Source organism: Sporobacter termitidis DSM 10068 (genome assembly GCF_900130065.1).
GTDB lineage: Bacteria > Bacillota > Clostridia > Oscillospirales > Oscillospiraceae > Sporobacter > Sporobacter termitidis.
Genome location: NZ_FQXV01000001.1, coordinates 1 through 57,671, shown reverse-complemented (window position 1 = coordinate 57,671; position 57,671 = coordinate 1). Strand labels below are relative to the sequence as shown.

At 56.3% G+C, this 57,671-nt stretch carries 51 protein-coding genes (1 of these 51 running past the window's edge); 31 read left to right on the top strand and 20 right to left on the bottom strand.

All coding sequences use genetic code 11. From position 1 onward, the window contains the following. From yfmF to BUB60_RS00210, 10 genes are all read left to right on the top strand, one after another. Window positions 1-805, top strand: the 3' portion of a protein-coding gene (yfmF, locus tag BUB60_RS00255; protein WP_084726120.1) for an EF-P 5-aminopentanol modification-associated protein YfmF. 539 nt of this gene lie to the left of the window's left edge; only the last 805 of its 1,344 coding nucleotides appear in the window; the start codon falls outside the window, past its left edge; the stop codon is at window positions 803-805. Continuing rightward, entirely contained in the window at window positions 802-2,079 is a 1,278-nt protein-coding gene (gene yfmH, locus BUB60_RS00250; protein WP_073075652.1) for an EF-P 5-aminopentanol modification-associated protein YfmH, read from the top strand. Before yfmF ends, yfmH begins: the two co-directional genes overlap by 4 nt. A gap of 69 nt (window positions 2,080-2,148) precedes the next feature. Beyond that, a complete protein-coding gene (lgt, locus tag BUB60_RS00245) occupies window positions 2,149-3,087 on the top strand; it encodes a prolipoprotein diacylglyceryl transferase (protein ID WP_242941137.1) in 939 nt (312 codons plus the stop codon). Between the two features lie 28 nt (window positions 3,088-3,115). After that, window positions 3,116-3,628 carry a hypothetical protein gene (locus BUB60_RS00240; protein WP_073075651.1) on the top strand — a complete coding sequence of 171 codons (513 nt, stop codon included), beginning with the start codon at window positions 3,116-3,118 and terminating at the stop codon, window positions 3,626-3,628. A gap of 547 nt (window positions 3,629-4,175) precedes the next feature. Beyond that, entirely contained in the window at window positions 4,176-5,096 is a 921-nt protein-coding gene (locus BUB60_RS00235) for a methylenetetrahydrofolate reductase (protein WP_073075650.1), read from the top strand. 62 nt (window positions 5,097-5,158) lie between these two features. Continuing rightward, on the top strand, window positions 5,159-6,838 hold the full coding sequence (locus tag BUB60_RS00230; protein ID WP_073075649.1) for a formate--tetrahydrofolate ligase: 1,680 nt from the start codon (window positions 5,159-5,161) through the stop codon (window positions 6,836-6,838). A 91-nt stretch (window positions 6,839-6,929) separates the two neighbouring features. Further along, window positions 6,930-7,547: a cyclodeaminase/cyclohydrolase family protein gene (locus BUB60_RS00225; RefSeq protein WP_073075648.1), complete on the top strand. Its 618-nt coding sequence runs from the start codon at window positions 6,930-6,932 to the stop codon at window positions 7,545-7,547. 14 nt (window positions 7,548-7,561) lie between these two features. After that, a complete protein-coding gene (locus tag BUB60_RS00220) occupies window positions 7,562-8,410 on the top strand; it encodes a bifunctional 5,10-methylenetetrahydrofolate dehydrogenase/5,10-methenyltetrahydrofolate cyclohydrolase (protein ID WP_073075647.1) in 849 nt (282 codons plus the stop codon). Window positions 8,411-8,546: 136 nt separating this feature from the next. Further along, window positions 8,547-9,347, top strand: a complete 801-nt coding sequence (locus tag BUB60_RS00215) for a methyltetrahydrofolate cobalamin methyltransferase (RefSeq protein WP_073075646.1) — start codon at window positions 8,547-8,549, stop codon at window positions 9,345-9,347. Between the two features lie 65 nt (window positions 9,348-9,412). Next, entirely contained in the window at window positions 9,413-10,051 is a 639-nt protein-coding gene (locus tag BUB60_RS00210; RefSeq protein WP_073075645.1) for a corrinoid protein, read from the top strand. A 58-nt stretch (window positions 10,052-10,109) separates the two neighbouring features. Here the strand turns inward: BUB60_RS00210 and BUB60_RS00205 are convergent, their stop codons facing one another. After that, entirely contained in the window at window positions 10,110-11,639 is a 1,530-nt protein-coding gene (locus BUB60_RS00205; RefSeq protein WP_073075644.1) for a PucR family transcriptional regulator, read from the bottom strand. Between the two features lie 158 nt (window positions 11,640-11,797). Here BUB60_RS00205 and BUB60_RS00200 point away from each other — a divergent pair, with 158 nt between their 5' ends. Next, window positions 11,798-13,042, top strand: coding sequence for a uroporphyrinogen decarboxylase family protein (locus BUB60_RS00200; protein WP_073075643.1), 1,245 nt, complete (start codon window positions 11,798-11,800; stop codon window positions 13,040-13,042). Between the two features lie 56 nt (window positions 13,043-13,098). Here the strand turns inward: BUB60_RS00200 and BUB60_RS00195 are convergent, their stop codons facing one another. The 4 genes from BUB60_RS00195 to BUB60_RS00180 form a co-directional block, all read right to left on the bottom strand. Continuing rightward, window positions 13,099-14,346 (bottom strand): AraC family transcriptional regulator, encoded by a 1,248-nt coding sequence (locus BUB60_RS00195; protein ID WP_084726119.1) that lies wholly within the window; start codon window positions 14,344-14,346, stop codon window positions 13,099-13,101. 158 nt (window positions 14,347-14,504) lie between these two features. Next, window positions 14,505-15,149: a corrinoid protein gene (locus BUB60_RS00190; RefSeq protein ID WP_073075641.1), complete on the bottom strand. Its 645-nt coding sequence runs from the start codon at window positions 15,147-15,149 to the stop codon at window positions 14,505-14,507. Between the two features lie 203 nt (window positions 15,150-15,352). Continuing rightward, window positions 15,353-17,104 (bottom strand): ABC transporter ATP-binding protein/permease, encoded by a 1,752-nt coding sequence (locus tag BUB60_RS00185; protein WP_073075640.1) that lies wholly within the window; start codon window positions 17,102-17,104, stop codon window positions 15,353-15,355. Window positions 17,105-17,207: 103 nt separating this feature from the next. After that, window positions 17,208-18,059, bottom strand: coding sequence for a hypothetical protein (locus tag BUB60_RS00180; RefSeq protein WP_073075639.1), 852 nt, complete (start codon window positions 18,057-18,059; stop codon window positions 17,208-17,210). A gap of 564 nt (window positions 18,060-18,623) precedes the next feature. On the opposite strand from BUB60_RS00180, the gene BUB60_RS00175 reads away from it, so the two are divergent. The 3 genes from BUB60_RS00175 to BUB60_RS20000 are packed head-to-tail and all read left to right on the top strand — an operon-like array spanning window position 18,624 to window position 21,192. Further along, complete coding sequence (locus BUB60_RS00175; RefSeq protein WP_073076225.1) at window positions 18,624-19,613, top strand: ABC transporter ATP-binding protein; 990 nt, start codon at window positions 18,624-18,626, stop codon at window positions 19,611-19,613. Then, window positions 19,610-20,401 carry an ABC transporter permease gene (locus BUB60_RS20005; RefSeq protein WP_073075638.1) on the top strand — a complete coding sequence of 264 codons (792 nt, stop codon included), beginning with the start codon at window positions 19,610-19,612 and terminating at the stop codon, window positions 20,399-20,401. Before BUB60_RS00175 ends, BUB60_RS20005 begins: the two co-directional genes overlap by 4 nt. 2 nt (window positions 20,402-20,403) lie before the next feature. Continuing rightward, complete coding sequence (locus tag BUB60_RS20000) at window positions 20,404-21,192, top strand: ABC transporter permease (RefSeq protein ID WP_073075637.1); 789 nt, start codon at window positions 20,404-20,406, stop codon at window positions 21,190-21,192. Window positions 21,193-21,422: 230 nt separating this feature from the next. Here the strand turns inward: BUB60_RS20000 and BUB60_RS00160 are convergent, their stop codons facing one another. The 3 genes from BUB60_RS00160 to BUB60_RS00150 all read right to left on the bottom strand — a co-directional run bounded on the left by BUB60_RS00160 (window position 21,423) and on the right by BUB60_RS00150 (window position 26,272). Next, on the bottom strand, window positions 21,423-22,535 hold the full coding sequence (locus tag BUB60_RS00160; RefSeq protein ID WP_073075636.1) for an acyltransferase: 1,113 nt from the start codon (window positions 22,533-22,535) through the stop codon (window positions 21,423-21,425). 105 nt (window positions 22,536-22,640) lie between these two features. Then, the gene (locus tag BUB60_RS00155; RefSeq protein ID WP_073075635.1) at window positions 22,641-24,473 is read right to left on the bottom strand and encodes an ABC transporter ATP-binding protein; all 1,833 of its coding nucleotides are present in this window, start codon (window positions 24,471-24,473) and stop codon (window positions 22,641-22,643) included. Beyond that, window positions 24,470-26,272, bottom strand: coding sequence for an ABC transporter ATP-binding protein (locus BUB60_RS00150; protein WP_073075634.1), 1,803 nt, complete (start codon window positions 26,270-26,272; stop codon window positions 24,470-24,472). Before BUB60_RS00150 ends, BUB60_RS00155 begins: the two co-directional genes overlap by 4 nt. Window positions 26,273-26,957: 685 nt before the next feature. Between BUB60_RS00150 and BUB60_RS00145 the strand changes: the two genes are divergently transcribed. Next, a complete protein-coding gene (locus tag BUB60_RS00145; RefSeq protein ID WP_073075633.1) occupies window positions 26,958-27,986 on the top strand; it encodes a Cfr family 23S rRNA (adenine(2503)-C(8))-methyltransferase in 1,029 nt (342 codons plus the stop codon). Window positions 27,987-28,092: 106 nt separating this feature from the next. Here the strand turns inward: BUB60_RS00145 and rpoD are convergent, their stop codons facing one another. The 3 genes from rpoD to BUB60_RS00130 all read right to left on the bottom strand — a co-directional run bounded on the left by rpoD (window position 28,093) and on the right by BUB60_RS00130 (window position 32,231). Next, on the bottom strand, window positions 28,093-29,262 hold the full coding sequence (gene rpoD, locus BUB60_RS00140; protein ID WP_423242336.1) for an RNA polymerase sigma factor RpoD: 1,170 nt from the start codon (window positions 29,260-29,262) through the stop codon (window positions 28,093-28,095). A gap of 4 nt (window positions 29,263-29,266) precedes the next feature. Next, complete coding sequence (dnaG, locus tag BUB60_RS00135) at window positions 29,267-31,024, bottom strand: DNA primase (RefSeq protein WP_073075632.1); 1,758 nt, start codon at window positions 31,022-31,024, stop codon at window positions 29,267-29,269. A gap of 193 nt (window positions 31,025-31,217) precedes the next feature. Continuing rightward, a complete protein-coding gene (locus BUB60_RS00130) occupies window positions 31,218-32,231 on the bottom strand; it encodes a deoxyguanosinetriphosphate triphosphohydrolase (protein ID WP_073075631.1) in 1,014 nt (337 codons plus the stop codon). A gap of 147 nt (window positions 32,232-32,378) precedes the next feature. Here BUB60_RS00130 and BUB60_RS00125 point away from each other — a divergent pair, with 147 nt between their 5' ends. After that, on the top strand, window positions 32,379-32,933 hold the full coding sequence (locus tag BUB60_RS00125) for a GNAT family N-acetyltransferase (protein ID WP_073075630.1): 555 nt from the start codon (window positions 32,379-32,381) through the stop codon (window positions 32,931-32,933). A 53-nt stretch (window positions 32,934-32,986) separates the two neighbouring features. Here the strand turns inward: BUB60_RS00125 and BUB60_RS00120 are convergent, their stop codons facing one another. Beyond that, complete coding sequence (locus tag BUB60_RS00120; RefSeq protein ID WP_084726116.1) at window positions 32,987-34,132, bottom strand: FtsW/RodA/SpoVE family cell cycle protein; 1,146 nt, start codon at window positions 34,130-34,132, stop codon at window positions 32,987-32,989. A 141-nt stretch (window positions 34,133-34,273) separates the two neighbouring features. On the opposite strand from BUB60_RS00120, the gene tsaE reads away from it, so the two are divergent. From tsaE to BUB60_RS00090, 6 genes are all read left to right on the top strand, one after another. Beyond that, a complete protein-coding gene (tsaE, locus tag BUB60_RS00115) occupies window positions 34,274-34,699 on the top strand; it encodes a tRNA (adenosine(37)-N6)-threonylcarbamoyltransferase complex ATPase subunit type 1 TsaE (protein ID WP_073075629.1) in 426 nt (141 codons plus the stop codon). After that, window positions 34,696-35,388, top strand: coding sequence for a tRNA (adenosine(37)-N6)-threonylcarbamoyltransferase complex dimerization subunit type 1 TsaB (tsaB, locus tag BUB60_RS00110; RefSeq protein WP_073075628.1), 693 nt, complete (start codon window positions 34,696-34,698; stop codon window positions 35,386-35,388). Before tsaE ends, tsaB begins: the two co-directional genes overlap by 4 nt. 125 nt (window positions 35,389-35,513) lie before the next feature. Further along, a complete protein-coding gene (gene upp / locus BUB60_RS00105; protein WP_073075627.1) occupies window positions 35,514-36,143 on the top strand; it encodes a uracil phosphoribosyltransferase in 630 nt (209 codons plus the stop codon). Window positions 36,144-36,329: 186 nt separating this feature from the next. After that, entirely contained in the window at window positions 36,330-37,304 is a 975-nt protein-coding gene (locus BUB60_RS00100) for an ABC transporter ATP-binding protein (protein ID WP_073075626.1), read from the top strand. Further along, window positions 37,301-38,104: an ABC transporter permease gene (locus BUB60_RS00095; protein ID WP_073075625.1), complete on the top strand. Its 804-nt coding sequence runs from the start codon at window positions 37,301-37,303 to the stop codon at window positions 38,102-38,104. The genes BUB60_RS00100 and BUB60_RS00095 overlap by 4 nt, the downstream gene beginning before the upstream one ends. A gap of 1 nt (window position 38,105) precedes the next feature. After that, complete coding sequence (locus BUB60_RS00090) at window positions 38,106-38,882, top strand: ABC transporter permease (RefSeq protein ID WP_073075624.1); 777 nt, start codon at window positions 38,106-38,108, stop codon at window positions 38,880-38,882. A gap of 14 nt (window positions 38,883-38,896) precedes the next feature. On the opposite strand, the gene BUB60_RS00085 is transcribed toward BUB60_RS00090, so the two are convergent. Then, window positions 38,897-40,759 (bottom strand): ABC-F family ATP-binding cassette domain-containing protein, encoded by a 1,863-nt coding sequence (locus tag BUB60_RS00085; protein WP_073075623.1) that lies wholly within the window; start codon window positions 40,757-40,759, stop codon window positions 38,897-38,899. A 180-nt stretch (window positions 40,760-40,939) separates the two neighbouring features. Between BUB60_RS00085 and nadB the strand changes: the two genes are divergently transcribed. The 4 genes from nadB to BUB60_RS00065 all read left to right on the top strand — a co-directional run bounded on the left by nadB (window position 40,940) and on the right by BUB60_RS00065 (window position 44,588). After that, entirely contained in the window at window positions 40,940-42,490 is a 1,551-nt protein-coding gene (gene nadB, locus BUB60_RS00080) for an L-aspartate oxidase (RefSeq protein ID WP_073075622.1), read from the top strand. Then, on the top strand, window positions 42,487-43,329 hold the full coding sequence (gene nadC, locus BUB60_RS00075) for a carboxylating nicotinate-nucleotide diphosphorylase (RefSeq protein ID WP_073075621.1): 843 nt from the start codon (window positions 42,487-42,489) through the stop codon (window positions 43,327-43,329). Before nadB ends, nadC begins: the two co-directional genes overlap by 4 nt. Before the next feature lie 423 nt (window positions 43,330-43,752). Then, the gene (locus BUB60_RS00070) at window positions 43,753-44,232 is read left to right on the top strand and encodes a DUF6530 family protein (protein ID WP_073075620.1); all 480 of its coding nucleotides are present in this window, start codon (window positions 43,753-43,755) and stop codon (window positions 44,230-44,232) included. Between the two features lie 2 nt (window positions 44,233-44,234). After that, the gene (locus BUB60_RS00065; protein WP_073075619.1) at window positions 44,235-44,588 is read left to right on the top strand and encodes a GIY-YIG nuclease family protein; all 354 of its coding nucleotides are present in this window, start codon (window positions 44,235-44,237) and stop codon (window positions 44,586-44,588) included. A 95-nt stretch (window positions 44,589-44,683) separates the two neighbouring features. Here BUB60_RS00065 and BUB60_RS00060 read toward each other — a convergent pair whose 3' ends face one another. Continuing rightward, window positions 44,684-45,115, bottom strand: coding sequence for a MarR family winged helix-turn-helix transcriptional regulator (locus BUB60_RS00060; protein WP_073075618.1), 432 nt, complete (start codon window positions 45,113-45,115; stop codon window positions 44,684-44,686). 329 nt (window positions 45,116-45,444) lie between these two features. On the opposite strand from BUB60_RS00060, the gene BUB60_RS00055 reads away from it, so the two are divergent. Then, window positions 45,445-47,202, top strand: coding sequence for an MFS transporter (locus BUB60_RS00055; RefSeq protein WP_073076222.1), 1,758 nt, complete (start codon window positions 45,445-45,447; stop codon window positions 47,200-47,202). 186 nt (window positions 47,203-47,388) lie between these two features. Here BUB60_RS00055 and fba read toward each other — a convergent pair whose 3' ends face one another. Next, on the bottom strand, window positions 47,389-48,324 hold the full coding sequence (gene fba / locus BUB60_RS00050) for a class II fructose-1,6-bisphosphate aldolase (RefSeq protein WP_073075617.1): 936 nt from the start codon (window positions 48,322-48,324) through the stop codon (window positions 47,389-47,391). A gap of 162 nt (window positions 48,325-48,486) precedes the next feature. On the opposite strand from fba, the gene BUB60_RS00045 reads away from it, so the two are divergent. Together BUB60_RS00045 and BUB60_RS00040 are read left to right on the top strand one after the other, a co-directional pair. Further along, complete coding sequence (locus tag BUB60_RS00045; RefSeq protein ID WP_073075616.1) at window positions 48,487-49,728, top strand: 6-phosphofructokinase; 1,242 nt, start codon at window positions 48,487-48,489, stop codon at window positions 49,726-49,728. A 75-nt stretch (window positions 49,729-49,803) separates the two neighbouring features. Beyond that, window positions 49,804-50,589 (top strand): SDR family NAD(P)-dependent oxidoreductase, encoded by a 786-nt coding sequence (locus BUB60_RS00040; protein WP_073075615.1) that lies wholly within the window; start codon window positions 49,804-49,806, stop codon window positions 50,587-50,589. A gap of 130 nt (window positions 50,590-50,719) precedes the next feature. On the opposite strand, the gene BUB60_RS00035 is transcribed toward BUB60_RS00040, so the two are convergent. Then, window positions 50,720-51,142 (bottom strand): VOC family protein, encoded by a 423-nt coding sequence (locus BUB60_RS00035; RefSeq protein WP_073075614.1) that lies wholly within the window; start codon window positions 51,140-51,142, stop codon window positions 50,720-50,722. Between the two features lie 153 nt (window positions 51,143-51,295). Here BUB60_RS00035 and BUB60_RS00030 point away from each other — a divergent pair, with 153 nt between their 5' ends. Then, window positions 51,296-51,862 (top strand): TetR/AcrR family transcriptional regulator, encoded by a 567-nt coding sequence (locus BUB60_RS00030; RefSeq protein WP_073075613.1) that lies wholly within the window; start codon window positions 51,296-51,298, stop codon window positions 51,860-51,862. A 138-nt stretch (window positions 51,863-52,000) separates the two neighbouring features. After that, window positions 52,001-53,770 carry an oleate hydratase gene (locus BUB60_RS00025; RefSeq protein WP_073075612.1) on the top strand — a complete coding sequence of 590 codons (1,770 nt, stop codon included), beginning with the start codon at window positions 52,001-52,003 and terminating at the stop codon, window positions 53,768-53,770. Window positions 53,771-53,838: 68 nt separating this feature from the next. On the opposite strand, the gene BUB60_RS00020 is transcribed toward BUB60_RS00025, so the two are convergent. The 4 genes from BUB60_RS00020 to BUB60_RS00005 all read right to left on the bottom strand — a co-directional run. Then, on the bottom strand, window positions 53,839-55,725 hold the full coding sequence (locus tag BUB60_RS00020; protein WP_073075611.1) for an S-layer homology domain-containing protein: 1,887 nt from the start codon (window positions 55,723-55,725) through the stop codon (window positions 53,839-53,841). 105 nt (window positions 55,726-55,830) lie between these two features. After that, on the bottom strand, window positions 55,831-56,145 hold the full coding sequence (locus tag BUB60_RS00015; RefSeq protein ID WP_073075610.1) for a hypothetical protein: 315 nt from the start codon (window positions 56,143-56,145) through the stop codon (window positions 55,831-55,833). Between the two features lie 136 nt (window positions 56,146-56,281). Further along, a complete protein-coding gene (locus BUB60_RS00010) occupies window positions 56,282-56,623 on the bottom strand; it encodes a hypothetical protein (protein WP_242941099.1) in 342 nt (113 codons plus the stop codon). A gap of 210 nt (window positions 56,624-56,833) precedes the next feature. Beyond that, window positions 56,834-57,671: TetR/AcrR family transcriptional regulator (locus tag BUB60_RS00005; RefSeq protein ID WP_084726114.1), on the bottom strand; the 838-nt coding region annotated here is incomplete at its 5' end.

Genomic DNA, 57,671 nt, shown 5'->3' with positions numbered 1-57,671 from the left:
CGCCGAGACCATCACGGCCGCCTCGCTGACGAAGCATTATAAAAGCATCATCGCGGCCTCGAGGATTGAAATCTTCTACTGCGGCGCCCACGAGCCGGCGCGTGTGGAGGCGGCGCTGCTGGGCTCCCTCGAAGCGCTGCCGCGCGCGGGCCGCGCCGAGGACATCGCCACCGACGTCCGGCTGGAGGCCACAGCGAAGGAGCCCAGGACGTTCACCGACAAGCTGGACGTCAATCAGGGCAAGCTGACCGTGGGGTTCCGGCTGGGCAAGACGATGCTGTCCCCCAATTACGCCGCGCTGATGGTCTTTAACGCCATCTACGGCGGCTCGGTGACGTCCAAGCTGTTTTTAAACGTCCGCGAGAAGCTGTCGCTGTGCTATTACGCCAGCTCGATCGTTGAAAAGCACAAGGGCATCATGGCGGTCGCCTCCGGCGTGGAATTCGCAAAGTTCGACGAAGCGCTCCGCGAGATCCTCGCCCAGCTGGATGCCATCCGCCGCGGCGAGATCAGCGACTGGGAGCTCGTTTCGGCCAAGCGCGCCGTCATCACCTCGATCAAATCGACGATGGACAGGCCGACGGGACTGGAGGAGCTGTTCTTCGACCAGTCCATCGCTTCCATCAAATATACGCCGGACGAGCTGGCCGGGCTCTGCGACGCCGTAACCGCCAAGGAGGTCGCCGATATCGCCTCCGGCATCGAAACGGATATGATCTATTATCTGACCGGGACGAACAGTTCCGCAGGGACAGGCAGCCCGGCCGTCGCGGCCGGGGCCGGAAACGGAGGCGAAAAAGCATGAGAAATAAGGGATACGATCTGATCCGCGAGCAGGTGTTCAGCGAAAAGCTGGAGAACGGCCTGTCCGTTTTCGTCATTCCGAAGCGCGGTTACAATAAAAGCTACGCCTTTTTCGCCACCGACTACGGCGGGGCCGACAGGCGCTTCAAGCTCGGCGGCAACTGGATCGATACGCCGATGGGCGTGGCGCATTTTCTGGAGCACAAAATGTTCGATACCAAGGACGGCAACGCCCTGACCGACCTGTCGGCCAACGGCGCCTCCCCCAACGCTTTCACCTCGTCGGATATCACGGCCTATCATTTTGAAAGCACGGAGAAATTTGAGGAAAACCTCGAGATTCTTTTGAGCTTCGTCTCCATCCCCTATTTCACGCCGGAGAGCGTCCAGAAGGAGCAGGGCATCATCGGCCAGGAGATCCGCATGACGGAGGACGAGCCGGATTACGCCGTCTATTACGGCCTTATGAAGGCGCTGTACAAGCACAATCCCCTGCGGGATTCCGTGGCCGGGACGGTGGAGAGCATCGCCCAGATCACGGCCGATACGCTCTACAACTGCCACAATGTCTTTTACAACCCGTCCAACATGGTCCTGTGTGTGACCGGCGACGTGGACCCGGAAAAAATCGTGGCCGCCGCCCGCCGGATTTTACCCAAGGAGCCCGGCGAGGTGCCCCAGCGGGACTACGGTCCGGCAGAATCGCAGGTTCCCGAGACAAAGCGGGCCGAGCAGAAAATGGAGGTCAGCATCCCGATCTTCCTGATGGGCGCCAAAGCCGTCCCGGTGAAAGACGGCCGCGACTATTTCCGTCAGGAGCTCGTCGGCGCGTTGGCTCTCGACATCCTGGCCGGCCACTCTTCTCCCCTCTATTTGCAGCTGTACGGCCAGGGACTCGTCAACAGCGGCTTTTCCGCCGCCTACGAGTCGGCCGCGGGCGCCTTCTACACGATGGCGGGCGGCGAAAGCTCCGACCCCGACAAGGTTTTTAAGCTGTACAAGGCCGAGGCAAAGCGACTGGCAGACCGGGGCGTCGACACCACGCTGTTCGACCGGCTGAAAAAGGCCATGACGGGCCGCCAGATCAGGATGCTGAACTCCTTTGACAGTATTTGCTATAACTATGCCCAGGGCTATTTCAGAGGCTACGACGCCTACGAGGCCGTCGACATCCTGAACGCGGTGACGCCGGAGGATGTCGTGTCGTTCATCAGGACAAACCTGGCGCCCGACAACCTGGCGCTTTCCATCATCAGCCCTTATCAAACAGCCTGACCCGCCGCACAACGGCGGCGTCCGGCGAATATTATTTACAGATAGAAGTGGGTGTTTCTTTTGCAGGACGTGAAAATATCGTTTCCCATGTTCGGCAGCCAGTTTGTGCTGGACCCGCCGCGGTATTTTATGGTTTTCGGCCGTCCGGTCTACTGGTATGCCGTCATCATCGTCGCCGGCTTTCTGCTGGCCACGCTTTACATCATGAAGCGTCGCCGCGAATTCGGGCTTTCGCAGGACAACGTCCTGGACCTGTTTATCTATGCCGTCGTCTCCGGCGTCGTCGGCGCGCGGCTGTACTACGTCATCTTTAATCCGGCCGATTATATCGGACCCGGCAAATGGCTGAACATTTTTAAAGTCTGGGAGGGCGGGCTGGCCATCTATGGCGGCATCATCGCCGCCGTCATCTGCATTTTCTTTTACGCCAGAAGCAAAAAATTGCCGGTTCTCGTTTTCTTTGACGTTGGCGGTCTTGGCCTGCTCATCGGGCAGGCTGTCGGGCGCTGGGGCAATTTCATGAATCGGGAGGCCTTCGGCGGCAGGACGGACCTGCCCTGGAAAATGGGCCTGACAACCGCCCAGGGAACGGTTTACGTCCACCCCACGTTTCTGTACGAATCGCTGTGGAATATTCTCGGTTTTATCCTGATTCATATATTTTCGAAAAAATACAGAAAATATGACGGGCAGGTTTTTCTCGCCTATCTCGCCTGGTACGGCTTCGGTCGCTTTTTCATCGAGGGACTCAGGACGGACAGTCTTTATCTGTTCCATACCGATATCCGCGTCTCGCAGCTCGTTGCGGCGCTGACTTTCTGCGCGGCTGTATTTATCCTGCTGCGCAACCAGCTGCGCCGGAAATTCACGCCCGAAGACCTTTATGTAAATAGGGCTGGTCCGGACAAAGCCCACTCTGCTAAAAAAAATCAGGAAGAGACCGACGGCGCCGGAGCCGAAAAGCATAATGCCGATATGGATGCCGCTTTTGGAGCGGCCGACGAATAATATTATTTTTATTGAAGGAGGCAGATGAATGATGACAACTTTTGACGACCTGAAGCAAAAAGCCAAGGATACCATGGAAACCCTCGCCGACAAGTCCGTTGAGTTTTATAAGGTTGCCGAGGAGCGGACGAAAATTTTCGCAAAAATCACAAAGCTGAGCGCGGAGGTCACGTTTGAAAAAGGCAACGTGAGGAAGCTTTACAGAGAGCTCGGCAAACTGTATTACGACCTCAACAAAACAAACCCCGAACCCGGCTTCGCCCAGACCTGCGCCGAGATCGACACCTCGCTGGACACTATTTCCGCTAAGCAGAAGGAGATCGACGAACTCCGGGGCTGCGCGGATTTTGAGCCCGTTGACGACGAGGGCGACGTGGAAGACGAAGCGGACGAAAAAGACGGTGTTGAGATCATCGTCGAGGATTTTGAAACCCCGGCCCCCGGCACGGATACGGTTGAGCCCGGAGAAAGCGTGCAGGACACCATCGATCAGGAAGGCGATGCGGGAACCGACAAGATGCCGCCGCCATTCACACTTTAATGCCCGGTTTGCCGGAATCACCTTTGATAATTTATTTTACAAGAAGATTCTTCATTTTACGGAGAATCTTCTTGCTTTTTCGGATTTATTCACGCGTTGAATAAATATTTGTTCAACGGCCATGTTCCCGCAGCCTTCCGGATTGTTGCATGGAATTGGCTTGAATTCGGATGCAGGAAGATTTAAATGCCGACGCATAAAGCAGACGCCTTTACTAAAAATAAACCGTATGCCGGGCGCGATAATCTTCGATAAATATTCGTTTTAAGTTCGAATTGTCACGTATTTATCACAGTTTTTCACAAAGCAAAACACGCCTGTTAAATATTTAACGTAGTGCGCATTTTTATTTTTGTATTATTTACTTTGTTTTTTGGAGTATTGTATGAAATAGGCAGTTTGATACGGTTTAAGGGAGCATTTATATTTACTTCGTTGAACCCAAGTGTTAAAATCATACCAGTCTGACAGGTAAATTTTCCTGGATTATCACATTATTGTGACATGCAGACTGTTATGTGTTTTCCATGTGAAAGGAGAAAATCATTTGAAAGCACATGAAATTATGGAAAAGCGCATGGCCTTCTCTTTTGAGGTCTTCCCCCCGAAAACCGACGAAGGCATGACGAAGCTGGCGGGAAAAGGCGGTGTCCTGGAGAAGCTGTATAAGCTGAAGCCCGACTATATTTCCTGCACCTATGGCGCTGGCGGCGGCAACGTCGGTAAAAACCTGGAGGTTCTGGACGCCGTCAAGGCTTCCGGCAGCGTTATCCCCATCACGCACTTTACCTGTATCGGGAATACCCATGAGGGCATCAAGCAGCAGCTCCAGACGTATCTGGAGCACGGCATCGATCACATGCTGGCGCTACGCGGCGACCTGCCCTTCGGCTGGACCGGCACGGGCGGCGACCTGCATTACGCCACAGAGCTTGTGAAGTTTGTCCGCGACACCTTCGGCGATAAGTTCACCATCGCCGTGGCCGGCTCGCCCGAGGGCCATATCGCCTGCCGCAGTCTGGAGGCTGACATTTCCTTTCTGAAGCAGAAGCAGGATGAGGGCGCCAACTTCATCATGACGCAGCTGTGCTGGGATATGGACCAGTTCCGCCGCTGGGTGGACGCCATTCGCAAGGCCGGGGTCACCCTGCCCATCGACGTGGGCATCATGCCCGTTCTGGACGCTGCCGCCACCATCAATATGGCGCTTTCCCGTAACGGCTGCGTCATACCCAGAGCGCTCGCCGAGATCATCTCCAGGTACTGGATATTCCCCAACCCCTTTGCGCCCGCTGACGACGCTGCCGACACCAAGAAAGCCGCTTTCAAGGAAGCCGGCATTGAATATACCATCAGGCTTATCGACGAATACCGCGTCTGCGGCATTGCCGGCATCCATCTCTATGCGCTCAACAAGTACGACGACGTTGCCCGCATTGTCTTGGAGTCCGGCATCAAGGACCTGTGACCGCCGCCCTTAATTGACGTCCTTTTTAAGGAAATCCTTATAAAAATATCAGGAGGTTTATCATGGAGATTAAATCCGATATCGAAATCGCCCAAGCAACAAAAATGGACCATGTTACCGAGATTGCCAAGAAGGTCAGCATCGACCCGAAATATATTGAGCAGTACGGCAATTACAAGGCGAAAATCGACCTCAACATCTGGAACGACCTCAAAGACAAGCCCAACGGCAAGCTCGTTCTCGTGACAGCCATCACCCCGACGCCGGCCGGCGAAGGCAAGACGACCACAACGGTCGGTCTCGGCGACGGTCTGCGTTATATCGGCAAGAAATCCGTCGTGGCGCTGCGCGAGCCCTCGCTGGGCCCCGTGTTTGGCGTGAAGGGCGGCGCGGCCGGCGGCGGTTACGCTCAGGTCGTTCCGATGGAAGATATCAACCTCCACTTCACCGGCGACATGCACGCCATCGGCGCCGCCAACAACCTGCTCGCCGCCATGCTGGACAACCATATCTGGCAGGGCAACGCGCTGAACATCGACCCGAGACGCATCACATGGCGCCGCTGCGTCGACATGAACGACAGACAGCTCCGCAATATCGCCGACGGCCTCGGCGGCCGCACGAACGGCTTCCCCCGCGAGGACGGTTACGACATCACCGTCGCCTCCGAGATCATGGCCGTTCTTTGCCTGTCCTCCGACATCACCGACCTCAAGGCGCGTCTTGCGCGCATCATCGTCGGCTACACCTACGATGAGAAGCCTGTCACCTGCGGCGACCTGAAGGCCCAGGGCGCCATGGCCGCCCTGCTGAAGGACGCCCTCAAGCCCAACCTTGTCCAGACGCTTGAACATACGCCCGCCTTTATCCACGGCGGTCCGTTCGCCAATATCGCGCACGGTTGCAACAGCGTGACGGCCACAAAGCTGGCCCTGAAGCTTGGCGACTACTGTGTCACGGAGGCCGGCTTCGGCGCAGACCTCGGTGCGGAGAAGTTCCTCGACATCAAATGCCGCATGGCCGGCCTCAAGCCCAGCGCCGTCGTTATCGTTGCCACTGTCCGCGCCCTCAAGATGCACGGCGGCGTGCCGAAGACGGAGCTCAACACGGAGAACCTCGAGGCTCTTGAAAAGGGCCTGCCGAACCTGCTGCAGCACGTTGAGAACATCACAAAGGTCTTTAAGCTCCCCGCGGTCGTCGCCATCAACGCTTTCCCGTTTGATACGAAGGCGGAGCTCGATCTCGTGGAGAAGAGATGCAACGAGCTGGGCGTCAACGTGGCTCTGTCCGAAGTCTGGGCAAAGGGCGGCGCCGGCGGCGAGGCTCTGGCGAAGGAAGTCGTCCGGCTCTGCGAGTCCGGCGAAAACAACTTCGAATTCTCCTATGACCTGAATCTCCCCATCAAGGAAAAGCTCGAGGCCATTTCCAAGAAAATTTACCACGCCGACTCCGTCGAGCTTGTGGCCAATGCCGTCAAGCAGTGCAAACAGCTGGAAGATCTCGGCTTCGGCAACGTGCCGATCTGTATGGCGAAGACGCAGTACAGCTTCTCCGACGATCCGGCGAAGCTCGGCGCGCCCAAAAACTTCAAGGTCACCGTCCGCAACCTCAAGATTTCCGCGGGCGCCGGCTTCATCGTCGCGCTGACCGGCGATGTCATGACAATGCCCGGTCTGCCGAAGGTCCCGTCCGCCGAGAAGATCGACGTCGACGCGTCCGGCAAGATTTCCGGCCTGTTCTAATATCTCCGCGTGTTATACCGCCGCTTTACAGCGGCGGTATAACACGAAAACAGCGCACCGCGGCGCCAAATTATAAAGGAGAATTGTAACTATGTCATTTGTCACTGTCAGCTGCACCGAATTTGTCGACGTGCTGGCCTCTAAGGCGCCTGTTCCTGGCGGCGGCGGCGCTTCCGCTCTTGTCGGCGCCGTCGGCACCGCGCTTGGCTCCATGGTCGGCAACCTCACGGTCGGCAAGAAGAAATATGCGGACGTGGAGGCGGATATCTACGCCATCATGGACAAAGCCGCGGCACTCCAGAAAGAGCTCCTGCGCCTTGTGGATGAGGACGCCGTTGTGTTCGAGCCTCTCTCCAAGGCCTACGGCATCCCCAAGGACGACCCGAACCGTGAAAAGATTATGGAAGACGCCCTGAAAGCCGCCTGTTCCGTGCCGATGGATATTATGCGCGCCTGCTGTAAGGCCATTGAGCTGCACGAGGAGCTGGCCGCAAAAGGCAGTGCCCTTGCCCTTTCGGACGTGGGCGTCGGCGTTATCTTCTGCAAATCCGCGCTCATGGGCGCCAGCCTCAACGTGTTTATCAACACAAAATCAATGACGGACAAGGCGTACGCCGCCCAGATTGAGAAGGAGGCCGACGGGCTTCTCGCCAAATACTGCGCACAGGCCGATAAGATTTATGACGCTGTTATTACCCGTCTGAGATAGGAGAAGGATACCTTATGGCTGAACTGTTAAAAGGCGCGGCCGTCGTCGCCGCGCTGAATGAAAAAATGACGGCGGAGATCACCAATCTCAAATCGAAGGGCGTGAGCCCCACCCTCGCCATCCTCCGCGTCGGCGAAAGGCCGGACGACATCTCGTATGAAAAGGGCGCCATGAAGCGCTGCGAGACTGTCGGCGTTGCGGTCAAAAACATTGTTCTCCCCGCCGATGTGACCCAGGACGTGCTGATACAGAATGTTGAATCGCTCAACAACGACAAGGGCGTGCACGGCGTTCTCATCTTCCGCCCTCTCCCCAAGCATCTGGACGAGGAAGCGGTCCGGAAAGCCCTGAAGCCCGAGAAGGATATCGACGGCATCACGGACGGGTCGCTGGCCGGCGTCTTCACCGGCAACGGCAACGGCTTCCCGCCCTGCACGGCCCAGGCCTGCATGGAAATCCTTGATTTCTACAAGGTCAACTGCGCGGGCAAGCGCGCCGTGGTTATCGGCCGAAGCCTCGTCGTGGGCAAGCCCGCGGCTGTCATGCTGATGGGCAAAAACACCACCGTCACTGTCTGCCACACCAAGACCGTCGATATGCCCGCGGTCGCACGGACGGCTGAAATCCTGATCGTGGCCGCCGGCAAGGCCAATGCCGTGACGAAGGAATACCTCGCTCCCGGCCAGATCGTCGTCGACGTGGGCATCAATATGACGGCAGACGGCAAGCTTTGCGGCGATGTCAAATTTGACGACGCCGAGCCCATTGTCGGCGCCATTACACCGGTTCCCGGCGGCGTTGGAACGGTCACAACATCGGTGCTTGTCTCTCATGTTGTGGAAGCCGCTAAAAAATTATTGTAATTTTGTACTGAAATATGTTATAGTAATTGTTGCGGAATTTTGGAATGATTTGACGCAACATTTACCTGTGCTAAGCGCTGCGTATACGGCGTCAGAACCGCTTAGAGAAATCAATAGTTATTAAGGAGCAAAATTTATGATCGTCATTGCTGAAAAATTGAACGGCTCAATACCCACCTGCGCCAAAGCTATTGCCGAGCGTAACGCCGATTATATCCGCGATATCGCGAAGAAGGAATCCGAAGCAGGCGCCACCTTTATCGATGTTTGTGCCTCCGTTAAGGAGCACGAGCTTGAGACACTCAAGTGGATGATCGACCTTGTACAGGAAGTCACCGATACACCCATTTCAGTGGACAGCCCGGATGTTCATGTCTGCGTCGAAGGTATTAAGCTCTGCAAGAAGCCGGGCCTCTTTAACTCTGTCTCGGGCGAGGGCGACAAGATCGACGTGGCTTTCCCGATCATCGCCAACACCAAATGGGAGGTTATGGCACTTCTTTGCGACGACACCGGCATTCCGAAGACCGCCGCCAAGCGTATCGAGGTCTTTGAGAAGGTCATGGCCAAGGCCAAAGAATACGGCATCGCCGACAGCCGCATCCACATCGACCCGCTTGTCGAGATGCTTTGCACCTCCGAGGACGGCATCGCCATGGTCGTCGAGGTCATGACCTATATCAAGTCGCACTACCCCAAGGTCCACATTTCCGGCGCCGTATCCAACATTTCCTTCAACCTCCCGGTCCGCAAGCTTGTCAACCAGGCTTTCTGCGTCCTCGCCATGAACGCCGGCATGGACAGCGCCGTTCTCGATCCGCTGAATCAGGATCTCATGGGCATGATCTATGCCACCGAGGCTCTCCTTGGGATGGACGAGATGTGCATGGAATATATCGGCGCTTACCGCCAGGGCATTTTTGGCCAGAAAAAATAAGTTTGTCGCCCAGCGTAATTTCGCTTAATCAATAATTTTTTAATTATTAACAGGAGGAATTTCAAATGTCAAAAATTAAGGATGTCGCGCAGGCCGTGGAACTCGGCAAAGTCAAACTGATCGAAGGTATCGTGCAGGAAGCTATCGATGCCGGTGATGATCCCAACGCCATTCTCAACGAGGGTATGATCGCCGCCATGGGCGTTGTTGGCGCCAAATTTCAGGCCAACGAGATCTTCGTTCCCGAAATGCTTGTCGCTGCCAAGACGATGAAAAAGGGCGTTGAGATCCTGAAGCCCCATCTCGCCGGCGACAGCGTTGGCAAAAACGGCAAATACATTATCGGCACAGTCGCCGGTGACCTCCACGATATCGGCAAGAACCTGGTCGCGCTCATGATCGAGTCCGCCGGTTTCGAAGTCATCGACCTGGGCGTTGATGTCCCGGCCGAGAAGTTCGTCGAGGCGATCAAAGCCAACCCCGACTGCAAAGTCGTCGGCGCTTCCGCCCTTCTGACGACCACGATGGATTCCCTCAAGAACACCGTCAAGGTCATGATCGACGCCGGTTGCAAGAGCCAGGTCAAGATCATGGTCGGCGGCGCTCCGATCACCCAGGCTTTCGCCGACGAGATCGGTGCCGATGCTTACACAGCTGACGCCGGCGCTGCCGCTGTCAAGGCTGTCGAGCTCATCTCCAAATAAGTTTCCGAACTGTTAAAACCCGGGCTCAATGCCCGGGTTTTTGCTTTATGAAGCCGTTTTATTTTACCAGGAGCCTGATCGACAGGATGAGGTAAAGTATCTGATCGGCATTTTTAAAATCAATGCCGGTCAGCTCCACGATCCGGTTCAGCCTGTATTCCATGGTCGTCCGATGGACGAAGAGCTCCTTGGATGTTTTGACGGCGTTCATCTGATTGTCGAGATAGACTTTCAGCGTATGCAGATAATCGCTCTGGTTTTCCTTATCGTATCTGTGCAGCGCCAATATTTCCGGCGCGCAAAAAAATCGCGCGTCAAGCTCCTCCGTCAGCTTCGCTTCGGCGTAATAAAGAACCATCTCAGAAAACTTGTGATACCAGAGCGAGGGAAATTTTCTGAGTCCCGTGCGCAAGGCAATGTTTGCCTGCATAAAATGCGGGCGCAGCTCCATGATATCCGTAAAAATATTGCCGTATCCAACGCGGAAATAGCCGTCCCGGAATGTTTCCAGATAGGTGGAGGCAAAGCGCTCCACAGACCCGTCATAATGCTCCAGATGCACCACGCAGACGATGTCTCCGTTATATTCAAAGGAGCAGCAATCGTGGAAGTCCCGGTTAAACATCTGGCAGTAATACGGAATCGTCCTGTTATAATAATCCCTTTCGCTGGGCATGATGCTGGCGCAGAGATACGGCCCGTTGAAATCCCAGCCGCGCTGGGCCAAGCTGTTTTCCAGCCGCCAGCTTTCGACGGATTCTCCGCGCAGCAGATCGGCAAGCATGTCCCCCAGATGGTCTTGCGGCATCGTGCCGCTCCTGTCGGCCAAAAGGTCGAAAACGAGCTGGACGTACGCCGTGAAAAACCGGAGCAGTCCCGCTTCATAGCCGCGGAACGCGTTCCTGTCTTCCGCCAGAACGACCCTCCCGGCATATTCACCCCCGTGGAACACGTTCATGCAAAGCCCGCGGATCGTAAAGATGCTGGGCTCATAGATAAACGGCTCTTTCAGATTCCGTACTTTATAGAAAATAATATCGTTCTTGAAGAATGTGACGACCTCGGGCGGCAGCATATCCGGGTCCGTCTGCTTGATGCCCGACACCTCGCACATGCGGTTGACCTGATTCGATTTGCCAATCAGATGAAAGTCCTCGTTGCAGACAGCCAATTCGTTGTGATTAAAACTTGGAGCCATCAGCTCCACCAGATACTGGACGCCGCGCCCTTGATAGACGCCCTCCAGCAGCTTTAACTCCAATGCATTATATTCCTGAAAAATGCGGATAACCTTATTTGACAGCTCTCCCAGCTGCAGCTTTTCGTCAAGCGCGAGCAGGCGCAGTGGCCCTTTCGTATAGCTTTCGGGCGGCAGGCCGATGCAGATCATGGCCGCGCCGTCCTGGATCGAAATCGTTTCAGGCAGCGTGTCCGACGGCGCGAGATAGAGGACATCCGCTTTCAAAACCGCTTCACTGCAGTATATTTCACATCCTTCGAGGTTAAACGGACTGTCGGTATTAACATAGTTTTTGTATAATGCCGGACAGCCGAGCGCATCCTCAACAACACCAATGCATAATTTCAAGCGAACACCTCCCAGTCTGTTTATTCACATTGTAGATGATCCGGGCGAAATAATCAATAATATTGTACTATTTACATAAACACCTCCCGACGATATAGTAAGGTTACGGCTTCACGACGCCGTATACTGAAATAATTTTACTTACGGAGGTAACTGCAATGGACCAGAAATCTGCAATGTCGACATTCGACGAACGCATTCAGCTTGTGAATCGGGCGATCTCCCTTGAAGAAACAGGCAAAATCCCGTTTGTGCCCTTCTTCTCCTCCGTCATGCAGCGGCTGAACGGCTCGAGCTATAAAGATATCTATTACAATTACAAACAGGCCGGCGACGCCACGATCAAATTCTACGAGCAGTATCCCGCGTGTGACGCGCATTGCTTCCTGGGCTTTACAAGCGGCCGGGCCAATGAGGCGGCCGGCACATCCATCATCGACTGGCCGGGGCGTCCGGGGACCATCGTTTCCGACTACAGCTCCCATCAGGTCCTTGAACGGGAGTTTATGGCCCCGGAGGAATACCGGGAGCTGCTGGACGACTACACGGGCTTCATGATGCGCAAATACCTCCCCCGGGTCTATTCGAACCTGCAGGGTGTTTCCGGCATTACCTATACGCCGACCGTCGTTTTGAGCACGTCCTTGCTGGCGCCGATGTACTCCCCCGCCGCGCTGGAGGTTTACAAGACCCTGGCGGAGGTCGCAAAGCTCGATGCCGACGCGGCCGCAGCGAGCGGCGAATACAATGCCAAGCTGGCGGCAATGGGTCTCCCGCCGTTCTTCTCCGGCCTGTCCGAAGCGCCCTTCGATATCCTGGGTGACTATTTCCGCGGCACGGTCGGCCTGATGATGGACCTGTTTGAATATGAGGACGAGATCATCGCGGCCTGCGATATGTTCGCCGACCAGCAGATCGCCGCGCTGCAGTATTTCAAAACCGCTCCCCTGCCCGTCAAGCGCGTATTCTTCCCGCTGCACAAAGGCATGGACGGCTTCATGAGCCCCGCCCAATATGAAAAGCTTTATTGGAAGCCGCTCAAGAAGATTTTCATGGCGCTCATCGATATGGGCGTCACGCCGATCCTCTACACCGAGGGCCGCTACAATTCCCGCCTGGAGCAGCTCATCGATGTCCCCAAGGGAAAGGTCATCTACCATTTTGAGGACGTGGATATGAAGCGGGCCAAGGAGGTCGTCGGCAAGGTGGCCTGCATCACCGGAAACCTGCCGGTGGCTATGCTGGAATTCGGGAAAAAGGAGCAGGTCTCGGACTACTGTAAATTCCTGATCGACACATGCGCGCCCGGCGGCGGCTATATCTTCGATTTCAACGGCAGCCTTGAGAACACAAAGAAGGAAAATCTGGACGCCATGTTTGAGGCTTTCGCAAAATACAGGTAAGTACATAAAAAATGCGCGCCGCCTGAAATCTTCAAGCGGCGCGCCCTTTTTTTAACTCAATCCTCAAAGGATTTATTCGACGTGTCCCCGAAATAGTTGTTGCGGAAGCGCTTCGGCGAAACGCCGGTCTCTTTTTTGAAAACTTTGGTGAAATAGCTCTGGTCCTTGAACCCGCACTGGCTGGAAATGATGGCGAGGCTGACACCGTCCTCCAAAAGCATTTTTTTGCTCTTCTCGACGCGCACCTTCGTGATATACGCCGTCAGGCTCATGCCGGTCTCCTGCTTGAAAATGCTCGACAGATACGACTTGCTCAGGTAGACCTCCTTCGCCAGCGAATCGAGGGTGAGCTTCTCGGCGCAGTTTTTCTTGATATAGTTTGTGATCTTGAACACCACGTCGGAATGCTTGACCTGCGCCAGGTCGAAGGCCTGGACGATGAACCGCCGGACGATGTCCGATATCCAGAAGGCCAGCTGGTCGACGTCCACATACGATTCGATCTGCAATATAAAGTTTTCCGACAGCCGGAACGTCTCCGTCGGGTCGGCGCCCGCCTCAATAGTGGCGCGGGACAGGATGACCAGCAGCTCCAGTAGCCGCGCCTTGATGGCGCTGATGTCAAAGTTCGAATAAACGTAGATATGCGCCAGCATCTCGTTGAGCATCTGCAGCGCCGAATTTTTCTCCCCGCGCAGCACGGCGATCCTAAGATCCTTCTCGAATTGCAGAAGCATGTCCGCGCTTTGGGTGTCCATGTCCTCATAGTAGTCCTTGGCGACATAGATCTCCTTGAGGATCTTCTCCTGGTCATACAGGAGATTCTGGAGCTTCTGATGCTCGACGCCCGAGATGTGCGCCGTCACCACCGACAATATCTCCGAGATGTGCTGGACCTTTTGTGTCGAAAACTCGCTCAGCTGGGAAACGGACCAGGCCATCTCCTGATTCGGCAGGTCCACCAGAACGTCGTCGACGTCTCCCATGACAAACGGGCCCAGCACGAGCCCGCCGGCCAGCGCGCCGGAGCTGTTGGAAATAGACGCCGCGACGAACGTCAGGCCCAACGGGCAGTAATAGATGTATCTGCCGTTCCAGCGGTGCGCCTCATGGCAGCCGTACAGGTGCGTTTGAAGCTCGTCGGTCCGGTATGTGCAGTGCGCGCAGAAATTCTTCAGTTCATCCTGGTGCAGCAGACAAGGCGGTTCATTTTCAGGCACGTCGACGATCTTGCAGCCGATTTCCAAAAGCTCGGAAAAATGCTTTTGATATTTCTCGCATTTCTCTTGCAAACGTGGTACCATTGCCCGCCCCCCCTTCTCATTAAAAAATTAAATCCATGTAAATTTTTTATCTAATTTAGAATAAAGCTGAATTGTATTTTTGTCAACTTTTATGTTTTTCCCAGAAAATAAAAAAATAAAAAAGCGCAGGCGATGATGCCCGCGCGGTTTTATGTCAATCACGAAACCTTTTTAACGCACAAATCAAAGGCCACCGTGGCCGCTTCCACGGCGTCGTCCGTATAAATATCGGCGCCGATATGATCGCAGAACCGCTGCGTGACCGGTGCGCCGCCGACCATGATCTTGACCTTGTCCCTATAGTTCTTTTCACTGAACAGCTCGACCACGTGACGCATTTCTTCCATCGTCGCCGTCAGGAGCGCCGAGCAGCAGACGATATCAGCGTTATTTTCCACAGCGGCGCTGAAAAACTGCTCCGCGGAAACGTCGACGCCCAGATCCACGACCTTAAGCCCCTTGCTCTCCATCATGATGCGGACGATATTTTTCCCGATATCGTGCATATCGCCCTTGACGGTGCCGATCACAATGATTCCCGGCGATTCCGAACTATCCTCCAGCAGATAGGGCTTTAATATCTGCAGTCCGGCATTGATGGCGCGGGAGGCCACGAGGACCTGCGGAACGAACACTTCATCAAGCTTGAACAGGTTCGCCACAACGCGCATCCCGTCAAGGAGGCCTTTTTCCATGATGATTCGCGGTGGGATTTTTTCTTCAAGAGCCTGTTGCACCGCTTCCTGAACCTTTGCAGAACGACCCTTTTGCAGATAATCACTAATGCGTTCCAGCGTCGTCATTTCTTTCTCCCCAACAATGCAATTCTTATTGATTCTATCACGAACGTCCGGGTATTTCAATTAAAAAAAATCTTAAGGAAACCGGGGCGCGCGCCGCTAAATAAGAAAGGATTCTTCGCCTGCCGGCCGGGAACGACATGCTGTGTCATTCCGAGGAGCTCCGGCCCCGAAGAATCCTTTATGTCAGGGAAAAGAAATGCCGGTCAGTACTTTAATGCGGCCTGCTCCTCCACAAATCTGTAGGTGCCGCCGGGCTGCTGCTCGGCAACGATCGTCCTGTCGTGGAATTTCTGCAGGGACGAGCGATGGCCGATCGATACGATGGTCGCATCCTTCATCCGATCAAGCAGCATCGTATAGAGTACCTCTTCCGAAGGCTCATCCATGGACGCCGTGGCTTCGTCGAAGAACAGATAATCGGGGTTATACAAAAGCGCTCTGGCAACGGCCACGCGCTGCTGCTCGCCGCCGGAGAGTAGATGATTCCAATGCGCGACCTCATCGAGCCTGGGGACAAATTTTTCAAGGTCCACATCCCGTAGCGCCTGTTCAATAGCCGGGCGGCTGTATTTCTCCGCCGGCTCGGGATAGCAGATGGCGTCCACAAGCCTGCCGATGGGCAGGTATGGCTGCTGCGGGAGCACCATGATTTTTTTGTCCTCCGGCATGCGCAGGCTCCCCTGGCCGAAGGGCCAGATATCCGCGATGACACGGAACAGCGTCGTTTTGCCGGCCCCGGTTTTCCCTTTTACAAGAACCTTCTCGCCGTGCTTGATCACCATGTCCTTTGCTGAAATTTGCAGCTGTCCGGTGGGCAGATTGGCGTCCAGCCGGTCGACCCTGATTTCGTCCAGCGCGTGCTTTGTGATATTGATCTCGGAATTGGCCAGGATTTCCTCGCTGTGCCTGGAGCTGTCAAGGAAGTCGGAAAGACGGTTGATGACGGCTTTCCAGGTGGCCAGCCCGACATACGACGTCTGGAAGAATGTGAACGCGGTGAGGACGGTCTGGAAAGCCTGCGATATCTGCATGATGGCACCGTATCCGCCGGGAATCGACCCCGCGAAGTAGGACGGTCCCAGGAGCACCGAAATAACGAGACCGTTCAGCATTGAAAGTCCGGTGTTCCATAGAAGCGTTTTCATCATCCTGCTGACCACTCTGAACGTGTTGGCGATAACGTCGCCAAGCCGGACCATGAGGCTTTCATGTTCCACGTCCTCGCCGCGCAGCAGGGATATCTGCTCGCTGTTTTCTCTGACGCGGACCAGTGAGAAACGGAAGTCCGCCTCATATCTCTGCTGATTATAGTTGAGTTTGACCAGCCTTCTGCCGACCTTGTGGACGATAAAGGTGGTCAGGAACGCCCAGACAAGCGCGATGACGATGAAATACCCCGGGAAGGACCAGTCTGTACCGCCGAGGAAAAGCGGAATCGCACTGGACAGGTCCCAAAGGATCATCAGGAATATCGCGAACATGATGATCTGCTGGATCAGCTGCAGCGTGTATGTAATGAAATTCGTGATAAACAGGTTAATGTCCTCTTGAATACGCTGGTCGGGGTTATCGGTCGAATTGCCGGTAATCTGCAGCCTGTAGTGATTGTGATTGTTCATCCAGTCATCCAGATAGCGGGACGTCATCCAGTTGCGCCAGCTGACCGTCAGCCATCCTTCGATGTAGGCCTTGAGCCCGGCCGAGAGGGTCAAGGCAGCGGCAATTGCCAGGAACAAAACGAGCTGCTGCTTCCACAGCGCGTAATTGCTCAGCATAAAGGCGTTGGTCCAGTCCAAAAACCATTTATTATAACGGACATTGGCCATGACGACGAGGACCATCAAGGCCACGTCGGCCAGGATCAGCAGCCAGGCCTTTGCCCGGTCCTCAGACCTTATCCAGTAAGGAGCCGACAGCCTCCCTATTTGTTTTACAGTCTTTATTAGGTTCCTCATTGTTATCTCCTTCAATAATTATTTTGAATGCCCAGCATACCTGAAATATCAGAGATCATTTCGGCATCGCTGACGTAACAGTCGGGGAACAGCCGCCTGGGCGCTATTTCTTGGTCTCGGCAGCTTTCTTGTCCAGGCGCGACTGCTTTGACGTCTTGATGCAGATAACGACGATGATCGGCGGCAGAACGATGGCCATGGCAATGAGCATCGAATTTGTCGGAGGATAAAACAACGGGGTGTCTTCGGCAGCCGGTGCCGCCGGGGCGGACGCAGTCGGCGCCGGCACGGCGGGGCTGGACGCGGCGGCGTTCACGTTGATGGCCGCCAGGCCGTCAACGGCAACGACACCGCCGGCCGGAACATCTGTGGTGACGCTGCCGCTCTGGTCCGTCGTGCCCAGCGCGGCGCCTGTATCCGGGTCCACGACGGCCGCGTCGGCCAGCGGCGCGGAGGAATACGCAAAGGTCGTAAAGTCCAGCGTCCAGCTTGTGGCCGTCACGGTCGCTTTCCCATCGGCAATAGTGGCCGTCAACGCTATGGCCTGAGCAGCGACGGCCGGATCGCTGGAGACGGAGATGACAATGTTGTCGCCGGCCTTGACCGGCGCAACGTCGGCCGTGGCGGGATTTGCCGGGTCCGACCCGAGGGGCGCGCCGTTGAGGATGACGTAGGGCGTCGCCGTCACGCCCCACGCCCTTGTGATGAGGAACATGTTGTAGGTCTTGTCGATGCCGCCGGCATAACCGTCTTCGCCGCCGGAGTAGTAGGCTTTGTGGGCCGCCTTGATGGCGCCCTGTACGGTCATGTCGGTGACTGTGACGGGTTGTGCCGCAACGTCGAGCTGCCCGTCCACGCTGACGCTGACATACACGGTGGCGTCAGCGGCCAGGGTCATTGGTGTCACCGCCGCCAGCAGGATCATGGCGATGACGAGCGCGAGTACTTTTTTCATCATTTGCCCTCCTATATTATAATTTGCCGATGTCGCCTGGGGATACCTTCGCGTTCTTCGAAAATGCCGGGGGTGTCCGTTGATGTATGCGCCTCAATTATTGGGATATATTTCTAGATATAGCTATTTTAGTAATACCTGTCAATATAACTTTAAAATCAGTATGTTTTTTATGTAATAATTAACATGACTTTCACGTTATGGCGGGATCTCTCCCCTATTTGCAGCAGCAACGATAAAATGAGGCAGGCTGTCTCTCAGTGAAAACAGCCTGCCTCATTTTATTCCCCGGCGCTTTGATAAAATAAAAATCTTGACATCCACTTTTTGCCACAGTATAATCTGCCTAATAACTTCGATGGAGACTTCTTTATGAACAGTAATTTCCCGATGCCCCAGCGGCAGATGCGAATCGTACTTCAACGGTCGCGCCGGTAGCTTTTCAGTAAGCCGGTGCGGGCGCTTTTGGCGTTGCATCGGCCGGGGATCGACGTATTTTACTCCGAGACGATGTATCGTCCCGGAGTTTTTATTTTGCCCGAAATAACGAAAGGCGGGAATATCATGAAGGCAATCGAAACGAAAGACCTCGGTAAAACATACCGCGCGCGCGTCAAGGCCGAAGGCCTGGCGGCGAGCTTCCGCGCGCTGGTACGGCCTCAGTGGATATCTGTCGACGCCGTACGCGGGATCAGCCTGAACGTGGAACAGGGTGAAATGCTGGCCTTCATCGGGCCCAACGGCGCCGGCAAGTCCACGTTCATCAAGATGCTGTGCGGCATTCTGTATCCCACAGCCGGAGAGCTTTCGGTACTTGGCCTGTCGCCCGCCCGGGAGCGCCGGAAGCTGGCCATGCGCATCGGGACGGTTTTCGGCCAAAAGTCGCAGCTCTGGCTGCACCTGCCGGCCGTGGACAGCTTTACGCTGCTGGCCGCTATTTACGAGATTGATAACGCGGAGTGCCGGCGCCGGGTGGCGGAGCTGACCGAGCTTTTTGGGCTGGGCGAATTTCTGCATACGCCGGTGCGCAAGCTCTCTCTGGGCCAACGCATCCGCTGTGAGGTCGCCGCTTCATTGCTGCATGAGCCGGAGCTGCTTTTTCTCGACGAGCCCACCATCGGCCTGGACGTTGTGGTCAAGCAGGCCATCCGCGAGTTGATCGCGCGCCGAAACCGGGAGCACGGGACGACTGTTTTCCTCACGAGCCACGACCCAGCCGACATCGAGCAGCTCTGCCGCCGCGCCGTTGTCATCGATCACGGCGGCATCGTGCTGGACGCCTCTGTGGAAAGACTCAAGAGCGATTATCTCGGCAAAAAGCTGATCGATGTGCGCTTCGGCACGCCGCAGCGGATACCGGCGCTCCCCGGTGTCACGGTGTCGTCGGAGAGCGGCGGGCAGAAGGCCACGCTGACGGTGGACACCGCTGTCCGTCCCATCGGCGACGTGATGGAGCGCCTGAGCATGACGGGCAACGTCCTGGATATCACCATCAACAACCCGCCCATGGAGGATATCATCGCCGCCATTTTCCAGAAGGAGGCCGTCCGATGAAAAAGCTGCGGAAATACGCCGTGATCGCGCGGGTGAGCCTGAAAAACGCGGTGGCCTATAAGGCGTCCCTGTTTTCAAGATTTGTCTTTTACACGGTGTTTATCTACGTTTTCGTCATGCTCTGGCGCGCCATCTACAAAGAAGGCAGCGTCAACGGGTACAGTTACGCTCAACTGATATGGTACCTGATTTTTACGGAATACATCGGCTTTTGCTGCGGCACCGGCATCTTCAGTACCATGAACGAGGACGTCAAGTCGGGCGCCATCGCGTATCTGATTGGCCGGCCGGCCCATTACGTTTTTTATCAGTTTGCAAACTCTCTCGGCCTGTTGCTGCTCAATTTGTGCGCCTGCGGCCTGTTGGCCGCCGTACTGGGGCTCGTTTTTGCCGGGCCGCTGCCGGGCTTTCACATCAGCGTCCTGCCGCCGCTCCTCTTATCCGTCGCGCTGGCGGTTGTCATCAACTTCTTTTTCCTGATGCTGATCGGGCTGTCCTCCTTCGTCATGGAAGACAACGGGGCGCTGTTTTTCATTTATCAGAAGCTGACCTTTATGCTGGGGATGTTCCTGCCGGTGGAGTTTCTGCCCTCTTGGCTGCAGCCGGTGGCGAAAAGCCTGCCGTTTTCGTACGTGTACTGGGCGCCATCGAGGTTATTCGTGGACTACTCTCCCGCCCTCTTCCGGGCGCTCATTCCCCGGCAGGCATTGTGGGCGGCCGTATCCGTGGTGCTTGTCCTGCTCTGCTACCGCGGAAGCGTGCGGCGCCTTCAATTGAATGGAGGTTAACGATGAAAAAGCATCTGAAAATCGCCGCGTGTCTTTTCCGGCTCAACCTGGCGTCCGCCCTGGAGTACAGATCCAGCTTTTTGACGCAGGCCTTCGGCATGGCCCTTTCCAACAGCTCCTTCATCTTCTTCTGGTGGATCGCCTTTCAGCAGCTCGGCGGATATATCGCCGGATATTCCTTTCAGGACGTGCTGTTTATCTGGGCCACAACGAGCTCGGCGTTCGGCCTGGCGAACGTGCTTTTTGCCAACGCCGCCAACGTCACAAAGCTCATCGTCAGCGGCGAGCTGGACGCCTATCTCCTGCAGCCCTGCAACGTGCTCGTCAACGTCCTGTGCGCCAGGACCAGCCTTTCGGCGTACGGCGACCTGGCCTACGGCTTTATCCTCATGGGGCTGGCGTATCATGATACCGCCGCGGCTTGGCTTTGGTTTTTTGTCGGCGTCCTGCTCGGCAGCCTGCTGTTTTCCGCCGTCACGCTGACGGCGCATACCTTGTCTTTTTACTGGGGCGACGCATCCATGATCGGCCAGCTTACAACGGAGTTTGTCATCAACTTTTCCATCTATCCCGATAAAATCTACGGCCCCGCCGTGCGTGCGCTGATGTACAGCCTGCTGCCCATCGGCCTGGCGATACACGTGCCCTTGCGGCTTTTTCGGGCGTTTTCTCCGCTCACGGCTCTGGCGGCCCTGGGAGCGTCCCTGCTGTACTGCGTCCTCGCCGGCGTCTTTTTCAGCCGCGGCCTGCGCCGCTACGAATCCGGCAACATCATGGCAACGCGATTATAAAGGCGCGGCTGAAACAGCCGCGCCTCAGCCTGTAGACAAATCTATTTTCGAGATAAAAGCTTCGCAGAATTTCCGCCGCGCACGGCGGAAACACGATGGAATCCGTCATTTCCGGCGGCGTGTACGTCGGAAATGACACTTCTCATGCGGGGAGCGGCGGAGCGAACTGCATGCCGCTTTCTGTCGGCAAAGCTCGGAGGGCTTTGCCGACAGTTTGAGGCGCGGCTGTTTCAGCCGCGCCTCAGGTGATAAGCTTTCAGTTTGGATATCCGGTCATATAAAAATCTGTAAAGCAGCGATACGGCAAGACTCAGCAGGATATTCAAGGGGACGACGATCAGGACATATTTCTTGAAAATCGCCTCCTGCGTCAGCTGCCTGTCGATATGCGCGTAGACGATGCTGTCCACCAGAAAGCTGAACAGGTACATTTCCAGGGTAACGGCGGATATCTTCAGGAACACGGTACGCAGCCAGCCCGTTTTCAGGCTGATATTATAGAACAGCAAAACAATGCCGACGCTTTCGATCAGCAGAAACGGCGAGGAATAATCCGAGATAAACCAGGGATTACCGGGCGACAGCAGATGTCTTCCGGCAATATAGATAACCGACTGCACAAGCATCATCAGCACAATAACGCCCGCCGAAATCCAGCGGTTGACACTGGGCTTAAACTCTCTCAGATAGGCGCCGATCAGATAAAACAAAATAGGATACGCGGGCCCCGCCCAATAGTTTGGAATCTGGACGACAAGCTCGTTGGGGAACATCAGCATGACCTGCTCGTACGTCAGCGGAATCGAAACGAAGACGAACATGAGCAGCAGCAGGAGCTGAAAGCGCCTTTTATTTTTGTTCAGATACGGCAGCATCAGGTTGATAAACGGGCTGAACAGGAAAAGGCCGATGTACATATTGACGTACCAGCTGTAGCTGTCCGCCGTAAAATTCGTGAAAGACAAAAGGATTTTCTGCCACGTCATATCTGCCTTAAGCACGAACTGCTTGTACAAAATACAGAGAATCGAAATGACTATGTAGCTAATCAGTATCCTGATGAGTTTTGAGAAATACTTTTTCGAGATTTCGGCCCTCGACTGGAGATACCCGGTGCAGATAATAAAGAGCGGCACCGCGGCATAGACAAACCATCGAATAAAGGTTTGGAGATACATGCTGAAATCATTGACGGACGACGTATAGTATTTCGTGTTCAGTAAAAAGTGCCCGCAGATAACCGAAAAAATAGCGACCACCTTGATGATGTCGATCCCCGATATCCGCCGCTCTGTCTCTAGCGCCTGATCCGTCTCAGACGTCTGCGGCTCTGTCTTTACCAATTTTATCAATCCCCCACAGCATCATATACCTTAACAGGCTTTATTATCAAGCCCTTTTTAACGTCAAGGACCGCCGGGCAGTCTTACCCGGCGATCCTTGATATTTTATGTGACTGCCAGAGATTTGGCGGACTGCTCGCTTTTGAACTGGTTCATATACAGCTCAAAGTAACGCCCTTTCGATTTCATGAGCTGCTTGTGGCTTCCCTGCTCGACCACCTCGCCGTCGTCGATGACCAGAATCCTGTCGGCATTGCGGACGGTCGAGAGCCGGTGGGCGATGATAAAGCTGGTGCGGTTTTTAAGGAGCGTTTCAACAGCGGTCTCGATTTTCATTTCCGATTCCGTGTCGATGGAGCTGGTCGCCTCGTCCAGCACAAAGATTCTCGGGTCGGCCAGGATCGCCCTGGCAAAGGAAATAAGCTGCTTTTGCCCTGTGGACATGAGGTTCCCGCCCTCGCCGGCCTCCGTCTCATAGCCCTTTTCGAGCTTCATGATGAACTCATGGGCGCCCACCGTTTTTGCCGCCTCCTCCACCTCTCCGTCGGTCGCGTCCAGGCGCCCATAACGGATGTTTTCCCGGATCGTGCCCGAGAACAGATGCGGCGTCTGCAGGACATATCCCAGGGAGGACTGCAGCCACAGCTGGCTGCGCTCCTGGACGTTGACCCCGTCGATCAGCAGCTCGCCCGCGTTCGGCTCGTAGAACCGGCAGACCAGGTTGACGATCGTGGACTTCCCGCCGCCGGTGGCGCCGACCAGCGCGATGTTCTCGCCCGCATTCACCTTCAGGCTGAAGTTTTTGAGCACCGGCTCATTTTCCTTATAGCAAAAGGAGACGTTTTTGAATTCCACATCGCCGGTAATGGGCTCCCAGTTCTCCCGCGCCGGCTTGAAGCTGTCGCCATATTTCGCTGTGACCTCCGGCGTATCGGTAATATCCGAGGTTGCCGTGAGCACGTCGACAACGCGCTCCGCCGCGGCCTGGGAGGACTGGAACTCGGCGAAAATGCCGGCAAAGTTCCGTATCGGCTCGAACATCATGTTGCCGATGTTGATGAAGAAGTTCAGCTGCCCGACAGTCAAAAGGCTGCCCAGCACATCGTGCCCGCCCTTCACCAGCACAAAGCCTATCGCTACGCTGATGATGAGCGACGCCACCGGCAGGTAGACGGCGGAGATCATCGCCGCGCGCATCGTGGCCCTTTTCATGTTCCCCGTTACCGTGAAGAAATCCTCGTTATTGAGCTCCTCACGGACCAGCGTCTTTGTCGTCTGGGCGCTGGCGATGCCTTCGTTGAAGCCCGACGTGATCATGCTGTTATATTTTCTCGATTCGCGCTGGTACCTGAGGATTTTCTTCTGAAAGAAAATCGACACGAGGGCAAGGAACGGCACCGACGCCGCCGTGATCAGCGCCAGCTTGAAATTGACGGCAAACATCGCGATCAGGCTCGAGATGATCGCCATCACGCCCCAGCCCAGGTCGATACCGGTCCAGGAGATGATCTCCGTGATTCTGGACATGTCGTTTGTCAGCCTTGAGATAAGATACCCCACCGCGGTTTTGTCAAAGTAGGAGAAGCTCATCGTCTGCAGCTTGCGGAAAGCCGCCCGCCGGACGTCGGCGCAGAGATTCGCCTCCAGATATCCGCTGTTCCGGACGATCATAAGCACCGTCAGGCAGAGCACCGCCTGCATCGCGACGATCACGGCAATAAAAACCGGCAGGTGCCGCGTTGTCCCCGGGGCCATGAAGCCGTCGATGGCCCACATGGTCATAAAGGACATGGCAAGGTCGATGAGGCCGGCAAGCATGCCGCCGCCCAGCACCTTGACGTACGACTTTTTGTAATTTGCGGCAAATTTGAAGATGACCTTCCACGTGTCTGGCCTGATCTTCTTGTTTTGAAAATCCTTTTCGTCAATCATGCTCATGAGGCTTCACTCCCCTCCTCCCCGACGGCGTTCTGGATATCATACGTCCGCCTGTATAAGCCGCCCGTCGTCATCAGCTCTTCATGGCTGCCCTCCTCGATCACGTGCCCGTCCCTCAGGACGAAAATCTTGTCGGCTTCCATGAGCGTTGTGATGCGGTGCGAGATGATAATCGTGGTCACATTCCTCCGGCGCGCGGAGAGGGCTTCCCGGATGGCCGCGTCGGTTTTGGTGTCCACCGCGGAGAGCGAGTCGTCAAAAATCAGCACGTCGCTCTCCCCCATGAGCGCCCTGGCGATGGCCACGCGCTGCTTTTGTCCGCCCGAAAGCGTGACGCCGCGCTCGCCGACCACCGTGTCGTAGCCGTCCTCAAAGCTTATGATGTCGTCGTGGATCGACGCGCTGACGGCCGCCGCCCTGACCTCCTCCGGCACCGGCTCCCGGCACTTGATGCCGATATTCTGCAGGATACTCTTGGAATACAGGAACGGCTCCTGCAGGACGATGCCGATGCGATTGCGGAGGTATGTTTTCCCCACCTGCCGGATATCCACCCCGCCGATTGTAATGACCCCGCTTTGTATATCGTAGAGCCGCTGCAGCAGGAGCGAAACGGACGATTTGCCTGAGCCCGTGCCGCCGAGGAACGCCACCGTCGCGCCGCCCGGTATCGTCATGCTGAGGTCCTTGAGTACCGGGACCGTGTCGTAGGCAAAGCACACGTTCTCGAAGCGGATATCGCCGCTCAGGTCCGGCGTCAGCCCACGGTCCAGGTCTTCCTCCTCTTTGGCGCTGAACACTTCCTCAATGCGCCCCGCCGCCACAAGCGTGCGGCTGAAGTGGTTCAGCGCCCGCCCAAAGCCTCTGATCGGCCAAAAGAACAAAAAGACGTACGAGGTAAAGGCTGTGAACTCTCCGATCGTCAATCGCCCGTTGACGCACAGGAGAATCCCGACGATCATGATCGCCCCGATTTCCACGGCGCAGATCGCGTCCAGCGTCGCCCACAGGGTGGCGAAGGAGCGCGTCACGGTCATGGTGCGGTGCCTGTTCTCTTCGTTCTTCCCGTCGAATTTCTCCATTTCAAAGGCCTGCCGGCCGAATGCCCGGACGACGCGCGTCCCGGTGAGATTTTCCTGTATGACTGTGAACAGCCGCCCTTCGGCCTGCTCCTGGTCGTTCGTCAGCCTGCTGATCTTGTCAAAGAACAAGATGGAGGTCAAAGCCACCGGCACGACCAGGACCAGCGTGATCAGCGTCAGCGGCACGTTCAGGGAGAACATCACGAAAATGCCGACCAGCAGCATCAGGATCGTCCGGACCAGCTCCAGCATCATCGTGGTGAAGAAGCGGCGGATGGTTTCCATATCGTTTGTGGCCCGCTGGACGATGTCCCCCGTCTGGGCGCCGGCGTGGTAGGCGTAAGGGAGCCGTTGTATATGCGCGTATAGCGTATCCCGCAGCGTCTTGATGACGCCCTCGCCGGCGGAATTGTTGCACTTGGCTCTTATGTAGCGGACGAGGCCCAGAATCAGCTGCAGCGCGAAAATCACCGCCGCCATGATCCAGATGTTCCTCCTGATCGTCTCCACCCCGCCGACGGCGTATATGAGCCAGGAAAAATACCAAGGGGTACCGAGTGGCTTGCTGCCCAGCACCGAGTCAATGGTCACCGACATGAGGAGCGGCGACACGAAGGAGATGATCAGCTCAGCCCCCAGCAGCAAAAAACTCAGGAATATCGGCAGCCTGAACCCCTTGGTGTATCTCAGGACTGCCTTAAAATTATCGTTTTTCAAACAGAATCCTTCCCTTTCAAAGTACGGCGGCCTCCCCTGCTCCGCGCGCTGCCTGAATCACGGGTCAGAAAGGTCCGGAGCTTAACCGCCGTTTGCCTTTGCCGCCGCCGTGAGGCTCCAGGCGGCAAGGACCGGTAAAATGGCATACGAATTCAAGATTTCCAGAATACCCTCCCAAAAATGAGCAAAAAAATACCACAGGACGTTATCCTGCGGCAGCTCATATCGATTTCAAACCCGTCAGGTTCGGGCCGAAAGCAATCCTCTGCCACAGTAATAATATGCATAACTGGACACACGTCCGCCATGGCCGCGCCTGGACGCGTATACGCTAAACACTGCAATACTGTTCCGTTTCATTTTCGGCCCTCCTTTCAAAGTTTTTTCCATTGTATACCTATTGTCCGTCATTTGCAAGATATATTTCAAAATTTATATATAAATTATACATTTTGTGTATCGCTTTGCTTGCCAAAGGTAACCTGTCTTGTACGACAGGCTCTTTCGTGATATTCTAAATAAATATCGTCCAGAGAAAGAAGATGTAACGATGGATAGAAAAAACGTAAATGATATGCTCCATGCAAAGCCGGATAATTCTGGTGACGTTTGTATGGAGTAATTATAGTCACCAGACCATGCTGGCTTTGCAACTTGATGATCATATATCAAGGAGTGAGCCAAATTGGCATCAAAATATCAACGAATCAAACAGGTATTGACGGGCCTCAAGCAGCCCGATTATAGATACCGGCAGATAATGGACGCGATTTTCACCCGGCGTATCGGTGAATTTGAAAAAATGTCCATGCTGCCAACGCCATTGCGCAACGCGCTTGTCGATCAGTTTGGAAGCGCTGTGTGCGGCATCCGTCCGATAACGGAAACGTCTGCAAAACAGGTCGGCAAGGTCTTGTTCGAAATGGCTGACGGCCGCAGGATTGAAACTGTCGGCTTGCGCTATAAGCGCGGCTGGGAGTCATTCTGCGTATCCTCCCAGTGCGGCTGCGGATTCGGTTGCAGGTTCTGCACGACAGGCGCCTTAGGGTTTCAGCGAAATCTGACAGCTGATGAAATAACCGACCAACTGCTGTATTTTCATCTGAACCGTCATCCCCTGAGCAGTGTCTCGTTTATGGGAATGGGCGAGGCGCTGGCCAATCCCCACATATACGACGCGCTGGCAATTTTGACCGATCCACAGCTTTTTGGTCTAAGCCAGAGAAGAATCACAATTTCGACAATCGGCGTCCCATCGGGAATAAGGCTTCTGACGCGGAGCTTTCCGCAGGTCAATCTGACTTTTTCCCTGCATTCGCCCTTTGATGAAGAGCGAAGTGCGATTATGCCTGTAAACAAAAGGTTTCCGCTGCAGGAGGTCATGAACGTGCTGGACCGTCACGCGCAGCGCACGGGCCGAAAGATTTTCATTGCCTATATACTGCTGGACGGCATCAATGACACGCCGGAGCATGCCGGGGCGATTGCCGGGCTGCTCCGAGGCAGGGACCGCTGGGAACGCTTATACAACGTCGATCTGATTGCGTACAACCCAACGGACAAAACTCCCCAAAAGTTCAGGCAAACGAGCCACTATAAAACTAAACGATTCATGGAACATCTCCGCGCGGAGGGCCTACAGGTTACGGTAAGAACGCAATTCGGCTCAAATATCGACGCCGCCTGCGGTCAGCTGTATGGCAAATCAATCTGAATTTTGAGAATATCTTTTCTCATATCCAAGCAAAAGCAAACAGATGAGTTTTATCATGAACTCATCTGTTTGCTTATTGTTATAAAAGGTTTACCTATTAAAATTTTTAATTCAAAAAATCCTTCAGCTTTTTGCTGCGGCTGGGATGGCGAAGCTTGCGGAGGGCTTTGGCCTCGATCTGGCGGATGCGTTCACGGGTGACATTGAACTCCTTGCCGACCTCCTCCAGCGTTCTTGTGCGGCCGTCCTCGATGCCGAAGCGCAACCGTAAAACCTTTTCCTCGCGCGGCGTCAGGGTACCCAGCACCTCGGACAGCTGCTCCTTCAAAAGCGTAAAGGACGCGGCCTCCGCGGGCTCGGAGGCGTCCTCGTCGGGGATAAAGTCGCCAAGATGGCTGTCCTCCTCCTCGCCGATGGGCGTCTCCAGCGAGACGGGCTCCTGGGCGATCTTTAATATTTCGCGGACCTTCTCCACCGGCATGCCCATGTCCTCGGCGATCTCTTCCGGCGTCGGGTCGTGGCCCAGCTCCTGCAGGAGCTGACGGGAGATGCGCATGACCTTGTTGATCGTCTCCACCATATGGACGGGGATTCTGATCGTCCTGGCCTGGTCCGCGATGGCGCGGGTGATGGCCTGACGGATCCACCACGTGGCGTAGGTGGAAAATTTGTAGCCCTTGGAGTAGTCGAACTTCTCCACGGCCTTGATAAGCCCCAGATTTCCCTCCTGAATCAGGTCCAGAAAGAGCATGCCGCGCCCCACGTAGCGCTTGGCGATGCTGACCACGAGGCGCAGGTTGGCCTCCGCCATGCGCTTCTTGGCTTCCCTGTCGCCCTCGGCCATTTTCATGGCCAGCTCGATCTCCTCGTCGGCGGACAGCAGATTGACCTTGCCGATCTCCTTGAGGTACATCCGGACGGGGTCGTCGACGCTGAAGCTGTCGACCAGCGTCTCCGGGTCGATCAGCTCATCCTCGTTGAGGCTTTCAATCTCCTGGAGCTCCTCGATGTCGGGCGTGATCTCGTCCACCGGCAGGAAAGCGGCGTCTTCGCCGTCCGTCGTGTCGATATTGAAATTCTCCAGCGTGTCGTAGAACCTGTCGATCTGCTCCTGCTCCAGATTCATATCCTCCAGCACGTCCAGGAGATCCTTGGAGCTGAGCTTGCCCCGTTTCTTCCCTTCCTCGATAAGCGCCGACAGGCGCTCTTCGTTATACTGCTCCTTTGTCTTCTCGTTGTTGTCGTCGTCGTCGCGCACCTTTTTCTTCATATCCATGACTTTATCCTCCACAACCTGTTTTGTCTCTGTATTTCTGTAAAACGGCCAAGGGGTCTTCCCTGGCGCTTCTCTTGAGTCTTTCGGCTCTTATTTTTTCTATGTAATCCTGCATGGCCTTTGTGCCGCTGGAGAGGGCCTCCGGCTTCTCAATGATCATGGAGAAGCGGGACGCCTCCGCGCTGGTAAGCTCCGCGAGGATCGACGCGGGCGATGCCTCCAGGCCATCCCGCCGTCGCTTCTTTATCGCCTCGAATATTTTCTGCAGGAACGGCGAGGTAAATTCAGTCTCCTCGAAATCCAGGCTGTCGGCGGTCTCGATGAGCTCGCCGTCCAGGACAAGCAGCCGGATGACGCCCTCCTCGGCGGCGGCTGAGTAGACATTCTCGTACCGTATCGTCCTGTCGCCCGGCTGAAAGCCGGCGGAGACGTTCATATCCCGGACGTCCTGCTTCTTTTTCTCAGCGGACAGCCGGCGCTTAAAGGCCTTCTTGACCTCGTTTGTGACGGCCTCCTGGGAGACATTTGCCGCCTCGGCAACCTTGGCCGCGAAAATCTCCCGTTCGACGGCGCTCTGGAGCCGTGACAGCATGTCCGTGGCCTCGCCGAGATAGTTGAGGCGCCCCTCGTCCGTGCCGAGATCATATTTGGCCCTGATGGCATGCAGCCGGTAGTCGATGTGGTGCTCGCTGCTTTCGATGAGCAGGGCAAAGGCGTCGCGGCCGAATTTTTTGATAAACTCGTCCGGGTCCTTGGCGTCGCGCATCCGGAGCACCTTCACGCCCAGGCCCGCCTTCTCCAGCATCCCGATGGCGCGCTGGGAGGCTTTCGTCCCGGCCTCATCCATATCATAAGCGATGATTACATCATGGGTATACCGCGTCATCAGCCGCACCTGCTCCTCCGTCAGCGACGTGCCCAGCGAGGCCACAGCCGAATCGAAGCCCGCCTGATGCAGCGCCACGACGTCGACGTTTCCCTCGGTCAGGATCAGTACGCCGGATTTGGTTTTCTTGGCCAGATTCAACGCGAACAGATTCCGGCTTTTTTCAAAGACCAGCGTGTCCGGAGAGTTTAAATATTTCGGCTCGCCGTCCCCGAGGATGCGCCCGGAAAAACCGATGATGCTGCCCCGGACGTCGATCACCGGGAACATCAGCCTGTTGCGGAATGCGTCGTACACGCTGCTGCCGTCCTTTCGGCTGAGCTTGACGAGACCGGCGTCCAGAAGCTCCTGCTTCGTGTATCCTTTGTGCGTCATGGCCTCATAGAGGGCGCTCCAGGAGTCAAGCGCGACGCCGAGGCCGAACCGCGTGACCATGGCCTTGGATATCTCCCTTTTGGCGATATATTTCCTTGCCGTCTCACCCTGGGGCGTGAGGAGCGATGCATAAAAAAAGCGCGCCGCGTCCCGATTGAGCTCAAGGAGCCTGGCCCGCCGGCTCTGTGTCTCTTTCGACGTCGTTTCATCCGGCACCGTCATGCCCGCGCGTTTGGCAAGCACATGCACGGCGTCGGGAAAGGAGAGATTTTCAATCTCCATGATAAAGTTGACGACGCCTCCGCCCTTGCCGCAGCCAAAGCAATGATAAATCTGCTTGTCGACATTCACGGAAAACGACGGCGTCTTTTCGCTGTGAAACGGGCAGAGTCCAAAGAGGTTATTCCCGGTTTTCTTCGTCAGACGCACGTAGCTGCCGACGACGTCGACAATGTCGTTTTTTCTGACAAGCTCGTCGAGGAATAATTCAGGAAAAGCCATGCCCCACCGTTCCTTTCGTCAAAATCATGCACGCCGGCCCGGGCTCCAAAAAACCCCGGGCTTCAAAGCTTTGCGATGCCTCAATTTCCCGCCGCTGTCCGTTACGGTATTTATATCATATCGAGGAACTTTTTATACATCGAAATTGCATATCGGCGCGGAAATTTGCGCCTTTTCGGCAAAAACGCGCGCTTTATCTGACCTGCCAGGCCTCCGGGATAAAAAGCTCGCTGAACTGGTATACGGCGTACTTGTCCGTCATCCCCGACACATAGTCGGCCACGGCCCGCCGGAGACCGTCCGTCTCGGCAAGGCGTTTGAAATCCCCCGGCAGCTTGTCCGGATTCTTCACGTAGTATTCAAAAATGCCGTTTAGTATGCCGTAAACCTTCTTTTCCTCGCTTTTCGCCTGGACGTTCGTGTAAACGTTCTGGAACATAAAGCTGTGGAAGCTGTCGAAGACGAAGCTGATGCCGGGGCTCATGCAGATCGTGCCGCTGTCCAAGCTCGCGGTGATGATATCCATGATAATAGTGTCGATCCGCGCGCTGTAAGTATCGCCAAGGGCGCAGATAAACTCCTCCGGGATATCGGATTCCTTTAGTATCCCGGCCCTGAGTGCGTCGTCAACGTCGTGATTGATGTAAGCGGCCCTGTCGGCGATGCGGACGACCTGCCCCTCCAGCGTCTCCGGTGCGCCGCCGGAGGTGTGGTTCAGGATGCCGTCCCGCACCTCATATGTAAGATTGAGGCCTCTGCCGTCCTTTTCGACCCTGTCCACGACCCGGAGGCTCTGTTCGGCGTGCCGGAAGCCGCCGTCCTCCTTCAGGATATCGTTCATTGCCCTTTCGCCGGCATGTCCGAAGGGCGTGTGGCCCAGGTCGTGCCCGAGGGCGATGGCCTCGGTGAGATCCTCGCTCAGCTCCAGTGCCCGCGCGATCGTCCGGGCGATGCGCGATACCTCAAAGGTATGCGTCAGCCGCGTCCTGTAATGGTCGCCCTCCGGCTGGAGGAACACCTGCGTCTTATGCATCAGCCTCCGGAAGGATTTGCTGTGGATGATCCTGTCCATGTCGCGCTGGAAACAGGTACGGACGTCGCTTTCCGTTTCCGGAACAGCGCGTCCTTTCGAGTTTTCGGCGCGGACCCCCTGCGGCGATATCAGACGCCTTTCGAGCGCCTCCCGCTTTTCTCTGAAATTTGGCATGACATCACTCCAAAAAAGCGTTACAATAATCTTATACGTGACGGACGGCCGATATCCTTTATTTATTTCTCGGCGATTATCCTATGATTCGGCGCGAACGCCGCCGGACGCTCGTCTATATTAGACAAAGACCGTGGGAGGAACGTCATGCAGAGAGAATATGAGACCGAAAGGCTGCTCCTGAAGGTGCCTGATAAAGCGGAAGCGCCCGCCGTTCTGGATTTTTACTGGCGCAATCTGACGTTTTTAAGCGCCTGGGAGCCGGCCAGGGGCCCCGAATTTTATACGCTGGGCTTTCATGCCGCGCAGCTGGAAAAGGACCTTGCCGCCTTCGAGGCGCTCAGCGACGTGCGCTTCTGGCTGTTCAAGAAGGGGCGGCCAGAGGAGGCGGTCGGTTCCGTGGCGTTCAGCAATATCGTCAGGGGCGCTTTTCTGTCGTGCTTTCTCAGCTATAAATGCGACAAGGACGAGCTGAATAAGGGCTATATCACGGAAGCCGCCAAAAAAGGCATCGAGGTCATGTTCACGGACGCCGGCCTGCACCGCATCGAGGCCAACATCATGCCGAGAAACACGCGATCTTTCCGCGTCGCCGAAAAGCTCGGTTTCTACAACGAGGGCATCGCCTATAAGTATTTGAGAATTCACAACGTCTGGGAGGACCACATCCATATGGTCCTGCGGAATGAGAATATGGAATGACGGAATGATAAAAGCGGCCCCCTCGATGAGGGGGCTGCCGGTTATGGCGGCGATTATCTGCTGTAACTTCGGAAACGCGCGGGCTTCGGCCGCATCTTGATGCCGGAGACGATGCCCATCGCCGCGAACATGGTGATCAGCGATGAGCCGCCGTAGCTGAAAAACGGCAGCGTCAGGCCAATGACAGGGGTGAGGCCAAGGCACATGCCGATATTTTCAAAGGTCTGCGCAATCAGCATGGCCGCCATGCCGGTGCAGACGAGCAGGCCGGTGGTATTGTTAGACTTGATACCCACGACGACAGTCCTGATGATGAGCAGCAAAAGCAATACGACGATCAGAAAGCAGCCGACAAAGCCCAGCTCCTCGCCGGCTACCGAGAAGATAAAGTCCGTATACTGCTGCGGGACGGAGCCGGCCTGCGTCATGGGGCCCTTCAAAAGGCCCTTTCCAAGGAAATTGCCCGACGCAATAGCGTATTGACTTTGCGTGGCCTGCCAGGTTACATTGATATGCTTCGGGTCGATATTGGGATTATACGGGGCAAGGATACGATCCTTTTGGGTATCGGTCAGGATGGAGGTGTGCCACGCCAGAAGAATGACGCCCGCCAGCACGAGAAGCCCCAGAAGCAGCCATTTCAGGTCGATGCCGCCGACGAACAGCATCATAATCAGGATAAACAGATAGACAAGCGCGGACCCAAGGTCCGAGGACGAGAGAATGATGAATATGAACAGCCCGCCGAAGACCGCGACGATTTGCACGAGAGACAGCGGCGCGCTCAGCGTTTTCTTATCCTTGAAATTTGCAATCATTTTCGCCAGGATGATCGTATACGGGATCTTGACGATCTCGGCCGGCTGCACACCGAACGAACCGAATCGCAGCCAGGCCCGGTTACCATTGATTTCTGTTCCCCAGATAAACAGCGTTGCAATAAACAGTATGCTCAGAACGTATAATATTTTCGCCCTGTCGGCGATGGTATCCACGTCCAAAAGCGAAAACAGTACGTATAAGCCGATGCCGAGAACCAGCGAAACGATCTGGATATAGACGTTCGTGTTGGTGTCCTGGCTCCGTGTGGCGCTGTAAATGAGTATAATACCGTAGATCGAACTGATCACACATAGGATCAGCAGGTACATGTCCGATTCCCGTATGTATTTTGAGACGGCGTCAAATCTTCTTTTCACAGTGTTCTCCTGATTGTCCAGCAAGGCTGAACATATTCTAGCATTGTTTCATGAGCGCGTAAACAGTAAATTGACTCTTTAACATTTTGTTCATCGGTGGTATACTTCTGCTGATAAAAATTTCGGATGCAGGGTGGCTTCATGACGTTCATATCAAACAGCGAGGCGGATACGGCGGCCGCGGGCCGGTCGCTGGCCGGAAAATTAAAGGGCGGCGGCGTCGTGGCCCTCTATGGCGACCTGGGCGCCGGCAAGACGGCGTTCGTGCGCGGGCTGGCCGCCGGACTGGGGTACACAGGCCGCGTCACAAGCCCGACATTCACGATCGTCAACGAGTATATCGGCGGCACGCCGCTGTTTCATTTCGATATGTACCGTCTGAAAAACGAGGACGAGCTCTTTGAAATCGGCTGGGAGGACTACCTGCAGCGCGGCGGCGTCATCGCCGTGGAATGGAGCGAGAACGCCGAGCATTCCTTCCCTGGCGATACGGTGCGCGTACGCATCTCCAAAACCGGCGAGGAGCGCCGCACGATCGACATCGAATTTCCGGAGGGACAAGCATGAAGATACTGGCTATCGAATCCTCAGCCAAGTCGGCTTCCGTTGCGGTCTGTGAGGACCGCGCGCTGCTCACCCAGTACTTCCAATCAACGGGCCTCACCCACTCGAGGACGCTGCTGAAAATGGCCGAGGACATGCTGAAAAACGCGGACCTTTCCATACGCGGCATGGACGTCGTCGCCGTGGCCAGCGGGCCCGGCTCCTTCACCGGCATCAGGATCGGCGTTTCGGCAGCAATAGGCCTGGCATGGGGCGCCGATCTCCCCGTCTGCGGCGTCTCGACACTGGAGGCCATGGCGTATAACGCCGAGGAGCCCGGCTATGTCGTCTGCCCCGTCATGGATGCCCGGCGGGATCAGGTGTACACCGCCTCGTTTCTCAACCCGGACGGCAGCCTCACCCGGCTGACGCCGGACAGAGCCTTATCGCTTAATGAGCTCACCGGGGAGGCCATGAAAGACGGCAGGCCGTATCTGCTGCTTGGCGACGGCGCCTTAAAATGCCATGAGGCCTTTATGGCCGCCGGCATCGCCTGCCGGCTCGCGCCGCCTCTTCTGCGCCCCCAGAGCGCCTGGGGCGTCGCCTGCGCCTCCCTGAACGCGCCGAAGCTGACGCCGGACGCGCTGCGGCCGAACTATCTCCGCCTGTCCCAGGCCGAGCGGGAACGCGCCGAAAAAGCGGCCAAAGCTTAACACAGACTCTATATATCAATTATCATGCAATTTTGCCTTTATCAAACAGCATGATGAATAATCTTTTCGGTTGGCCGGCGAGATCGAATAGATAAATAAGACGCCGGAAAGAAAGGATGAATAATATGGGTGCACTTCACGTTCTGGACCATCCTCTGCTCCAGCACAAGCTGTCGATCATCAGGGACAAGAATACGAGCGTCAAGGAATTCCGCGAGCTCATTTCCGAAATTGCAACGCTCATGTGCTATGAGGCGACGCGCGATCTGCCCGTCGAGGTCTGTGAGGTTGAAACGCCTGTTGCCGTTGCCACGGTCAAAAAAATCGCCGGCAAAAAGCTGGCCGTCGTCCCGATTTTGCGTGCCGGACTCGGTATGGTGGACGGCATGCTGACGCTTGTCCCCTCGGCGAAGGTCGGCCATATCGGCCTTTACAGGGACCCCGACACGCTGGAGCCCGTGGAATACTACTGCAAGCTGCCCAAGGACATCTCCGAGCGCGAGGTCTACATCGTGGACCCGATGCTCGCCACCGGCGGCAGCGCCACGGCCGCCATCCAGTTCATCAAAAATTACGGCTGCCAGCACATCAAGCTCATGTGCATCATCTCCGCCCCCGAGGGCTTGAGGCGTATCCAGAACGACCATCCGGACGTGGACATTTTTGTCGCCTCCGTCGATGAAAAGCTCAACGACCACGGTTACATCATCCCCGGCCTCGGGGACGCCGGCGACAGGATTTTCGGCACGAAGTAAAAAGGTTTCGCATCATAAAATAACGACCGCCGCGACTTTTCGGGCGATCGGATTTTTTCAGGTACAGGGTACGCAGTATTCTGTACCCTTTCCCTTTTTCCGCGGTTTTCGTCAAAAAGAGCGCTGCCGGCGCAGCTTTCGCGTATCAGCCGCCGGTCTATTTCGAGGAATGAAGCGAGGATGGCAATGATCACTTTGCAGAACATCAACAAATCCTTCAAGATTGCCAAAAGGAAGCCCGGCTTTGGGCAGGCGGTCAAAGCGCTGTTCTCCCGCGAGTATGAGACCGTCCGCGCGCTGCGGGACGTGAGCTTTACGATAGGCGACGGGGAAATGGTCGGTTACATAGGGCCCAACGGCGCGGGAAAAAGCACGACGATCAAGCTCATGTGCGGCGTTTTGACGCCCGACAGCGGCACCTGCTGCATAGACGGACGCACGCCCTGGCGGGACAGGATCGCGCACGCGGGGAATATCGGCGTCGTCTTCGGCCAGCGCAGCCAGCTGTGGTGGGACGTACCCGTCTGCGACAGCTTTGAGCTGATCCGGGATATCTATAAGGTCGCTCAGCCGGAGTACCGGCGGAACCTTGAAGAGCTTGTGGCGCTTTTAGATCTGTCGGAGCTTTTGAAAACGCCCACGCGCAGCCTCAGTCTCGGACAGAGGATGCGCTGCGAGCTGGCGGCGTCGCTGCTGCACAGCCCTAAAATCCTCTTTCTGGACGAGCCGACCATCGGCCTGGATGCCGTGTCAAAAATCGCTGTCCGGCAATTCATCAAAAAGCTCAACGGAGAGCGCGGCACGACAGTCATCCTGACGACCCACGACATGCAGGATATCGAAGCTTTGACCGAGCGCATCTTGCTCATCGGCAAAGGCCAGATTTTGCTTGACGGCAGCCTGCAGGAGCTCAAAAAGCTCGCTTCCAAAAAGAAAACGGTGGTATTTGAATACAGCGGTGAGATTACCGCGCTTCGCGCCGGGCTGGCGATCGCCGAGCAAAAGGAGGGCCGGCTCGTTATAGAGCTCGACCCCGAGGTATGCGCCGTTTCAGACGCCATCGCCCACGTGTCCTCGCAGGTGGAGGTGCTGGACATTTCCGTATCGGACATCAGCGCCGAGGAAATGGTGGCCGGCCTTTATAAGGAGTACCACATATGAAAAAATACTGGGCGGTATTCCGGATACGGTTTTCAAACAGCCTGCAGTACCGCGCGGCGGCGCTGGCGGGCGTCGTCACGCAATTTGCCTGGGGCGCCATGGAGCTGCTGGCGTTTTTGGCTTTCTACAAAGCCAATCCTGCCGCCTTCCCAATGGGCTTTTCCCAGACGGTCTCCTATATCTGGCTGCAGCAGGCCTTTCTGGCGCTGTTCATGGTCTGGTTTTTTGAAGGTGAGATTTTCGACGCCATCTCCGACGGCGGGATCGCCTATGACCTGGCCCGCCCTGTGGATCTGTACAGCCGCTGGTTTTGCCAGTCGGCGGCCACAAGGCTCGCCAAGGCCGTGCTGCGCTGCCTGCCGATACTCGTTGTCGCCTTTATCGTGCCGGCGCCGCTCCGGCTGTCCCTGCCCGCGGGGGCGGGTCAATTTCTGCTGTTTCTTGTCTCGATGGCGCTCGGCCTGGGCGTCGTGGTGTCCTTTTCCATGATCGTCTATATAACGACCTTTTACACGCTCTCGCCCATGGGCGTCAGGCTGATCGCCGTCGCCCTGGGCGACTTTCTGGCCGGCTCGGTCATCCCCCTGCCCTTTTTCCCCGCCCCCTTTCGGGCTGTGGCGGAGCTTTTGCCCTTTGCCGCCATGCAGAATATGCCGCTGAGAATATACAGCGGCAACATCGCCGGTGCGGCGGCGGCCCAGGGTATCCTCCTGCAGCTTTTCTGGCTGGCCGCGCTTGTCGGGCTCGGCCGACTGATGATGAAAAACGCGCTGAAAAAAGTCGTCGTACAGGGGGGCTGACATGAAGCTTTACCTGAGATTTTTATCGATGCACCTGAAGAGCCAGATGCAATATAAGGTGTCGTTCTTCCTGTCCATGGCCGGGCAGTTCCTGACCTCGTTTTCCGTCCTTTTGGGCCTTTACTTCATGTTCTCCCGCTTCAACGACGTGGACGGCTTCACCTTTCAGCAGTCTCTTCTATGCTTTGCCACGGTGCTGATGGCTTTCTCGATCGCCGAATGCTTCGGCCGCGGCTTCGACGTCTTCCCGCTGATGCTTGGAAACGGGGAGTTCGACAGGGTGCTCGTCCGTCCGAGACGGGCGGTCTTTCAGGTGCTGGCGTCGAAAATGGACTTCACCCGCCTCGGGCGGCTTCTGCAGGCCGTTCTGGTTTTCTGCTATGCCCTGCCGGCCAGCGGCGTGACCTGGACCCCGGATAAGCTCGTCACGCTGTTTCTGATGGTCTCCTGCGGCAGCGTCGTCTTCTTCTGTCTGTTTCTGATTTACGCCGGCCTGACCTTTTTCACGACCGAGGGCCTGGAATTCATGAACATTTTCACCGACGGCGCCCGAGAGTTCGGCCGGTATCCCTTTTCCGTCTACGGCAGGGGCGTGCTGAGCTTTCTCACGTTCGTCATACCGCTGGCCCTTTTTCAGTACTATCCCCTTTTATATCTGCTGGATATCAAAACAAGCGTTTTGTATATGCTGACGCCGGTAATCGGCCTGCTGTTCACTATTCCCAGCTATGTCTTCTGGCGGTTTGGGCTCCGCAGATACCGCTCCACCGGGTCTTAAGAGCCGTATCGCCCTCACGGAGACAGCGCCGCCCAGGCGTCGTATTTATCGTCCAGCTGGGACTGCAGCGCGGCCTCTTCCCCATCGAGCTCCATGAGCTTTTCGTAATCGGCGCAGAATTCGTTTTTCTGCTCGGCAAGCTTTTTGAGGCTCTCCTCCAGCGCGGCGATCTCGCGCTCCAGCCTGGCGATCTGCTTTTCTGTGGAGCCAGCCCTTTTCGGCTTCTCCTTCCGGACCGTCCTTGCTTCCTTCGGCGCGCTCTCCTGTTTGGTCTGCATGGCCTTCGTGGCGCGGTATTTTTCGTAGGTGCCCCTGAAATCGTTGATGCGCCCGCCCTCCAACTCCCAGACGCGGGTGGCGAAGCGATTGATGAAATACCGGTCGTGGGAGACGAACAGCAGCGTTTCGCCAAAATCCTCCACGGCCTCCTCGATCCATTCCCGGGAGACGATGTCCAGATGGTTCGTCGGCTCGTCGAGGATGAGAAAATTGACGTCGTCCTTCATCAGGGCGCACAGCCGGAGGCGGCTCTGCTCGCCGCCGGAGAGATCGCTGACCTGCTTGAAGACGTCTTCCCCGTAGAACTTGAACCCCCCCAGCCTGTTCCGCGCCGTCTGGGGCGTGCAGCCGTCCTCGTAGACGAGGGTGTCGACGAGCGTCCTGTACGGGTGCGTGAAATGGATGAGCTGCGGCAGGTACGCCGTTTTGACGGAGGGGCCTTTCTTGACGATCCCCGCATCGGGCCGCAGCTCGTCGAGAATAATCTTGATGAGCGTCGATTTCCCCGTGCCGTTGTCGCCGATGAGCGCGATGCGCTCGCCGCCCGTGATGGTGAGCTCCACGTCGGAAAAGAGCTTTTTCCCCTCGAAGGTTTTGGAGACGCCCTTCATGACGAGCACCTCGTCGCCGTGGAAACCTCTCTCGCCGAACCGCGCGCTTAAATGCTTTTCCTTTGCCGGGCGCTCCGTCTGAACGATGCGCTCGATGCGGCTCTGGATGGCAAACGACTTTTTCATGAGGTTTTTATTGCCGGTGCCCCACTGGTAGAGCCGGTCGGCGGATTCCTGCAGCCGCTTTGCCTCCGCCTGCTCCCATTCGTATTTCTTGAGCTGCTCCTGATAGCGGCGCTCCTTTTCCTCTACGTAAAAGCTGTAGTTGCCGCCGAAAAATTCGGCCTTGCCGTTTGATATCTCGATGGTGCGGGTGACGGCGCTGTCGAGAAAGTATCGGTCGTGGGAGATGATGAGCACCGTCCCCTTGTATTTGCCCAAGTAGGCTTCCAGCCACTCGGTGGCGCCGATATCCAGATGGTTCGTCGGCTCGTCCAGCAGCAGGATATCCGTGTCCTCAAGGATGAGCCGGGCCAGGTTGACGCGGGTCTTCTCCCCGCCGGACAGCGTGGAGAAGAGCTGGTCTCTCTGGCTCCGCGGGATCTCCAATCCGTTGGCCACCCGGTTGCGCTCAAATTCAAGATCGTACCCGCCGGAGCGCTCGTAATCAAACGCCAAGGCGTCGTATTCGCGCAAAAGCTCCGGCGCGTCACTCTCCCCCATCCGGCGCTCCAGCGCTTCCATGCGGGCCCTGATGTCCAAAAGCCGCTGCTGCGCGCAGATCAGGACGTCCTCCACGGTATAGCCGGCCGGGTATTTCGGTATCTGCGAAATAAGCCCCAGCTTTTTATTTTTGGGTATGACGACCTCGCCTTCGTCGGTCTCGTACTCGCCGGCGATGATCCTGAAAAGCGTTGTCTTCCCGGCGCCGTTTTTCCCCAGGAGCCCTACGTGCTCCCCTTCGTTTATGTCAAAGGTGAGGCCGTCGAGGATATCTTTTCCTTCCTCAAAAGCCTTTGTGACATTTTGTATCGATATATCTACCATACGTTCTCCGGTTAAAATAATTAATATCAGTGACAGAGCCTACATGTTTTTATGGACTATTATAACATAAACGTGTTGTTAATCTCAACGTGTGGTGCTATAATACGTCCAAATATAAACTGATTCGTATTTGCCCCGCATCATAAATTTGTGCCCGGCGAAAATCAACGAGGTGATCCTGTGCAATTTGCCATAGACGGCACGACCAAGATTAGTCAGACGCTCCGCTATGACGTCGTCATCATCGGCGCCGGTCTTGCCGGCCTGTACACAGCGCTCCATATCGGCGAGCGTCACTCCTGCCTCATCCTGGCCAAAGACAAAATCGACATTTCGAACTCCTGGTTTGCCCAGGGCGGCATTGCCGCCGCCATTTCCAGCGACGACGCGCCTATTTTTCACCTGGAAGACACGCTGATTGCCGGGGCGGGGCTTTGCGACAAGGACGCCGTCGGCGTTCTGGTGGACGAGGGGCCGACGGATATCAGCCGCCTTGTTTCCCTCAGCGTCCCCTTCGATATAGACGAGTTCGGCGACCTCCAGATCACCCGCGAGGGCGGGCACCGCAAAAACCGCATCGTCCACGCCGGCGGCGACGCCACCGGGCGCGAAACGGTGAAGGCCCTGGCGCACATCGTGGCCCAGCGCGGCAACATCTCCTTCAGTGAAAACACGTGCTTTTACGATATCCTCAAGGATAAAAACGGCGCGGTGAGCAGCATCATCGTCAAGAAGGACGACAAGGATTTTCACCTCATCGAAACGCGCCACGTGGTCATCGCCACCGGCGGCATCGGACAGGTATACCGGTCGACAACGAATCCTTCCGTCGCCACGGGGGACGGTCTGGCCGCCGCCATGCGCGCCGGCGCCGAAATCAAGAACATCGAATTCATCCAGTTCCACCCCACCGGGCTCTGGAGCCCCGTGCCGGAGGACCGGGAATTTCTCATCTCCGAGGCCGTCCGCGGCGAAGGCGGACTGCTCAAAAACCGCGACGGCGTCCGCTTTATGGAGGGCGCCCACGAGCTCAACGAGCTGGCCCCCCGCGACATCGTCGCCAGGGCCGTCGTCAAGGAGCTGCAGCGCTCGGGGGACGACCATGTCTTCGTCGATATCACGGCAAAGTCCGAGGATTTCCTGAAAAAGCGCTTCCCGACCATTTATGAGGAGTGCTTAAAGCGCGGCATCAATATCGCCCACGACTGGATTCCCGTCTGCCCCGTGCAGCATTATCTGATGGGCGGCATCGCCACGGACACGAACGGCCGCACGAGCATCCCCGGGCTCTACGCCGCCGGAGAGGCCGCCAACACGGGCGTCCACGGGGCCAACCGGCTGGCGTCCAACTCCATGCTGGAGTGCCTCGTCTTCGGCCGCCGCGCCGCCGAGGATATAAGCCGCGCGCTGGAGCAGCCGGCCTCCGGGGAAAAACCGGTCCTGCCCCACGTACAGACGCGGCCCAAGGCCGCGCTGGACTACACGGCGCTCCGTCAGCGCATCAAGGATTTGATGAGCGAATACGGCTATGTCATGCGCAATGCCGAGGGGCTCCGCTACGCCATTGGAGAGGTCACCGAAATCCTGCGCCAGGTCGAGGCCGTTTATGACGATGCGGTCGTCTATCTCGAAACGCTGAATATCGCCACCGTCGCCCTGGCAATACTGACAGCGGCCCTTAACCGGCCGGAGAGCATCGGCTCTCACTACAGGGAGGACACCGCCGTATGAGCGAGCAATTTGACTACATCGGCCTCAACAGGCTGATTACCACGGCCCTGGCCGAGGATATTGGCACCGGCGACATCACCACAATCAGCTGCGTGGCTGAGGACGCCGTGTCCAGCGGCAGATTTATCGCCAAGGCCGACGGCGTCGTCTGCGGCGCGGGGATTCTCGCCCGGCTGTTTTACATCCTGGATCACCGCGTCCACGTCAAGGTGCTTCTCGGCGACGGCGCGCACGTTAACAAAGGCGACGTCATCGCGGAGATCGAGGGCCCCGCACGGAGCATCCTGACGGGCGAGCGCACCGCCCTCAACATCCTGCAGCACCTGTCGGGTATCGCCACGAGGACGGACGAGGCCGTCAGGAGCATCGAAGGGTACGATACAAAGATCGCCGATACCCGGAAAACGCTGCCCGGCCTGCGCGTTCTCGAAAAATACGCCGTCCGCTGCGGCGGCGGCAGGAACCACCGCTTCAATCTGTCCGACGGCGTGCTGATCAAGGATAACCATATCGTTGCCGCCGGCGGCATCAGGGAGGCCGTCGCCGCCGTCCGTAAAAACGCGCCGCACACGCTGAAGATCGAGGTCGAGACGGAGTCCATCGCCCAGATCGACGAGGCGCTGGAGTCGGGCGCGGACATCATCATGCTGGACAATATGACTGTGGACCAGATGGCCGAGGCTGTCCGCCACATCGCCGGCCGGGCCATTACGGAAGCTTCCGGCAACATGGGCGACCGGGACCTTAAGCAGGTGGCCGCCACCGGTGTGGACTACATCTCCATCGGCGCGCTGACCCATTCTGTAAAAGCGCTGGATATCAGCCTGCAATTCAAATAAAAGCACCCGTTTTTTAGGGGCAGACCGCGTGTCTGCCCCTTTTTTGTTTGCCAAGAATTTCGCTTGTCTACCGTTTCCCGTAGGGTGCGCCGATTCGGCACGCCATTTTTGCCGGCGCGGCACAAGTTTACGCCTTCGGTCGGCGAGGGCGACGAGGAGGACGGGATGGGAACGGCGGGCGATTCGTGAATCGCCCCTACATAAAACCATGAGGGTATCTGTAGAGGTGGGGGTTCATGCCCGCCTTTTTGTGCGGTGCCGCGCCGGGAGGAGTTCCCTCCTTCAGTCGCCTGCGGGCGACAGCTCCCTCGTCTGAGGGAGCCGGGGTGGGATGAGGCGATGCGGGATCGAACACTTGACTTTTCTTTTTCTTCATTGTATTATTATTTAGTAATTTACTAATTTACTGATTGGATGATACACATGAAAATACCGACGACACTCAAGCACAAGCCTGTTATCGTCTCCGAGGAGTATGACAGGATCGATGGGCGGTACGCCGATCATTCGGACGCGAAGGGGCTTTCGGTGGGGCTGGCGCAGTGGAACGACCGGGGCAAGGTCGATGTTTCGGCGAAGATCTGGCGCTACACGGGGGAAAAATGGTCGCGGCAGTCCGAGGAAATGCCGCTGCATCGGGTTCTCGACCTGGCCATCCTCATCTGCCGGACAAAAACATATCTGCAGGACGCCTACAGATACCCGAAGCTGTACGACGAAAACAGCGCGGCGATCGACCGCATACCGCTGCAGGGCGGTGCGCTGGACGTGTCCGTCTGCGCCGATAATCCGATGATCGACGAAGACATTGTCCTTTTCCGCGACGCGCTGTTAAAGGACGACGAGCTTTTGAGCGAACGGCTGCGCCGCCTCTCCGGGCTGCTGCGGGACATGGGGTACTGAGCATGGCGGACAAAGAAACGAAAAAGCAGCTCATCAGCGCCTATAAGGAACGCGCGCGAACGCAGGCCGGCGGCGTGTATCTCATACGAAACAAAGAAAACGGCAGGATTTTTCTCGACGACGCGCCGGATATCTCCGCGGCGGAAAACCGCTTCTGCTTCGCGCAGCAGACAGGCTCCTGCGTTAACATAAGGCTCGGCAAGGACTGGGCCAGATACGGCGGCGGCGCGTTTGAGTTTGAAGCCCTTGAGACGATCGACAAAAACGAGGACCAGACCGCGGCGGAATTCCGCGACGATCTGGACGTACTGAAAAACATGTGGCTGGAGAAATACGACCCGGCAGTTTTATATTAGAGCATCGAAATATGATTTCAACTTAAAATGAGGGCGCCGTGAATGGCGCCCTCATTTTAAATACAGCGGACTGAAGTTCGTACATCGCATGACGCCTACATCTGGAACGCCACGGCGTTGTCGGACATCTGCTTGACGTACTGCCGGAGCACCGGCAGCATGTCCTCCGGGATGCCAGCCACGGCGATTTGTTCCCACTCCTGCAGCGCCTTTCGTATCTCCGGCACCACCGCCTCGGCTTTCGGGGTCAGCGTGACCCGGTAGGCCCGCTTGTCGGACAAATCGGGCTCCCGGAGGATATAATCCTCTTTCTCCAGCTTTTTGACCGCCCGCGTCACGGCGGCCTTGTCCGTTTTCAGGATATTTGAGATCTGCTCCTGATTCGTCCCGGCGTTTTTATGGATTGCCAGTATCATATAGGGATATCCCCCGATGACGCCGTACCGTTCCAGCTTCTTCATGAGGTAATTTTTCCGGTACCTGTACAGTATGGAAAACCAGAGGCTCAGAGAGTTGTCCGCATCCATAATTCACCAAAACCTTTCAATGGCATGGGGCACGCCGTGTCCTGATTCTTTCAGTATTTTATTCTAAAACGGCCGATATTACAACGTCAATCCGTCATTTTTCGGCAAAATGAAAAAGTGACCAAACGCGCGCAAAAAACGCGCTCCAAAATCATCATTTTTATCGCGCCGTGGATATCATTTATAGTTGACTGGGCAACTATATTTTTATATAATAAAAGTCAAGAAAAGGCGGGCTGATTACCTGCCGTGGAAGAAGAAAAGCAATGCTTTTCTGTTCCACGGCATTTATTTCGCCCCCGACACTATTTCCGGAAAGGATCCTGCTTATGACCCCGCAGACAAATCAAAAGGCAAAACCACGCGGCTTAAAGGGCGTCAATTACAAATGGATTGCGCTGTCCAACACGACCCTCGGCGTCCTGATGGCTTCCATCAACGGCAACATCATCCTCATCTCGCTCCCTGCCATCTTTAACGGCATGGGCATGAACCCACTGTCGCCGGACGGTGCCTCCTACATGCTCTGGATGCTGATGGGCTTTTCGGTCGTGACGGCGACACTGCTTGTATCCTTTGGGCGTATCTCGGATATTTTCGGCCGCGTCAAGCTGTACAACCTTGGCTTCGCGATCTTCACAATCTCCTCGATACTCCTCTTTTTTACGCCCGGCACGGGCGCAACGGGCATCGGTATCATGATCGTCTTCCGCATCCTGCAGGGCATCGGCTCCGGGTTTCTGTTCTCAAACAGCACCGCGATCATTACGGACGCCTTCTCGGCGAACGAGCGCGGCACGGCCATGGGCATCAACCAGATTTTTGCCGTTGGCGGGACGCTGCTCGGCCTGATCCTGGGCGGCGTGCTTTCGGCGGTCGACTGGCGGCTGGTGTTCCTTGTCAGCGTCCCCTTCGGCCTTCTCGGCACGATATGGGCGTATCTGAAGCTTAAGGAGCAGTCAAAGCCGGATAAAACGCAAAAGATCGACTGGCTCGGCAACGGCGTATTTGCCGTCGGCCTGACGGCGCTCCTTTTGGCGCTGACCTACGGCATCATGCCTTACGGTGCGTCCAACATGGGCTGGTCGAACCCCTGGGTCATCGCCGGCATCGTCGGGGGCCTCGCGCTGCTGGTGGCCTTCTGCTTTATTGAGACGCGCGTCAAAATGCCGATGTTCCATCTGCAGCTTTTCAGGATACGGTCCTTCGCTTTCGGAAACATCAGCCTGTTCCTCTCCTCCATCGCCAGAGGCGGGCTGCAGTTTATGCTGATCATCTGGCTGCAGGGCATCTGGCTCCCGCTGCACGGCTTTTCCTTTGAATCCACGCCCCTTTGGGCTGGTATCTATATGCTGCCGATGACGGCCGGCTTCTTCGTCATGGGGCCGCTCTCCGGCAGGCTTTCCGACAGATACGGCGCGCGCTTCTTCTCCACGGGCGGCATGGTGCTCACGGTCATCGGCTTTATCCTGCTCAACACCCTGCCCTCCAATTTCGGATACGGCATTTTCGCTTTCATTCTGGTCATCCTCGGCATCGGCATGGGCATGTTCGCGGCGCCGAACACCATGGCCATCATGAATTCCGTCCCGCCCGCGCAGCGCGGCGTGACGGCCGGCATGCGCGCAACCTTCCAGAACACCGGCTCGGCCCTGTCGATGACGCTGTATTTCGCCATACTGATCGTGGGCCTGGCGAGCAAGCTCCCCCCGATCCTCGGCAACAGCCTCATGTCCGCCGGCGTACCGGCGGCGGCCGCCGAGAAGATCGCGCAGATGCCGCCGACGGGCGCCCTCTTCGCGGCGTTCCTCGGCTATAACCCGATGGGCTCCCTGCTCGGCCCGGACGTCCTCGCATCGCTGCCCGCCGCCACGCAGACGACGCTCCTGGGGAACACCTTCTTCCCCAACGCCATCGCCCCGGCCGTCATGAGCAGCCTGCATCTGGCGTTCTACGTCTCGGCCGTCATCTCCGCCGTCGCCGCCGTCGCCTCGTTCCTGCGCGGCAAGCGCTACGTGCACGGCGAGGACAACGGGACCCCGGCGCCCGCGCCGAAGGCCGCTGTTTCCGGAGACGCTGCAAAGTAACGAGTAAACCGCCCCGCACCATAAAAGACGAAGCTTTTCGGCTTCGTCTTTCTTTTAACATTTATTAATACAATAGAAATGTCGGGGCCGCCGCCTTCGGCGGCCGTTCCCCCGTGTGCGCCGTGGTGGGACACCGAGGGCGGCGGCCCCTACGAGAACAAAATATGATATCGCAGGGTCAGACTGCTACGCCTTGCCGTCGCTGCCGAGGACGTTGACGATCTTGTTTTTCACCAGCGTGCGGATATTGTCGCGGCCCGGAGTAAGATATTGGCGCGGGTCGAAGTGCGCGGGGTTCTTCGCCATATACTGGCGGATGCCGGCCGTCATCGCCAGACGCAGGTCGGAGTCAATGTTGATCTTGCACACGGCGCTTCTGGCGGCCTGGCGGAGCATATCCTCCGGGATACCGATGGCGTCGGGCATGGCGCCGCCGTTTTCATTGATGATCCGCACCAGCTCCGGGATGACGGACGACGCACCGTGCAGCACGATCGGGAAGCCCGGCAGCCGGCGCGAGACTTCCTCCAGAATGTCGAAGCGGAGGCGCGGCTTCTGCCCCGGCTTGAATTTGTACGCGCCGTGGCTCGTGCCGATGGCGATGGCCAACGAGTCGACGCCCGTTTTCGATACGAATTCCTCCACCTCGTCGGGCCGGGTGAAGCTGGAATCCTCCTCCGAGACGTTGACATCGTCCTCGATGCCGGCCAGCTTTCCGAGCTCGCCCTCAACGACGACGCCCCGGTCGTGGGCGTACTTGACAACCTCGCTCGTTAGCCGTATATTTTCTTCGAACGAATGTTTCGAGCCGTCGATCATGACGGAGGTAAAGCCGCCGTCGATGCACGATTTGCAGACGTCAAAGTTCTCTCCGTGGTCGAGATGGATGCAAATCGGCAGGCCCGTATCGGCCTCCGCCGCCTCAATGAGCTTCATGAGATAAACGTGCTTGGCATATTTGCGGGCGCCCGCGGAAACCTGCAGGATCAGCGGGGCGTTGACTTCCTTTGCCGCCTCGGTGATCCCCTGGATGATCTCCATATTATTGACATTGAAGGCCCCGATGGCATAGCCTCCGTCATAAGCCTTTTTAAACATTTCCTTCGACGTTACAATCGGCACGATGATTCTCCTTTCAATTTACAGCGAAAACTGACTTCTGTATTATTCCCGTTTCCGACGCTTCAAATTTTACCACAAATAATTTGAATTTCAACATTTACTTTGATTTTGTTACAGACGTATGATATGATTCATACAACCATGTTTTCTGGAGGGATTTTTATGTCTAACACACTGAAGGGCGCCTGCGTCTTCGGCCAGTCCGGCGGGCCGACGGCCGTCATCAACGCCAGCGCCTACGGCGTCATCAGGGCCGCCCTGGACGCGCCGGAAATCACAAACGTTTACGGCGCCGCCCACGGCATCACCGGGATACTGAACGACACGCTCTACGATATGGGCCAGGAGGACGCGAAGGAGCTGGAGCTCATGCTCAACACGCCGTCCTCGGAGCTGGGCTCCTGCCGGTATAAAATCGCCGACCCCGACAAGGACGACACGGACTATCAGCGCATCCTGGAGATTTTCAAAAAGTACGACATCCGTTACTTCTTCTACAACGGCGGCAACGACTCCATGGACACCTGCAACAAGGTCAGCCGCTTTATGGAAAAATCGGGCTACGAGTGCCGTGTGATGGGCATCCCGAAGACGATCGACAACGATCTCGTCGGCACGGACCACTGCCCCGGCTACGGCAGCGCCGCCAAATATATCGCCACATCCGTGGCCGAGGTCTGCAAGGATACATACGTTTACGACGTGGGGACGATCACCGTTGTGGAGATCATGGGCCGGCACGCCGGCTGGCTGACGGGCGCGTCCGCGCTGGCAGCCATCTCCTGCGCGCCGCCCGACCTCATCTACCTGCCGGAGGTCGATTTCGAGATCGAGCCGTTCATTGAGGACGTGTCCCGCATTTACAAGGAAAAGAACAAGTGCCTCGTCGCCGTCTCCGAGGGCATCCATTATGCCGACGGCACGTACGTCTCCGAGGCGAAGGTCTCTTCAACAGACGGCTTCGGCCATGTGCAGCTGGGCGGCCTGGCCGCCACCCTGTCCGGCATCATCAAGCTGCACACCGGCTCCAAGGTCCGCGGCATCGAGCTCAGCCTCCTCCAGCGCTGCGGCGCGCATCTGGCCTCCCAGACGGATATCGACGAGGCGTTCAGGGCCGGAAAATACGCCGTCGAATGTGCCCTGCGCGGTGAGACCGGCAAGATGGTCGCCTTTGAGCGCGACATGTCCTCCGGCAGCTACGCCGTGAAGCTCGTTCTCCAGCCGCTGACCATCGTCGCCAACGCCGAGAAAAAAGTTCCCCGGGAGTGGATCACCCCGGAGGGCAACAACATTACCAGCGATTTCATCGATTACGCGCTGCCGCTCATCCAGGGCGAAAACAACCGCATTCTCGAAAGCGGCCTGCCCAGATTCGCGCATTTGAAGAAAGTACTTGTAAAATAGTAAAAACCTGCTTAAATAGAAACAGGACTATATCGCGGCGGCTTTGATGGAGCCCCGTCATTCGGGAGGTTTTTTATGATTAAATCTATGGAAAACGCATTTTCGCTGAAAGGCAAAAACGCCATCGTCACCGGCGGGGCCAAGGGCATCGGCCTGGGCATCGCCACCGCCCTGGCACAGCAGGGCGCCAACGTGGCCATCTTCGCCAGGGACGAAAAAACGGCAAACGACGTGATAAAGGACTTCAGCGCGAAATACGAGGGCAGGTTCTCTTTTTACAAAGCGGATATCTCCGATATGAAAAGCTGCCGCGACGCGGTCAGCCGATACATCGCCGACAATAAAACCATCGACGTTCTGGTCAACAACGCGGGCATTGGCACAGCCGGGAAGTTTCTGGACATGGACGAGGAGCTCACGCCCTGGTTTGAGTGCTTCAACGTCGACCTCCACGGCGCGGCCAGGATGATCTACAACGTGGCCAGGCACATGCGCGACAGCGGCAAGGGCGGACATATCATCAATATCACGTCCAACGCCGGCGAGATCATCAACAAGCCGTTTCTGACGGCGTACGCCTCGTCCAAGGCCGCGTTCAACCACTTTACGAAATGCCTGGCCGCGGAGTTCGCCCCTTACGGCATCCGCGTCAACGCCATCGCGCCGGGCTTCACCTTTTCCAGCTTCTCCAAGAATGTGGACCCGGAGGCATACAAGGCCCTGTGCGCGGATATTCCCATCGGCCGCTTCGCCGATCCCATTGAGCTCGGTGCCCTCGCCGTGTATCTGGCCAGCGACGCCTCCGACATCGTCACCGGCGCCGTCTTCACCGCCGACGGCGGCTACGCCCTGCAGCACTGATATTGACATTGCAAAAGCCGATGAGTGCGCTCATCGGCTTTGCTTATGCAGCAGGAGATCACAAATCGCCCCTAGGAGTATCTGTATCCCGACGTAGGGGCGAACTGCGTTCGCCTGTCACAGCATTTGCTTAATCTTTGGTGGGGCTGCCGGTGGTGAGCTGCCAGCCGACGCCGTATTTGTCGATGACGTAGGCGTAGCACTTGCTGAAAAACGTCTCTTGAATCTCCATGACGACCTCGCCGCCGGCCTTCAGCTTGTCAAAGGCGGCTTTGACGTGGTCCGCCGTCTCCAGCGTGACGACGACGCTGATATTGTCTCCGACCGTGACGGACCTGTCCGGCGGCGCGTCCGACAGCATGACCGCGTCGCCGGCGATTTTGATTTCCGCGTGCAGAACGCGCTTTTTCATCGCGTCCGGCACCGCCCCGCCCCCGCCCGGGGCATCCCCGTACGTCAGCACCTTCGGCGTGTCCGTCTTGAACGCGTCGGCGTAAAAATCGGCCGCTTCAAGACAGTTGCCCGGGAAATAAAGATATGTTCCAACGGACATCGTATCAACTCCTTTGGCCCTAGTATAACCTCCCCCCTGCCATTTCAAAATAAATGACGCGCTGGCGGTCCGTATCGGCGCTTCAAAAACCGCGGAGTTTATGATAAACTGGCAATGCGTAAATGCCGAAGGATTTCAGCCGGAGGAAGCATTATGGCTCAGACCACAAAAAGGGCGATCGCCGCGTCGCTGAAAAAACTGCTCGCAGAAAAGCCCCTGGATAAAATAACGATCACAGACCTCGTCGACGACTGCGAGATCAACAGGCAGACGTTTTATTACCATTTCAAGGACATCTATGACCTTGTGGAATGGATTTACACCAGCGAGGCCACCAAGGCACTGGGCGGGAAAAAGACCTACGACACCTGGCAGCAAGGGCTTTTGCAGATATTTGAATACGTGCTTGAAAACAAAGCCTTTGTGACGGGGACGTTCAAATCGCTGAGCCGGGAGCATTTGGAACGGTACCTCTACAACGAGACGTACAGCCTGCTGATTTCCGTCATCGAGGAAAAGGCGGGCGGGCTCTCCGTCCGGGACGAGGACAAGGCCTTCATCGCCAACTTTTATAAATACGCTTTCGCCGGGCTGATGCTGGACTGGATCTCCCTCGGTATGAAGGAAAAGCCGGCCGACATCGTGCGCAGGCTGAGCACCCTCATCCAGGGTGATATTCCAAGCGCGCTCGACCGCTTTAAAGCGAGCGGCCGCTTTTGACAAACGGGCCGTTTTGTCCAAACCTTCGACAATGCCGGTGTTCCGTCAAAGCTTTCGTCACCGGGCTGTGATTGTCTATTGTAAGCCTCCGTTTTTTGAACTATGCTGACGGCATAAAAAAGAAACGGAGGCTTCTATATGTATTACAGCAACGGAAATTATGAGGCTTTTGCCCGCCCCGAAAAGCCGGCGGACGTGGACAGGAAATCGGCGTATCTGGTCGGCTCGGGCTTGGCTTCCCTCGCGGCGGCGTGCTTTCTTGTCCGCGACGGGCAGATAAAGGGCGAGCATATCCATATCCTCGAGGAGCTCGACCTGCCCGGCGGCGCCTGCGACGGTATCTGTGACAGCCAGAAGGGCTTTGTCATCCGCGGCGGGCGCGAGATGGAAAACCATTTTGAATGCCTGTGGGACCTCTTCCGCTCCATACCGTCCCTGGAAACGGACGGCGTCTCAGTGCTGGACGAGTTCTACTGGCTCAACAAAAAAGACCCCAACTATTCGCTGATGCGCGCCACGGTGAACCGCGGCGAGGACGCCCATACCGACGGAAAATTCGGGCTGAGCGAGAAAGCGTCGAAGGAGATCATCAAGCTGTTTATGACCCGCGACGAGGACCTGTACGATAGAAGGATCGCGGACGTCTTCACGGAGGAGTTCTTCGCCTCCAACTTCTGGCTCTACTGGCGGACGATGTTCGCCTTTGAGGACTGGCACTCGGCGCTGGAGATGAAGCTTTACATCCAGCGCTTTATCCACCACATCGGCGGCCTGCCGGATTTTACGGCGCTGAAATTCACGAAATACAATCAGTACGAGTCGCTGATCCTGCCGATGGTCAAATACCTGCAGGACCGCGGCGTGCGCTTCCAGTACGGCACAACGGTTACAAACGTGCTGTTCGACATCAAGGACGGCAAAAAGACAGCCACGAAAATCGTCTGCCTGCGGGACGGGCGCGAGGAAAGCATCGATCTGATCGAGGACGATCTCGTCTTCGTCACCAACGGCAGCTGCACGGAAAACGCCTCCCTGGGCGACGACACCCACGCCCCGGAGGTGAGGACAGCGCCCGGCGGTTGCTGGGAGCTCTGGCGCAATATCGCCGAACAGGACCCGGCCTTCGGTCACCCCGATAAATTCTGCACAAACATCGCCGCGACCAACTGGGAGTCGGCCACGGTGACGACGCTGGACGGCAGGATTCCGCCGTACATCCGGAAAATCTGCCAGCGCGACCCCTTCAGCGGCAAGGTCGTCACCGGCGGCATCGTCACGGTCAAGGACTCAAAATGGCTCATGAGCTACACCCTCAACAGGCAGCCCCACTTCAGGCAGCAGCCGAGAGATCAGCTCGTCGTCTGGGTTTACGGCCTCTTTACCGACGTCCCCGGCGATTACGTCAAAAAGCCGATGAAGGAGTGCACCGGCGTCGAGATCACGCAGGAATGGCTGTACCACCTGGGCGTGCCGGAGTCGGAGATTGCCGACATGGCAGCAAATTCGGCCCGCTGCGTGCCCTGCATGATGCCGTACATCACCGCTTTCTTCATGCCCCGCGCCAAGGGTGACCGCCCTAAGGTGGTGCCGGACGGCAGCGTCAATTTCGCCTTTCTGGGCCAGTTTGCCGACACTGTCCGCGACACGGTCTTCACCACCGAATATTCCGTCCGGACCGCCATGGAGGCCGTCTACACGCTTCTGAAGGTCGACCGGGGCGTTCCCGAGGTCTTCGCCTCCTGTTACGACGTCCGCGCCCTGCTCGACGCCACGTCGAAAATGATGGACGGCAGGAAGCTGACGGATATGAAGCAGCCCTTCTTCCTGGGCATCGCCGAAAAAGCGGCCCTCAAAAAAATCTCCGGCACCGTGATCGAGGATTTACTCAGGCGCTATCACGTGATCTGAAACCAAAGACTCGTAAAAGAACATAAAGGCGGGGACAGCGATTTGCTGTCCCCGCAAAACTTATATTCCTATTGCCTGCCGACCCACGCGGCGATATCCGTGATCACCTGCGCGTCCACATGGTTTGGAGGGTTATAGACCGAAGCGTCCGGCACACCGTTTTCGGAAAGCTGGTTCGGCATGAACAGATGGCTCAGGCCGTCGTAGAGCTTGAAGGTGACGTTGCCGCGCCCGGACAATGTGGTCTGCCAAAGCTTGTAGTCCTTGTCCGGGTAGACCTGGAAATCGGCGCCGCCCTGCAGGATGAGCATCGGGACGTCCAGCGTCTTCACGATGGCTATACTGTCGATGTCGTTCAGGCTTTTCCAATAGCTTGTCGGGACACCCAGAATGGCGCCGGTGCCGCCGTCATCCAGTGTTTTTGTTTTTTCAATTTCGGTCTTGTTCTGCGCCAGCAGGTCGCTTTTTTCCTGTTCGGTCAGCGTGGTCTGCGCGCTGATCGCCGCCGTGACCTGATCCAGCATGATGTCCTGGAGAGAACGCAGGGAGCCGGCCAGTGAAATAAAGCCCTTTATCTGAGGATTGTCGGCGGTGATTTTGGGCGCCATCATCCCCCCCAGGCTGTGGCCGAGCAGATAAATGCGGTTGGCGTCCACACGGCCGTCGCTGCCGAGCAGCTTTACGGCAGCCGCCGCGTCGTCCAGCATTTCGTATTGGATTGTGGCGCCCCCGCCGGCGGGATTCTGGTATGTACTTTTGTTGTACCTCAAGGTCGCCACGCCCTGCTCGGCAAGGCCATGGGCAATGTCCTCAAACGGGCGGTTGGGCGCGGTGCCGACCGCTTCGTTCATGTCCGAGGCGCCGGAACCCTGAATAAGTATCACCACCGGCGGCTTTTCCGCGCCTCTCGGCAGGGTGAGCATTCCGTTCAGCTCTTTTTCCCCGACCTGGACGGGGGCCTCAAACCACTGGTCCGAGGACTGGGGCTGGGGCTGCTCTTTTGGCGCGTAGCTGGTCCATATACCATCGGGCCTGCCGTCAGCGCCGTAGCTGATTGTGACGGTGATGTTATAGAGCGTGCCCTCGAGGGAGCTCACCACAACGTCATGGCCGTTCTGCCTGAGGTAAACGCTGCCGAGGGATTCTCCGGGAGCGCCGGCCACCTGCAGGACCGTATTCCAGCCCTTAAGCAAATCCTCCTGGGAAATGCTTTGCCGCAATTGCGCGCTGCTGTCTGCATAGAAATCGCCGAAGTCGCCTTCTATAAACTGAGAGATATAATCGTCAGTGCGGTTTTCCAATATCAAGCCGCTCATGTAACGCATCAGCACCGTGGCTGTCTGCGCACGCGTGGCCGAACCGTCAGGCAAAAGCGCGGAGTTCTCCGTACCGGTGAGCAGGCCCGCCGATACCGCCCAGGTCATCGCCCCCTGCGCCCAATCCGCAATCGCGGACGCGTCGGTATAGGCGGAGAGATCGGCTGTGTTTTCCGTGCCGCGGCCCGTGTACGCTGCGTAGCGCTGGAACATCACCGCCGTCTGCTGGCGCGTGACATTGTCGCCCGCGCCGAAGGCGCCGTTGCTGTAGCCCGTGGTAATGCCGTTTTCCGCCGCCCATCCGACGGCGCCGTAATACCAGTCGGTCGCGATAACGTCGGTGAATTTAACGGGCTGATCGGTTTCCGGCGAGCCGTCGAGGCGGTAGAGCACCGTGACGAGCATCGCGCGGGTCATCGCCGCGCCGGGCGCAAAGCTCTTGTCGCCGGTACCCCCCATCAGGCCGTTCCGCGCCGCGTACTGCACGGCATCATAATACCACGCGCCCGCCGCGACATCCTCAAACGCCGTCACGGTACCGGCATCCGTATCAGCCGTTTCCGCCGCTAGCGCCCTGGCCGGCAGCAGCGACAGGGACAGGACGAGTGCCAGTAGTATAGCCAATGCTTTCTTTATCATTTCTTCTCCTTTCCGCCAAAAACAGGTACATTGTATGTCACTAATTTCATGGCCTTACAAAAATCACCTTAATTTTAGCACAAAACCGCGCTTGTAGCAAATTGGTCAGTCTCGCGGCTGTTTCCCATAATGTACAGCCAGGGAAATGACATTTAAAATAATTGTAACGATGAGAAGTACCGTAGCGACCAGCGCCACCGCAGCAGAAGTATCCAAAAGCGCCGCCCAGTCTTGAATATTTACCCGATGGTTGAGCTCGTAAATTTGCAGACAAAGCGAAACAGCGCAGGCACCGGCGCTTGCTGCGGAAAAAACGGCCCAGCTTCTACCGGATTTAGGCTGCCGCACGAGACTGACCACGGGCAGCACCCATGCAACTATCCCAAATAAAAGACTCCCTATATTCAACAAACCGGACATGTCTGTCTCCTTTCAAATTCCCGTCCATGGGCCTCCATAAAAACTCTCTGTTCACCATACCACGCTTTTGATTATAAGAAAAGGCATATCCTCCCTTTTTGCGGAAGATATGCCTTTTAGCCGGGGGTTATAAGATTTAAATAGACCTGATATCGTCACCGATTTCTCGGCAGCAATGGCTGCCCGCCCCCTGATCGATGAGGATTTCAAGAAATGCGGACAGCAGATTGCCCTGCGTTATCAGCTCTAAATGCGGGCCCGCCGCGCTGCGGTCAATTCGGAACGCCTGTAAAACCGCCATTTTGCAATGTCTCTCCGGCTGAAACTTTACAGCGTATTGTCTGTCGTTGACGGTCACGCGCATGGTGTAGCTCACGTCTAAAGGCTCGGTATGGGCGTTGTGCTTCAAATAGTTATGAAAACATTCATATTGCTCCTGCTTCAGTTGCCGTATAATCATAAAACGCTTTCCTTTCACTCATGTTGTCCGACATTGCTTGAAAGGGCCTGCGGCGCATGCTATAATATTTACGCTGCGTTTGCCCTCGGGCATCTGTCGGTGTGGGAAGTGGCGTGATGCTTTGTGGAGTGTGCGCCGCTTCCTTTATTTTTAATATACCGCTATACAAAAACCTTGCAGCCGTTATCTGCAAGGTTTTTTCGTCATGTCTGAAATCTATTCCCAGGCTTATATGAGGAACTTCAAGGAAGAATAGATCGAGGCGAAATCCAATTTTTTAAATATTGAAAGTGAAAGTAAAAGCTTACTGTCGATATAATCCTGGTCCAATTTCAGCAGCCGGGGAAACAGTCCCATTATTTCTGATACCATATGCTGCGCATCCAGCTTCAGCTCGCCTTTGAAATATTCCAGAAAACATTCGCGCCTGGCCCCGAAATTCATAATGATGTACGCTTTATATAATTCCTTCGAGATAACGATATCGTACTGCTTTAAATATTTATCATAAGTCTCGTAGGCGTATTTATTGACCACGCGGTAATTCGACTGCCTTTGAAGATGCTCATAATAAACGCGGCTATTCTGCGGGTCCCTCAAGATAATATCATAATATATTCTGTTGTTGAGCGTATGCAGCAGCAGAATATCATCGACGGCTTCGGGAACATTTTCTGCAATGAAGGCATCGACACCGGTTTGAAACTCGTAATAAATATCACTGAGGATATTATCTTTTTTATTAAAATAATAGTGGACCAGACTGACAGGACAATTGCTCATGCCGGCAATATCTTTTACCGTTGTATTGTTATAGCCTTCATTATAAAAAAGAACCTTGGAATTGCTGTATATCTCTTCCTTTTTATCCTGGCCTTTTTGATACATACTTTTTCCTCTGATTTTTCTTTTAAATATAACATATTTCCAGGTTGAGTTCAAGAATATGTCAAAATTCAGATTTTTGATTATTGTAGGACTACAATACATGTTAGACAGAAAGGAGAAAAAATAAGAGCAAGGATAAGGCACAACGGTTAGAATGGAGTTACCACACAACATTTTA

Bases quoted from the DNA above. Each gene is read 5' to 3' on its own strand.
- BUB60_RS00125 (WP_073075630.1), top strand. From the start codon at position 32,379: ATGCAGAGAGAATATGAGACCGAAAGGCTGCTCCTGAAGGTGCCTGAT.
- BUB60_RS20000 (WP_073075637.1), top strand. From the start codon at position 20,404: ATGAAAAAGCATCTGAAAATCGCCGCGTGTCTTTTCCGGCTCAACCTG.
- tsaB (WP_073075628.1), top strand. From the start codon at position 34,696: ATGAAGATACTGGCTATCGAATCCTCAGCCAAGTCGGCTTCCGTTGCG.
- BUB60_RS00070 (WP_073075620.1), top strand. From the start codon at position 43,753: ATGAAAATACCGACGACACTCAAGCACAAGCCTGTTATCGTCTCCGAG.
- BUB60_RS00195 (WP_084726119.1), bottom strand. From the start codon at position 14,346: ATGGTACCACGTTTGCAAGAGAAATGCGAGAAATATCAAAAGCATTTT.
- BUB60_RS00045 (WP_073075616.1), top strand. From the start codon at position 48,487: ATGTCTAACACACTGAAGGGCGCCTGCGTCTTCGGCCAGTCCGGCGGG.
- nadC (WP_073075621.1), top strand. From the start codon at position 42,487: ATGAGCGAGCAATTTGACTACATCGGCCTCAACAGGCTGATTACCACG.
- BUB60_RS00060 (WP_073075618.1), bottom strand. From the start codon at position 45,115: ATGGATGCGGACAACTCTCTGAGCCTCTGGTTTTCCATACTGTACAGG.
- rpoD (WP_423242336.1), bottom strand. From the start codon at position 29,262: ATGGATATGAAGAAAAAGGTGCGCGACGACGACGACAACAACGAGAAG.
- BUB60_RS00225 (WP_073075648.1), top strand. From the start codon at position 6,930: ATGTCATTTGTCACTGTCAGCTGCACCGAATTTGTCGACGTGCTGGCC.
- BUB60_RS00175 (WP_073076225.1), top strand. From the start codon at position 18,624: ATGAAGGCAATCGAAACGAAAGACCTCGGTAAAACATACCGCGCGCGC.
- BUB60_RS00015 (WP_073075610.1), bottom strand. From the start codon at position 56,145: ATGTCCGGTTTGTTGAATATAGGGAGTCTTTTATTTGGGATAGTTGCA.
- BUB60_RS00020 (WP_073075611.1), bottom strand. From the start codon at position 55,725: ATGATAAAGAAAGCATTGGCTATACTACTGGCACTCGTCCTGTCCCTG.
- BUB60_RS00210 (WP_073075645.1), top strand. From the start codon at position 9,413: ATGTCAAAAATTAAGGATGTCGCGCAGGCCGTGGAACTCGGCAAAGTC.
- BUB60_RS00130 (WP_073075631.1), bottom strand. From the start codon at position 32,231: ATGCCAAATTTCAGAGAAAAGCGGGAGGCGCTCGAAAGGCGTCTGATA.
- BUB60_RS00065 (WP_073075619.1), top strand. From the start codon at position 44,235: ATGGCGGACAAAGAAACGAAAAAGCAGCTCATCAGCGCCTATAAGGAA.
- BUB60_RS00200 (WP_073075643.1), top strand. From the start codon at position 11,798: ATGGACCAGAAATCTGCAATGTCGACATTCGACGAACGCATTCAGCTT.
- BUB60_RS20005 (WP_073075638.1), top strand. From the start codon at position 19,610: ATGAAAAAGCTGCGGAAATACGCCGTGATCGCGCGGGTGAGCCTGAAA.
- BUB60_RS00185 (WP_073075640.1), bottom strand. From the start codon at position 17,104: ATGAGGAACCTAATAAAGACTGTAAAACAAATAGGGAGGCTGTCGGCT.
- BUB60_RS00055 (WP_073076222.1), top strand. From the start codon at position 45,445: ATGACCCCGCAGACAAATCAAAAGGCAAAACCACGCGGCTTAAAGGGC.
- BUB60_RS00190 (WP_073075641.1), bottom strand. From the start codon at position 15,149: ATGACGACGCTGGAACGCATTAGTGATTATCTGCAAAAGGGTCGTTCT.
- BUB60_RS00030 (WP_073075613.1), top strand. From the start codon at position 51,296: ATGGCTCAGACCACAAAAAGGGCGATCGCCGCGTCGCTGAAAAAACTG.
- upp (WP_073075627.1), top strand. From the start codon at position 35,514: ATGGGTGCACTTCACGTTCTGGACCATCCTCTGCTCCAGCACAAGCTG.
- BUB60_RS00240 (WP_073075651.1), top strand. From the start codon at position 3,116: ATGATGACAACTTTTGACGACCTGAAGCAAAAAGCCAAGGATACCATG.
- BUB60_RS00040 (WP_073075615.1), top strand. From the start codon at position 49,804: ATGATTAAATCTATGGAAAACGCATTTTCGCTGAAAGGCAAAAACGCC.
- yfmH (WP_073075652.1), top strand. From the start codon at position 802: ATGAGAAATAAGGGATACGATCTGATCCGCGAGCAGGTGTTCAGCGAA.
- tsaE (WP_073075629.1), top strand. From the start codon at position 34,274: ATGACGTTCATATCAAACAGCGAGGCGGATACGGCGGCCGCGGGCCGG.
- dnaG (WP_073075632.1), bottom strand. From the start codon at position 31,024: ATGGCTTTTCCTGAATTATTCCTCGACGAGCTTGTCAGAAAAAACGAC.
- BUB60_RS00095 (WP_073075625.1), top strand. From the start codon at position 37,301: ATGAAAAAATACTGGGCGGTATTCCGGATACGGTTTTCAAACAGCCTG.
- BUB60_RS00035 (WP_073075614.1), bottom strand. From the start codon at position 51,142: ATGTCCGTTGGAACATATCTTTATTTCCCGGGCAACTGTCTTGAAGCG.
- BUB60_RS00025 (WP_073075612.1), top strand. From the start codon at position 52,001: ATGTATTACAGCAACGGAAATTATGAGGCTTTTGCCCGCCCCGAAAAG.
- BUB60_RS00100 (WP_073075626.1), top strand. From the start codon at position 36,330: ATGATCACTTTGCAGAACATCAACAAATCCTTCAAGATTGCCAAAAGG.
- BUB60_RS00230 (WP_073075649.1), top strand. From the start codon at position 5,159: ATGGAGATTAAATCCGATATCGAAATCGCCCAAGCAACAAAAATGGAC.
- BUB60_RS00220 (WP_073075647.1), top strand. From the start codon at position 7,562: ATGGCTGAACTGTTAAAAGGCGCGGCCGTCGTCGCCGCGCTGAATGAA.
- BUB60_RS00180 (WP_073075639.1), bottom strand. From the start codon at position 18,059: ATGAAAAAAGTACTCGCGCTCGTCATCGCCATGATCCTGCTGGCGGCG.
- BUB60_RS00155 (WP_073075635.1), bottom strand. From the start codon at position 24,473: ATGAGCATGATTGACGAAAAGGATTTTCAAAACAAGAAGATCAGGCCA.
- BUB60_RS00215 (WP_073075646.1), top strand. From the start codon at position 8,547: ATGATCGTCATTGCTGAAAAATTGAACGGCTCAATACCCACCTGCGCC.
- BUB60_RS00090 (WP_073075624.1), top strand. From the start codon at position 38,106: ATGAAGCTTTACCTGAGATTTTTATCGATGCACCTGAAGAGCCAGATG.
- BUB60_RS00085 (WP_073075623.1), bottom strand. From the start codon at position 40,759: ATGGTAGATATATCGATACAAAATGTCACAAAGGCTTTTGAGGAAGGA.